The following is a 57,671-nucleotide window of genomic DNA, read 5'->3' on the forward strand; positions in this document are numbered from 1 at the left end:
GACTCAACAAGAGAGTCCTCACTATGGCTAAATTTTGTGAGGATCTCTCAGGCATAAAGCGCGGGAAGTAGGCGGAACTAAATGAAGCGTCAACAGACTCTAATTATTTTTCAACTAACTAACTGAAAAATAAAATTTTCTATACTACTTTTGTGCCATTAGGTGCATCAAGTGATCGCCTTGGTTATAATGAGAGCATCACTGATTTGATCAATTAATTTGATTTTTGCTATTCATATAATCTCTTTTAGCCACGTTATTTATCTTTTGATTTGATATATTCAGGTATTATTTCGTATGGCATAGGTTTATCAAATAAAAAACCTTGATAAAAATCAATGTCATAATTTTTAATAATCTGCAGTTGCTCTTTTGTTTCAATCCCTTCACAGATTATTTTTATTTTTAACTTTGTAGCCATCTCACATATTTTCTCCAATATGATTTGCTTAAATTCATTTGAGTGGATTTGACTCACTAATTCTTGATCAAGCTTAACATAATCAGGTTGTAACTCTGTAAGTAAGTTCAAAGAGCTATAACCGGAGCCCAAATCGTCAAGAGCAACACTGTATCCTTGCTCTCTGTAATAATCCATTATTTTTAACAAGTGCTTTTTATCTTTAACCTCATCACTTTCAGTGACTTCAAATACAATTTGTGAAGGCTTGATAGAGGTTTTTTTTAGGGCTTGATTTGTTGTCGTTAAGCAAAAATGAGGATCATAAATCGCTGTTGGATTAAAATTAATGAAAATTTTTTTATCAGAAATATCAATTTTATTCATATTTTCAATATGGCATATACGCGCCTTTTTATCTAAAAAAAATAGCATGCCACTGGATTTTGCCGCGCCCAATATATCTAATGCAGGTATGATAGTATTACCCTGGGTTCCTCTTAGCAGGCACTCAAAACCATAGGGTTGAAGTGTATTACTATCTACTATCGATTGGCAAAACGTTGACAGTCCCTGATTTTCAATGAGTCCAACTAGCCATTGTGATAAACACAACCCTACAATCTCCTTTAGTGAATGTGTATAATTTAGAACGTTCTCTATGCTTCTATCCTCGATATCAATTGGCAGCAAAACAGCTTTGCTGTCCTCAAGTTCCGCTTGCGAAAAACATCGCTCGAGGACATGGCCTATGCCCTGTGCTTCCTCAGCGGAAAAGATTAACTCGAGAACTGCACTTTTTTTTATTTTGACATCATAATTATTCTGAGTTAGATAATTTAATAGCTTTGAATAAGAATGGCCTCTGGGGGCTGAGATGAGCAAATGATAAGTTCCTGATAATTGATAAGAGGCCGCTAAATCACATTTTTGACAAGGCACAATATTTTCCTTGATGTATAATTGTCTCCTAAACTTTATTATAGAGTAATTTTTATTTTCATCTTAGGTATTTTATATCTGAGCGATAAAATAGAGTGATTTGCTCTCAATACTTTGTATCAAGGAACTACTAAGTAAAATAGATATGAATCCCAAGAGTAGATTATCATGCATATCATGACTTGAGCAGATAGCACTTTTTGCTAGAATTTTTTATATGTCTGAGACTTTATTAATCATTGCAATCTCGTTACAGGCTAATTTCGCAGCCATACTAAAATTGTATAGTAAAAATTTCATCCAAAATTAATCAATCAAAATTGACCAAGGCTATGCTATTTTTCCCGAAACGTTATTCTCATTCAATTCGACTAGGTAATGCCAGTTTCATTTTTCTATCGATTAGATCTCTGACCTCATAGAGAGGTAATGGTTTTGAAAAATAAAATCCCTGAATTTCATCGCATTTTTCATTGATTAAAAACCGTAATTGATCTGCATGTTCAACGCCTTCAGCAATTACCCTTATATTTAAGCTTTTACATAATGCAATAATGGCTCTCACAATGCCCGCATTTTCATGGTCGACAGGTAACCCATCAATAAATGATTTATCTATTTTTATTCTGTGGGTCGGAACTTCTTCAAATATTCAAATGAGCTATATCCAACACCAAAATCATCAATAGAGATTTGAACACCAAGTTTCTGAAGTGATGACAGCACCTCCATGCTGCGTTTAGGATCACTCATCATTTGTGATTCAGTTACTTCCATTTCGAGGAAGCTAGGCTGCAAAGAAAATTTCTCTAACATGATCTTAATAAAATTTTCCATCTCAAATTGTTTTTGAAATTGACGGGCAGAAAAATTTACAGATACTGGATGAACTTAAGCACACTCATTTACAATATTGGCCTTATATATTTTAGGCACAAATCGGGCAACAGGATAACGATTGTGCACAAAAAAAATTAACCGAGTTAATGAAAAACCATCTTAAGGTTATAAGCCAAATCGTGACATATCAGCAGATTAGCAGGGGAGCCTCAAAAGAACTTTATTGAAGATAAGCTAATTTATTCGATGCAAAGAATATTTTAAATTTTGTGCCGGTAGATAAGATCGGGAGTCATTGGCCACCGAGTATATTGGCCTATGACTCCCCGATCACAGACAAACTATGTATTAGGAGCTATAGTACTAATCCCTTGTGCCGAAGTAACCTGAACACTACTACACCAAGGATTATCTGCCGCAGTACAGTCGATGTCTGCAGCGGTAGATGTTAATGGCGCAGGCGCTTTCAACCTGAAGTGGTACAGTATTTTATTTGAATCCTCTAAGGTTATTTCACAAGGAAACGAACTATTCGGTAGTTGGAATGAGAATGACTCTCCCCTTCCAAGTTGACCTGATGATGCCGTCTTAGAGCATACGCCATAATGCGTAAAGATAGGAAGAGGACCAGGTGGCGGTGTGCCAGGACTCACTGTGATTACTTTTTTCCTATCATATTGTTGAGGATTGGTTAAACCTGTATCTCCTCCGACTGTAACTACAAGTCCATTTCCTATCGACCTAATAAAGCCCACTGCATCATCTATAGAATATGCATATACATTCATCCGCAATGCTCTATGTATCAGCTGAGTATAGGGATTAAAATCTTGAGCATAACCTAAAAGGTTATATTGCAGGGCTGTATAAGCATCAAAATCGGATCCGCTACTTGGTAAAGGAGTAGCACAGAACGAAACATAGCCATAAATGTGTTGAATAAGTTGTGCCGTCGTTGGTGAACCCAAATTACCACAAGCATTTTGATAGTTTTTAACCACAAATAACTTATTTACTGTCAGGCAATTTACATGGTTTGGATTCGAAACATTTGCTAAACAGTCATTCCAATTATTTGTAAGCGCAGTAGTTTGAGGACCTGTAGGAGTTAGCTGTGAGTTTTCTACCACCACATTATAGGCTCCAGGAATTCGAGGGTAAGGGAGCCCTGCGTAAACAGGCCATGATGTTTCAGCTAAAAAGGTACTCAAACTATTTCTAAAGCTCGTTAAATCCAGAACAGTCCCAGTATAACCAACTAGGTTTGAACCAAAGGGCTCCATTGCCACTGGCAAGTACACTTGATCTACAGCTGAATAATCATAATTCACTATACTAAGATTGATTGGATAAGGAGCTGAGGCAGCCGTTATGACGTCAGCAAATGTATATTCTGTGAGTTGCTGTGGATCATTGGTTGGCAAGATTCCTGTTGCACTGAATACCTCTGTTTGCGAACAACCGCTAATACAGGTCGGGCCGGGAGAGTACAACGTAACTGGGCTCACGCCTGGCTCGCTTTGAGTTTGTATTAGGTTGGATTGCACATCATAGAGATATACACGCATTGAAGACCACCAATCGACGTATTGATCAGCTACATCTCCGCCTGATGGCTCGGGAAGCAAATGGCTGTAAAATGGTACCGATACCAATGCTGTTTGCTTAGGAGCTATCCCATTGGTTCCATTAACATAGACTCGATGTAATTTTGTAGCTTGAAATCTAAATGTATTTACATCGGTCACTGCAAATAGTCCCTGCATCCAAGGATCTCTGGGTAACGCTACGGGCGGTACGACTCCAGATGTTGGCGCCTCGATAACAGGATAGATAGTCTCTGAAGTATTATTGTAAAAAGCGAGTACTTTAATAGGTACCTTTGATACTTGAACAGTAATTGGTGTTCCAACTACAGGAGCAGCATCATCTGCTGTAGCAGTTATTCTTACTACTGTGGAACCATTTGCCCCAGTTAAAGTGAATGACCCTGTTTGAGTTCCATTCACCGTTCCTGGTCCTGAAATTATTTCATATACATAGGTAACAGGATGATTGGAACTGTCTGTGGCATTAGCGGTGAAACTACCAAAACCATTTTCAGTATTATCTACTTGTGCCATAGCACTGTTATATCCTGGCCAGGTAATCCGGGCAGACTGAATAGATGGAAAAGAAGCTGGGTACGTATTAGAACACTTATAAACATTTGAATAAGTCTGGCCATCTTGAGTGTTAGCAGGAGTCCCATTATTTGCGCTATTGCAAATAATGGGATCAACTGCATAGCCAGTTATCGATAAAAAAATTGAGATGGTAAAAATAAAATAACGTATATAGTATGTCACAAACCTATCCTTAAAATAATTACAACAATGAAGCTTAACCAACTCCAAAAAGCCATTGTGTGCTAGTTAAAGAAAAATGCGCCCGTTAAAGCAACTGCATTAGCATTATAATTATTCCCTAGACGATTCTGATCTAAGAGACCTCGCTATAACCAGTTCTGGCTTATCCATAACATGCTAATTCATACCCCATGACTAATCTGACTCTTGTCGATTAGCCAATAATCAAGTCCTGCAGCAAATGAGCCTGCAAATTGTGTCGCTGTTGCAGAACTAAAACCATAACGTCACTCCATCATAGTAGTTCCGGAAATGGGGAGGCTGAGAATAACTTGTTACCTGATTTGCCGCAACACCTATGCCAGGCATATATGTCCAAGCTAAGTTTCGTCATAGGTAGATGTTGTGATGTATCATATTGATAGGTATCTATGATTCAGCCATTTTAAAATTAATTTCTCGATTATCAATTTTTAATTTTACCCTCCTTCTAATTAGAAGAACACATTGGAAAAGGATGAATCATCCGATTAACTTTAAATACCCACAAGTATTTAAACTGAATACAAACAGACTTATCCACAGAAAATGTGAATAACTTTAATCATCAAATAGGTATAAAAATTTAGAATAAAGCTTATAAAGCAAGGACTTATTTAATCTTGTTGTTTATTGATTAATTATTGATTGAAATAAATATCCACAGACCAGGGATATACAAAAGAGAACTAAAGGAAGGCTATCTTATACAATTAAAAATTAAAAAAACAGTCTTGACTCAAATTATTTTTCAACTATTTAACACCTTATTTTTAATAGCACCTAGTATACAAAAAAAATCACCAATTTGATTCTGAGTGGATTATGATCAATTCGTTTATGCCCATAACATAAATAAGCCTGATAGTAAAAAGTACCATGAGATCTCAACAAACCTCCTTTTATTGAGAGTGGTTAGAGTCTGTAAAATTTCATTTAATTTCGATTTCTCGCGCTTTATGCGCTTTATACAGAGACACATTAAAATTACCTATTTTAGCGGCATTTACTGGCTAATGAAGCAATTGTCAATAGCGCCTTGAGTATAAAAATCAGGCTAGAACCATTTTATTATTGTAATCCATGTAAGGATTCAGTTATGGTGTTGTAGTCAAATTCAAATCCATTCTCGAGTAATCTTTTCGGTGTGACGCGCTCAGAGTCAGTTAATATAACAGATGATTCGCCAATTAGTAATTTTAAAACTAAGTCTGGCAGCGGTATTCCTGGCCCTGATTTAACCAATCGTAACTCTTTCAAAACTTCAGAATTAGTAGATGGTTGCGGAGCGGTTATGTTTACTGCTCCATCAATAATATTGTCGTTGTTAGCAATAAATTCAATGGCTTTCGCAACATCCTTAACATGCACATAAGGAACAAATTGATTACCAGAACCCAATTTACCTGCACCAAAAAATCCCGCGTATCTATAATAAGGCAAAAGTCCACCAGTATTCGATAGAACATGTCCCAGTCTTAAATTAACCACGTTGCAATTCGCCTTATTTGCTCTATTTTCAATATCCTTACAGACATCCACTCTGAATTTTGTTCCAGGATCACTACCCACGACTGATTCACTTTCTTCAGTCAAAATGGTATCCCCAGCATTTCCATAAATCCCAACAGCTGAAGCTTGCAGATACTTTAATGGTTTTTCGTGAGCTTTATCAATGTTGCGAATTATTGTATCAATTACACGAACGCGTGATTCTGCTATATCCGATTTTACTGAAGAGGTCCATCTTTTAGCTCCTGGATTTTCGCCACTCAAGTTTAATATGATTGTATTGTTATCAATTAGTTCTGACCAATCTTCATCAATTTGTCTGACTTTGACGCCTTCAATATTTATTTGTGTATCCGAAGAGCGGCTTAAGCAATATACGTCATACCCTTTTTTGATAAACTCCAGACAAACCTCTTTTCCGATCATCCCAGAACCACCTGCTATGATTACTCTTTTATTCTTCACAACATCGGTTTTATTCACTTGAAAATGACCATAGTAATGCAATAAGGTGCCAATCATAGGAAAAGAGATTTTGCCGTCAAATTTCCACCCTTGGGCTGTTGGTTTTTCGGTCCACTCTGATTTTGGTAATAAAAACGTAGGTAATGGTATTTTGAATGAATCAAAAAATGTTATACCTTGGGATTCATATTTTAACGAACTATCTGGTTGAAGTTGTATGCTGTAAATAAAACGAATCGCCTTGTCCAGAACCCCTCCAATGCCTTCACTTAAATGCATTTGTCGATTAAATCCGGTGTACAGCGAATGTGTGGTTGAATATGTTTTCTGTTGCGGCGTGTTATAGCCAAATACTCTGTTCCAACGTTGCACATTTTTAGATAAATTGATTACCTCAGCGTAAAATGGCTTCTGCTTCATATCACTGGGAAAACCTGCAAAATATCCAATTATTTTTGCTAGAGATGAAGGCTTTTCTACTGTAACAGCACCTAAACCACTTCCTCCAATGCTTGAGGTTTTAAAATCTTTTACCTGGTTATCAAGTAAATGGGCATCAGGAAAAGCCCTAGCAAATAAAGAGGATGGCTGATTATCAGTTATCGATAATGGAGGAGCCTGCCAGTATGTTGACTTTGTTGATCCACCTAAACTAAACGATACTAAATATTCAAATATACCTCGTTGAAGTGATGGAAAAAAGTGAGTCGCAGTTCGCATGGCGCCGTTTCTTAACATTCTCAGTAATGGATTTTGAACTTGTCCTACTGAGGCAACCAAATCTGCAACATTTTGAACTGTTTTAGCACGTGGTTTTCGTTCTTGTTCGTATTCAGATATACCCTTTAAAAAGTCAACTCGAGTCAATTTAGATGCCAAGCACGCCGCATCTTCGATACACAAGCCTGCTCCCTGAGCAATATTCGGCGCTGTAGCATGAGCTGAGTCCCCCATCAACACGACTCGATTGTCGCGTGATGTCCATGGAAATTGTTCAACCCCTTCAATTTTAGCAATATCTGTTCTGACTATTTTATTAGTCAAATTGATTAATTCTTCATAATCAACTGCAACATCACCAGAGTCTGTCCGAATAGGTTTCCATTCTCTTACCAAATCGTTCAGAAATTTTTTAGTATCCTCGTCAACTAACCGAACTCCGTTAATTGGCGATAGATATTTGTGATTTTCTTGTGTTTTAACAGCGATGAACCAAAAGGCATTTGGTGGTTTTAACGGAACATAACCAAACCGAACTTCATGGTTGCCATACTTTTTAGATTGGTACGTGCCCCATGTTTCAAATGATGATGACCACCATTTATGTTGGGTATCTTCAGGGAGCTGAACATTTGCACGAAAATAAGTATAACCAAGATCGGTCTCATGGACTGGTGGTAGTCCTAACTCAGACATCAGACAATTTCTGATCTTTGAATGAATTCCATCACAAGCGATTAATAAATCTCCTCGATATGATTTATTCCCATCAAGAGTAACCACAATTTCATCTTTGTCTCTTTTATATCCATTGATTTTCTGTGATGTAATAATTTCAACATCATCTCTATTTTTTAAACCTTCTAACAGCAGGTTGATTAAATCATCTCGATTTAAACATTGAACAGGAAATCGGTTACCAAAATCATCACTTGCTCTTGCCAATATCCTTCCATTCGAATCCCGGTAACTGGGAAATGGCATAGGATAACCGTATTGTTGAACAAAATTTTGATAGTTTGGTATATTCTTTAATACCATCTGACTTGGAGGCCAAAGACCAATACCCCCACCGATACTGCCTTGGTTATTACTTAAATTAGGTCGAGAGTCGAATATTGTGACGTGAAATTTTACATTTCTACTCACACGAACTAATAAATTAGCCAGGGTTAAACCCGATATACCTCCACCTGATATTAGAACATGGACTAGTTTATGCACTTAATTCACCCTCAATACTCAACAAGTAATTAATTATATAAAATAACATTGTAATGAACAAAAATTTGAAAAAACTCATTGTGCTCCCATAAACCATCAGATCATTAGCACGTACAAATAGTCAAAGTTTTAAACCAATATTAGCAGCATGTCCATAGAGTAACGCCAAAATTTGGCGTTACTGTGAAAAGCTTGAACTCATAATTTCCTAAAGTATTGAAGATGGGGGAATTAATTTTTTGAAAGTAACAATCAAATTTGAATCTTTCGTTTTTGTGGTCATAGAGCTCGGATCATAACCCTGGGGTATTTGAAATGCTTGGCTGTAGTTGCTGTGAGAGTAGCTTACACTTTTACTATTATCCAGTTCACGTGTAATTTTTTGCGTAATATTTGAGCTAACTATTAATTGTCCCTCTTTAACAGAGACATCAACTTTACTATCAGCACCTTTTGGTAATTTTATTTTATAGATAATCTCATTTTTACTTTCTTTAATTTCAATATTATTTGTACTACCAAATGGTATTTGATTGGATTGATTCGCCAAGTTATGCTGCATTTGTGAAAATTGACTTTTCATAAATTGATCCATTGCTCGTTGCATTTGAACCATTTGCTTCAAAATATCATCAGGCGATTGAAAAAAGGGATCATTATCAAAAGGATCCAAAGTTACTTGCTGATTACTCTTTTGCACTTGATTATTTTGTTTCGCCTCAAGTGCCATAGCTCCTGCTGATATCATAGAGATAAGAGTAACAGAGATTAAAATAGGAAGTAGTTTCTTTTTCATCTAAATCTCCTTTATAAATTTAGGATATCAAAAATTGAAGTTTTTTGGATAAGCAATTATGATCAAATAGTCATCACCCTAATTTTAAAAGTACTCTTTAACTTTATATTATTTGAAAAGAGTATTTCATATGTAGGGGCAAATCAGACACTTTCAAGTAATCCAAGTTAGATATGCCTAATAATTCCATAAGGATTTTGTGCTTTTTTTATACTAAATAGATCATATCTTTTAGAGAATTAAAGTGCTTCAAAAAACTGAAAATATTCTAATTTGGGGTAATATTTGGAACGACCTCACGAAGTTAATTTGTGCTCTTGAGAGGCTCAGCAAAGAAGTTCATTCTTATGCCTCTGTTTTGTTAGAAGGTCGAACAGGTAACCTTATCAAAGATTATGCTGAAATTATTTTGCTTGTTAATCTAAATACCGCGGCTTGCCGCGGTATTTTTTATTGACTAGACACAATCGAAAACTCGGCCGGCTTACTTCAATCGATTGTTAATAGATACTACTAACCTAAGTACTATAAAAATAGAATGATAGAACAATAATTTTCAAAGTGGCCATAGTGCATATTCCTCTCATTATGAAGTACATATTACATTAGTGGGTTGCCCATTGAGAAAATTAGCAATGTTTTCACATACTGTATTTAACAAGCGTTTTCGTGCTGCAAACGAGGCCCAAGCAATATGGGGTGTGATGGTGCAATTGGATAAACCAATTAAAGGATTATCAATACCCGGAGGTTCTTGACTTAGAACATCAAGATATGCGGCACTAATTTGTTTTGTTTTTAACGCATAGGCGCCAAAGCTGACTCATTAATCAAACCACCGCGGCCAGTATTAATGAGAATAGCGGTCGCCTTCATTTGTTTCAGTGTATCGCTGTTGATGATATTTTTTGTAGACTCGGTCAGTGGACTATGCAAACTTAATACATCGCTTTGTTTCAAAAGATCAGCAAAACTCACCCGCGTTGCTAACTTATCGTGAAAAGGCATCGGCTTGTGGGCAATAACTTTCATTCCTAAAGCATTAGCTGCAAGAGCAACTTTTGGGGCCACTCTGCCATAGCCCATTAATCCTAAAGTTATTCCAGCTAATTCTGTTATGGGATTTAACCAATACGAAAAATAAGGTTGGGTTTGCCATTCACCATCTTGGATGGATTGATTATGAGCCTCAACGTGGTTGGTATGAGTAAGTAATAAAGCCAGCACATGTTGCGCAACACTGTCGGTACTATAATCAGGAACATTCGTCACAATAATATTATGATTTGCTGCTGCTCTGATATTGATTTTAACAGCTAAATCATTCTGGATCGTTCCCAATTACGAATACATATCACCCACGACTTAGAGTCCAGAACAATTCAAAATTTCATGTTCGCGTTTCTCATATGCTCTCTTATTTTTTATTCTAAAATTATAGTTATAGTGGCTTATTCACAACAAATGGAGAGATTATGAACAACTATAGGATGCCCGTTTTATTTATCGGGCATGGAAGTCCTGTCAATGCAATTGATGACAATCCATTCACAAAAACACTTACGCAATTAGCAAAAGAATTACCTCGTCCAGAGGCAATTCTTTGTATTTCTGCTCATTGGCTAACTGCACGTACATGGATTAGCCACACTCCTACGCCTACAACAATACATGATTTTCACAAAGGGCCTTCCGATTTATTTACAGTGAACTATCCGGCCAGAGGTGCTCCAGAGTTAGCAGAAAAAATCAAAGCAGCAATTCCAACGCCACATATTCAACTTGATGACCATTGGGGATTTGATCACGGCATTTGGAGTATTTTTATCCATATGTATCCTGATGCCGATATACCTATTATTCAACTTAGTATCAATATGGCAGAGCCAGCAGAATATCATTTTGAGTTGGGCAGTCGCCTTAAACAACTGCGTAATCATGGAATACTCATCGTGGGTAGTGGAAATATTGTTCACAATGACAAAATGATCATTTGGGATAATCAATATGCGAAACCCTATCCATGGGCTATTGAATTTGATGAGCAAGTAAAACAATGTATTATCCAACGAGATTATAAACCTCTGCTCGAAGAATTACCTTTTACAGAGGCTGGTCGGTTAAGTGTTCCTGCTCCGGACCATTATTTCCCTTTATTGTATGCTTTAGGAGCTTCTGATACTAATGACTTACTACGCTTTGAATTTGAGGAAATTCAATTTGGCTCGGTTTCCATGCGATCTCTGAGTTTAGGGCGTTCCTAGTTCAAGATAGTTCCACTTGATTTCAAACAGATAAACTTGAATCAATATTGTACATCGCTAACGCTTAATCTATACTTTTTATAGTTATAAAGCACAGAAACGTTATATTTTAACCTGCCGACTTTATTGACAACCCCAAACGTCGGCTCTTGAAAGGAATCATAAATGTCTATTTCAAAGAAACCGCTTCATATCGATGTACCGGTGAAACTCAAAGAGCTAAAAGCTGTATTCAGTGTTGGTTCCCTCGTATTCGAAGGCGATTTACCTGCATCAATTTTCCACATTCAGCTCATAAAAAATGACATCTCTGATTGGGGTGCCAAATCTGAAGTGATTGTTGTTTTTCACACGAATGCAGGGCACGTGGTGCTAAACGATGAAATGTATAACACCGAACGAAATATCGCTACAGGCAATCCTTATAAAGAACTCATTGCCGATTTAACGAAGCATGGTGTGCAAGTCGAACTATGTGGCGCTACAGCTAAGGCTCATAATTGGGGAAACACTGATTTGCTCCCCGGAATCAAAGTCACCACCGACGCTATGGCAAGGTTAATCGAACTCGTTCAAGAAGGATTCGTAAAAATCACAGAATAGCTAAAGAGATAGAGATTAGTTTAATCTCTATCTTGTGTTGGGCTGTTAAACCTGAGGTATCGTCTTTTATTTAACACAAGAATTTTTAATAATTAACCTCAATATTAATAATTCATATTGCTCTAAATTAATGTCATTTCCGCGCAAGCGGGAATCCACCTCACAAACAAAGTAATAAACCAAATTGATGCATAGATTCCCGCCTGCGCGGGAATGACGCGATATATAAACACTTTATCTATTAATTAACCTAAAAAAGGTACAAAAAAGTGACGATACCTAAGGCTGTTAAATCCAACCTTGCTGTATCTATTAGATTTCAGCTCTAAATACGCATGCCTATTATCAAACATGAACATCACCATATAACAATTCGCCAGTATATTCTGGTGAATGCAGACAGGCATAAGCGATCCATATAAAGAACAGGGCAACGCAGAACATAACAACCCATCCAGGAACTGGCCCCAATGCCGCATTTTCTACAACTCTCAGGAAAGACATTGTCATTTCCTGACGCCCCCCAACGAGTTGTAGCTTTGAGGAAGATATTTTCAAGATCCATGCCATCAGTAAAAGGAGGAACATCCACACATAATTTCTCCGTAACCTTCGTGAAATTGCCGCCCCGAAGCTCATCAGAAAATGTGGCTCAAGCAAGTCTTGTCCAAGAACTCGAGCCCAAGGCTCTTCCATTGTTTTGGTTGCCATGAACATAGGCGCAAAATAATATCGTTCAATCATACGCACACGTGCTCTATAGACGTCAAAGAAACGATATCGCCTCGACTCTATGAGAAGAAGCAGCAGAACAAGCAGCATTGCAAACAATATCACACCGTGATGAGCAGATGGAGTCGATAAGGACAGCGAAAGCATTGCAGCCGCAGCGGTAATTGCCCAGTTGGTCGTTCGATCAATGCGGTCTCTCCATCCGGCCATTCGAGCGATCTCGGCTCGATGATAATGAGCCAGTACGGTGATGAATTCGGATGGTGTTTTAGGGAGTGGAGGATTCTCGAAACCAGCCATGCACTGTTCACCTAATTGTTGTTTTTCATGTTCCATCACTACCTCCATATAGGTGAAAGATAGAATTTTTCTGCATCAAATTTCATTGATATAGTTTGGTTTTAAGTTACAGCTCTTTGATATTATAGTAAAGAATTCGTCTCATTCTTTTAATTGGGAAAATCATCCCTTTTGGCGCATATAAGACTACAAATCTAAATCATCCACTGGAATGTCATATTCTTTATTGGCGGGGGTCAAAAACCATTCTTTGCAAATTTAAATCAGGCGAATGCAAAAAATGAACGTAACTTGTTTATTTTTTTATTGTTCGGACTCTATAATGAGTCATTATGTCACAATATGGGGCAGATACTATGGACAGTAAAATTGAAAAAAAACCATTCACACTCACAATGTTAGGGACACTTACTGATTTTACCCCTGAATTAAAGCAAATACCCAAACCTACTCCGTATACAAAGGGAGCCAAAGTAAAAGATTACCCTAAAGGAGAGACATTAAGTGTAATCTCTTCTTTAATTAAAACAAAAGTACCTGCTAAAACGTCAAAACTAGATGGCAAAGACCCTTATCCCTTTCAGGCTGATGAACTGACAGTAATTAATGGCCCAAAAACGGACGGTGCTAATGTAGGAGAAAAAATTGGCTTCGGTCTAGCGGCCATTCTAAAAGCAATAGCTCGTGGGCAAATACTAATCAACATTATTGCTCATAGTAGAGGCGCTGTTGAGTCGATTTTAATAGCCCATGAACTAGAAGCGATACAAACAATTATTACATCATCTGCCACTTTTGAAGAAGTGTTAAAACAGTTATCAGAACAGCAAGTCAAAAGACAAAAAGGTACCCCGACAAATAATACACCAGATATTATTGAGCCATTAAAATCCCAAATTAATCTGATACCTAAAGAAGAGCAAGAGCAATGGTTTAATCAGTTAAAAACATATCTGCCTAATGCATCAATAAATTTTTTTGGTATAGACCCCGTCCCAGGAGATTGTTTTCCAATTACCTGGTATGACGAACGATTTTTCACATTACCCGAAATTCTAAAAAATATTGAATTAATTTATTATGCAAATGAACGTTCTGACTGGGGATTTACTCCAATTTTTCCTGAAGTAGTCGCCAAGGAAAAACAAAATTTCGTTCGATATTCCATGCCCGGACATCACGGCACTGGCTCAAATGGAAATGATGGTTCTCAGCAAGGAATAATTGTTTCTCCTGATGGTTATAAAACAACCCATGTTCAAAAATTAATGATATATAAGTTAATTAGTTTCTTAAGTAAGCAGGATGTAGTGTTTAATGATGGCATCCAGATCTTTCATCAATATACTGCTTTAGGCAGAAAATATTTGGCAAACAATAACGAACCAAAATCAATTAATGTGGCTGAACTCGATTTTCCTGCTATTTTAAGGAAACTTTATGCCGCGATTGCCAAAAATCAAATAGGGTATGATGCATATAACTCAACACACTATTCGTATATGGGACTCACCAAGCAACGTAGAACATTGCTTAAAGGGCATGTTTATGGATTCTTCAATGACATCTTTTCGACATATTCTGGCTATGTTAATGAAGAGCATGCCTTATTAATGCAAGCACATTTCTTTAAAATTTTTGGCCTAGATACTAAAAGAAAAAATCTTGCTGATATGATTGCCACTGCAAGCTCAGTCCTGGAAGAAAACATTAAAAAAATGGCCAATAAAGAACCATCTATTCTGGATTCCGAGGTAACTCGCAAAACAGTGTTGGAAACCTTTGGCATAGTGATTCAACAGGTTAGCCAGCAATTTTTAACTGATGATTGGACTTCTATTGAAAAACAAAAAGAAAAAGAAATGCTACATCAAGGGATTCTTGATATTTTAACTAAATTTAAAGAACTATCTGTATCAGAAAATGTCACGATTAAAAAGTTTGTGGAAGAACTTCTTAACTTAAGTTTCACCCGCATAAACCATACACTGATGCTCCAATCCCAGGGATTAGAAAAGGATTTTAATTGCTTGCAAGAGTCTATAGATATTCGTTTAACACATTTTTTTAGTGCTTTATTAATGCAAGTAAATCAGAATGAAAATAGTCCCTCCGTTATTCTGGATGAAATTATAAATTCCGAGGAATATAAAATATTACCTAACCATCCATCAGCAATCAAAATAACTCATATCTATAAAAAACTGGATGGAAAAGGTCTGGAAAAATACAATATCGAGCAACTTACCAACAGCTATGAAGAGCAATTTGCTAATACTATTGAAGATTTTGCAAAGCTTTATCAACAAATTCAGACTCTTCTCTATGACTTGGCTGCTATGCGTTATATGGTACCAAACGATAAAATTGAACTAGACGAACTGTACTTGCTAAAGCAAGTCAATGGATTAATTGCAACAGCTGCAGAACGTTTTTATAAAGACAGGCCGCAGTCACTTCCCCCTATAGTAGAATCAGAATTCATGAAGTTGGTAGAGCAACACGCCGTTAAGCATTTTGGCATAGTTGATCGCAGGAAGGAACAAAATAAAGAATCTGAAAAAGTAAATATAGAGACAAGCAGCGTTCTTTCAAGAACGTTTTCTTTCTTCTGGAATCCCATGTCTAGAATGATATATGGTTCTCAAGTTACTACCTCTGCTAACGGAGAAATCGCTCCCAAGGATGAAATCATGTCGCTCCCGAAATAGACATTAATTCAGCATCATCAGAGGCGTTATGCGAGCAAAAAACATTGATATGCTAAAATTTTTTACTCAAAAAACGCCCTTGGCTACGCTCTATTTTTTATGCCATCATTTTCTCCTCTGGAGTTGATCTAGTTCTTACATTGTTCTGCTTTCCAGTCGAATCAAGGTCCAGGACCCATCTAATTTGTTTGTTTAAATTAATTGGAATTTCAGATAACAAATCCAATCGAGGATCTTCATAAACATTACTATCAGCATAGATTGTCTTATAATGCGAGATAGTCATATCCCGTACATTATTTATCCACTGAATTTGTGGGGCAAATAAATGAAGCATCCCTTCTACCCAGCGATCCAGTACTTGCCAATAACAACTATCATTTTTCTTCATTTTAAATTTTTTAATAAAACTCAACGTATGCTTCGCATCATACCAAACCTCATTGGATATCCATCGATTGATGCTGAATAAACGAATGGGTTCGCCATAACGATTCATTGCAATAGCAACAATGTGTGTCATCGGATTGTCGATGTTTTTATTCCAATCAGGTAAAAGTGTTGGTCTAATTTTTTTCGAAATATATTTATAACGCAAAAAACAATGAAAATGTCCATGTTCTTCTGTTTCAAAATTCTCACGATGACAATGATAAAAATATTGAGCACCCGTATCGTAATCAATCCGATCTCCCTTTGGGTAATGCTCCATATGTTGATGGCGACTATTATTATCCAAGGTATAATGAATGACATTTCGCCCTTCAGGAGTAACCATTTGTTGTTGCGCTTCAAGAACCTGTTGGGCATAGCGCAAGAATTTGGACTTTTGATATTTTGTTAATTCAGGGAAGCTAAATTGGGGTATTACTAACATTTTAATCATCCTGATGTCAGAATATTGCGATATTCTTTATTTATATTTTGCAATCAAGCCAATTTTTATTAATAAACAGGACTTACGAAAAACCCCAAGGTCAAGGCAAATAATGTTTTGAATGAGGGAGTTTAGATAGACTAAATGACCAAATTAAAAACATTTTTAACGAAGAGATGGGGGTTTTTCGTAAGTCCTGATAAAAAGTCATGATAGCTCTTGTTATCCTAAGTATTGCTTTATTGGGATTTTATGAGCCGATGAAATTTATCGCCTTGATCTACATCATGGAAAAAATTTGTATTATAAAATGCATTTGCGATTTATAATATGGAATTTAGACCTTGCTTGTCTGTATGATAGTTCCGATATGATAAACTTCGACAATAACCATCCAACATGTGAACATTGCACCTTCTCTCCTTTTTGCATCACCGAAGAAAAAAATTCACGATGGATGAATCAAATTAATCGTGCAGTAAAACAGCACTACCATCTAAAAAAAAATGAAGCCTTATATCTTCCTCAAAATACCTTTCGAAACATATATGCGATTCAGCGTGGAAATTTAAAAACATATCAAGTAGATGCGGATGGAAATGAATTAATTCGAGGATTTTATTTTTCTGGTGAAGTCCTTGGTTTTGAAGCAATTTACACACGACATTACCTTTTTTCAGCAGTAGCATTATCTGATAGTGTTATTTGTGAAATTCCTTATGATAATTTCCTGGAATTACTGCATTTAAGCCCCCCTCTGCAAAAACATATTTTGTATTTAATGAGTCAGCAACTAAATGTAGGATCTTATTTATTTTCAATCACGGCAGAGCAACGGCTTGCCGCTTTTCTTATTGATTTGTCCTACCGATTAAGCCCATCAGAAATGCAAGCAACCTTTCTACTGCCCATGTCTCGTCAAGACATCGGTAATTATTTAAGGCTCACAGCAGAAACCATAAGCCGCCTTCTCTCCCACTTTAAAGAAAATAAAATTATTGCGATCGATCATAAGAAAATTCAATTTCTACAATTGGAACAATTACAGCTTATTGCCGATATGAACGACGGTCGCTTCAAAATATGACGAATAATATCAATTCAATTTGAAATCACACTATTTACACTCAATATGTAACAGTTATTTACTTTTCCATGATGTAGATCAATGTCATCTAAAAAAATTTAATTAAAATACCTAAAAAAAGATTATAGGCTGCATCATTCGGCTTTATACCGGCAATTATCGGATTTTCTGATCACTATTTTTTTAATGCAAATCTATAACTATTTTACTAAAAATTGTTCACGATAAGGTCTGATTCTCTGGATCTTTAAGTAAGAAGTTCAATTTATGGTTTTATCAACTTGGAAATTCCGTCAATTTTAGTCGGAATTCTATAAAGGTAGTATCTTATGAAAAACGCTCATTCAGATAAATCATGGAAACAAGTAAAGGGAATAAAATCATCATTAGCCCGATCCATCATACCTACTGAGTGTTATAAGCAATCACAGGTCAAGACGTTATTCTGGTATTTTTTTGATTTGACACTGTTTTTGTTTGGACTGTCCTTGGTCTTTTTTAATTCTCATCTGGAATTACAGCTAATCGGCGGTGTGATTTCAGGTGTAGCTACAGCAATGTTATTTGTTTGGGCACATGATGCGGCACATGGGGCATTGTTCAAAGGCACTAAAATTTCCGAAGTGCTTGGAACCATTGCGATGTTACCCTCATTAAATATGTATCGAATGTGGTCCTACGGCCATAATAAGGTTCACCATGGGTTTGCCTCTTTTTCTCCAATTGATTGGATATGGCGTCCACTGACTCGTACTGAATATCAATCACTCTCCATTTTTCAACGCGTACTTTATCGGATAGAGCGATGCTTTTTCACTTGTGCTTTCCATTATTTACGCCGAATCTGGTGGGAGCAAATGCTATGTTTTAATCCTGGTAAAGATAAACAACAAAACCGATATTATCGGAATGGTAAACTTATAGTGCTGTTTTATGGGCTAATGATGTCTGTCTTGGCATATATTTTTGCGGGAGGTATTGTTGGTATAGCTATAGCCGTAATTTTACCGTTCATTGTCTTTAATTATTTTATTTCAATTATTATATATTTGCATCATACACATCCCGATGTCCCTTTCTTTGATCTAAAAGCTGAATGGTCTCATTCTGTTGGTGCTTTATATTGCAGTACTGTTATCCATACCTCAAAAATCTCAAGAGTATTATTACACAATATAATGGTACATATACCTCACCATTTAGATCCAAGAATTCCTTTTTATAACTTACCGCAAGCTCATAAGGCACTAAAAACTAAATATGGCGAATACTTTCATGAATATAATTTTAAGTTGCGTTATGTATTAGATATTTTCAAGAACTGCAAATTATATGATTTTGAAAACAAATTGTGGATGACCTTTAAGGAGGCCGCATAATCGAGGATTTTCCACACATCAAAATAATACAGTAAATATCTTATTAGAACCCTAGAAATATAAAAAAACCGCCTGCGAATCTAAAAATAGGAGAATTAAAAGTATGATACAACCAATTCATAAAGCCGAGTATGGATTTCCAGGTAAATGGATAATGAGGCCTGTAAGTGTTGTTCTACTTATAATGATTTTACTTATTTTAAACGGTTGCAATTCCGGAGCATTAGCACCTAAAGGGCAAATTGCAGCAACTGAATTAAATCTAATGATCTTTTCAATTAAACTCATGCTGATTGTCGTAATTCCGGTTATTTTCATGGCATGCTGGTTTGGATGGCGGTATCGCGAGGGAAGTAATAGGAAATATACACCCGAATGGAACCACAGTACTATTTTGGAAATAGTCTGGTGGACAATTCCATGCATTATTATCTTAATCTTAGGTACAGTAACTTGGAAAACCACTCATAGTTTAGATCCCTATAAGCCAATTGATTCACAAAAAAAGCCAGTCTTAGTTGAGGTTGTCTCACTTGATTGGAAGTGGTTGTTTATTTACCCGGAGTATCAAATAGCCACCCTTAATTATCTTAAAATTCCTACTGATACCCCTGTCAATTTTAAAATTACAGCTGCATCACCTATGAATTCCTTCGTCATTCCACAGCTTGGGGGACAAATTTATGCAATGACAGGAATGACTACACAGTTGCATCTTATTGCAGATACTCCAGGAAATTATCGAGGGCTTGCAACAAACTACACGGGTATCGGTTTTGCAGAAATGAACTTTAACACCGAAGTTACTTCTCAAGAGGATTTTACCAAGTGGGTTGATTCAATCAAACAGTCACATGACCAATTGACCTCATCAGTATTTTGGGAGCAGCTGGTACCAAAATCCATTAATGATCCCGCCAGGTATTTCGGTAGTGTAGATGCTGGATTATTTGACAGCATAATTATGCATTACATGATGCCAAACAAAGATCATAAAAAAGCATAGAGCAAATTCTCCGTAAGTTTATGTACCCAAGTTAATACAAAAAGGAAATCGTCATGCTACAAACATTATTAGGAAAACTTAGTAATCTCCAAGAGGTTTTCCCTTATCTTTATGAACCCATCAGCCAGCAAATTATTATATTTTCAATGCTGACGTTCATCATTATTGTCGGTGTTGCCGTGTTAGGAGGAATCACTTATTTCAAAAAATGGAGTTATCTTTGGCATGAATGGGTAATCACAGTAGATCATAAACGCATAGGGAAAATGTATCTTTTTGTTGCGCTAGTAATGCTTGTTAGAGGATTTATCGATGCGGTTATGATGAGGGCTCAGCAAGCTATGGCTTCTGGTGATTCCTATGGCTATCTCATTCCCGAGCATTTTGATCAAATATTTACTGCTCATGGGACTATAATGATATTCTTCGTGGCAATGCCACTTATGTTTTCGTTATTTAACTTCGTAATACCACTACAAATTGGGGCTCGTGACGTTGCATTTCCTTTTTTAAACTCACTTAGTTTTTGGCTTTTTGCAGTGAGTGCTCTATTAGTCAATGTGTCCTTATTGATCGGTGATTTCGCTCATGCCGGTTGGCTAGCATATCCTCCCTTTTCTGAACTTGCATACAGTCCAACAGTTGGAATGGATTATTACATTTGGGCTATCCAAATTTCCGGCATCGGTAGCCTTATGTCGGGAATAAATTTTTTCGTGACAATCCTTAAAATGCGTTGCCCTGGAATGTCCTTAATGAAAATACCGATTTTTACATGGACTGCTTTTTGTTCTTCAATTCTAGTCATGCTTATTTTCCCTGTACTGACTGTTGCATTGGCATTACTTGGTTTAGACAGATACCTTGATATGCATTTCTTTACCACTGGAGCTGGTGGGGATCAAATGCTATATGTCAATTTAGTATGGATTTGGGGTCATCCAGAAGTCTATGTATTAGTTTTACCCGCATTTGGTGTTTATTCAGAGATTGTTGCAACGTTTTCTCGAAAAGCATTATTTGGTTATAAAACGATGGTCTGGGCTACTGCAGTGATTACTTTTTTGGCCTTCATTGTTTGGGCTCATCACTTTTTTACGATGGGTGCAGGTGCAAACGTGAATGCTGTTTTTGGAATCCTTACAATGATTATCTCCGTCCCTACCGGTGTGAAAGTCTTTAATTGGCTGTTCACAATGTATCGAGGACGGATTAGATTTACTACCCCAATGTACTGGCTAATGGGATTTTTTGTAACCTTTACGATTGGTGGAATGACTGGCGTCATGCTTGCTGTTCCAGGCATTGATTTTCAAGTTCACAACAGTACTTTTTTAGTCGGTCATTTTCATAACACAATCATTGGTGGCGTTGTGTTTGGTTATTTTGCTGGCTTGGCGTACTGGTTCCCCAAAATGTTTGGTTTCACCCTAAATGAATCACTGGGTAAATGCGCTTTTTGGTGTTGGCTCGTTGGCTTTTTTGTCGCATTTACCCCCCTCTATATCCTGGGTGGGATGGGAATGACTCGTCGTTTGTATCATTATGATGCTTCCACAGGTTTTCAACCTTATTTAATTGTAGCGGCCATTGGTGCAGGAATCATTGCATTGGGAGTTATCTTTCAGGTATTACAGATCATAGTGAGCATTAAAAACAAAGAGAAGTATCGTGATATTTCTGGAGATCCATGGGATGGTCGCACCTTAGAATGGAATACAGCCTCTCCCCCTGCTCCTTATAACTTCGCACATATCCCCGTTGTTAGTGATATTGATAATTTTTGGGAACAAAAACAGAAAGAAATAAATAGATTAGATAAAACCAATAAAGAGATTTTAACCTACCAGGATATCCATATGCCTAAGAACACGTCAGTGGGATTTATTATAGGTATCTTTGCGTTCATTTTTAGTTTTGCCATGGTATGGCATATTTGGTGGCTCGTCCTATTAGGCCTTGGCAGCATTGTCCTATCTCTGATAATGAGATCTTTTAATTACGACACGGATTATCATATCACTGCAAATGAAGTGGAAGCGAATGAAATTAAATATCAACGATCTATTGTAGGAAGCTAATGATGAGTAATACGCTAATAAAAGATATTCAGGCCTCGACCGCAATTCCGACCACTACTCGTGACATGTTAACAGGATCCAGTAGCGACAAACATTCCCAGCTTCGCAGTCACGCGGCAGAACGAGACACTCATATCGATGATAATCATTTTGATGGCTCTAAAAATGTATTCGGCTTTTGGATATACATTATGACGGATTGCATATTATTTGCCTCCTTATTTGCAGTATATGCCGTTCTTCATACCCATACTTTCGGTGGGCCGCATGCCAAGGAACTTTTTAGTCTGCCCTTTGTCTTAACTGAAACGTTACTACTATTAACCAGCAGCTTTACTTATGGTCTTGCGATGCTCGCTCGCGAGAGTAGCTCCTCAGAGAAAGTGACCCGATGGATGTGGGTAACTCTTGTTTTGGGTCTTTGTTTTATTGCAATGGAAAGTTATGAGTTTCGGCATTTATATTTAGAAGGCCATACATGGACTAAAAGTGCATTTTTATCATCATTTTTTACTTTAGTTGCCACCCATGGATTACATGTCACCGTAGGACTTATCTGGATGTTAGCCATTATAATTCAAATTAATGTGCATGGTATTACCCCCATCACCAAGACAAAATTTACTTGTCTCGGTTTGTTTTGGCATTTTCTGGATATTGTTTGGATTTTTGTTTTTTCAGTCGTCTATTTGATGGGAGCAATTTAAAATGTCAAAACATGAACTTATTTTAGATGCAGATACAGGCGCGTCCTATGGCACATATCAATCCTATACTATTGGTTTTGTTGCCTCACTTCTTTTGACGCTGTTCTCGTTTTATTTGGTTGCCTCTTCTGCCCTGCCTCCAAAAATCTTATACATAGCAGTAGGGGTTCTTGCTATAATACAACTTTTTGTGCAACTTGTGTTTTTTCTCCATTTAAATACAAATTCAAAAACAAGTTGGAATTTATTAAGTTTTCTCTTCACCTTAGTTGTGGTGTTGGTATTGGTAATAGGTACTATGTGGATAATGTATAATTTATATGAAAAGATGGACATGAACATGATGGCAATGTAATCCCTGCTGTTCTTTTATGGCCAGAAAGTCAAACAAGATGGAATTATCTTCTTAAGACGCTTCTTGGCCACTTACCAAACAAAATGTTCATTGATTTATTTTTATAAGGGTTAAACAGTTAATATGAAATCTCCAGAATTATTATCTCCTGCAGGTTCTTTAAAGCGTATGCGACGAGCGTTTGCCTATGGAGCAGATGCTGTCTACGCAGGACAACCTCGTTATAGTCTACGAGCCAGAAATAACGAATTCTCCCATGATAAATTGGTGTTGGGCATTAGTGAAGCTCACGCCCAAGGCAAACTATTTTTTGTCGCAAGTAATATCATTGCTCCCAACAATAAAATAAACACTTACCTTGATGATCTTGCTCCAGTGATTGAAGCCGGTCCAGATGCTTTAATCATGACAGACCCGGGCCTCATTATGATGGTTAGAGAAAAATGGCCCAATCAGCCGATTCATTTGTCAGTACAATCTAATGTGATGAACTCTGCCGCCGTAAAATTTTGGCAATCTATTGGTCTTGAGCGAATTATTTTATCTCGAGAGTTGTCTTTGAAAGAAATCCAGGCAATTCGAGAAAATTGTCCAGATATTGAATTAGAAGTATTTGTGCATGGCGCGTTATGTATGGCCCATTCGGGACGTTGTCTCTTATCCGGCTATTTTAATCACCGCGACCCGAATCAAGGAGCATGCACCAATTCATGTCGGTGGAAATATAATATTAAAGAAGGCACAGAAGATGAATGGGGTAATACACATGTAGAACCCAATACTTTTCTATTTGAACAATCGCCTCAGCGTGAAGGAGAAATGAATCTCATCGAAGAAGACGAACATGGTACTTATCTATTTAACTCAAAAGATTTACGGGCAATTCAACATGTTGAAACACTTGCACAAATGGGTATTGATTGTTTAAAAATAGAAGGTCGTACTAAATCAGACTTTTATGTGGCTCGCGTGACTCAATTGTATCGAAAAGCCATCGATGATGCGGTTGCTGGTAACCCCTTTGATTGGAATCTCATGGATACATTGGAAGGACTATCACTCAGAGGTTACACAGAAGGATTTTACCGTCGTCATGTTCCGGAAGAATATCAAAGTTATAAAGATCGCAATGAAACGGGTATTAAACAGCAGGTTGTAGGTGAATTACTTAATTATGACAGCAGTAAACAACTGCTTGAAGTATTAGTAAAAAATCAATTTGCTCTTGGTGATACTCTTGAAATCATGCTTCCAAATGGTAATCTCATTTTTAGACTTGAAGCCATTGAAAGCACCGAGGGATATTCAATCAATCGTGCCCCAGGTAGTGGTCATGTTGTTCGAATTGCTGCTAATATACAAGAGGTCAATCAATTGGAACATGGCTATTTAATCCGTCATTGGACTGAGTGATACGGAACTTAGAGCGACATATGTCAACAATCGAACAATTAAGAGAGCAAATTCAAAACATAGATCATGACATTATTAGATATATCGCTCTTCGTCAGGATCTATGTAAAAAAATGGGCACATTAATAAGAAAAGAAGGGAAACAAATTATCGATCTCGAGCAAGAAAAAAAGAATTTGGAGTTTTATGAATCTCTATCTAATGAATACTCCATTGATCCAAAATTTGTTTCGCGTTTATTCAAATTAATTATTATAAATTCCAGAGTTTGAGCCTAAGGCTCAGGCGTTATTCTTGATAAACCCCATAAGATAAAATTCACTAATTTTTCGAGCGATGAGCGAGTACTCGCTTATCCATTACCTTCCGCCAGAGTGAAGGGAAAAGAGCTAGGATTATCATTCCTAAATAACCTGAAGGAAGTTGGGGACTTGTCTCGATATGCCTTAATAACTGATAAGGACGTGCTCCGTGAACATGATGATCAGAATGTCTTTGCAGGTGAAATAGAAGCATATTGCTAAGCCAATGACTCGCATTCCAAGAGTGTTGAATTGAAACGTTCTCATAGGCTCCATTGGCGAGTTTTTTACGTTCCAGACCATAATGTTCGATATAGTTGATGATTTCCAGCAAAATAAAGGCGGTCAAAGACTGAATAATAAAGAAAAGAAGGACCATCCATCCGCCAAAATAAAAAAGAGCAGTTGCCAGAATAATCGGCATACTGATAATCCACCAGAATTGATTGGTTAAATGGTACCATGGATACCCTAGACGATTTAAACGCTTACGCTCTAGGTTCAGAGCAGAACGAAACGAGCCGATAATTGTTCTTGGTAAAAAGTGATACAAACTTTCTCCTAATCGAGATGTCGCAGGATCTTTGGGTGTGGCCACGTGAACATGATGACCGCGGACATGTTCAATAAAAAAATGACCATAACATACAGTGACTAATAAAATTTTACTTAAGAGTTGGTCTATCATGGAGTTTTTATGCATGAGCTCATGAGCAAGAGTAATTCCAATTCCACCGGTTAAGAGCCCTATTGATAAGCTAAACCCAATAAACTCTATTGCTGTTAAAGGAACATGTGCAACCAAATAAGCGGCATAAATTACAAAGCAGCATTGCAAAGGGACATATATCCAAGTAAGAAGTTTGAAATATTTGTCTTTTAGTAATACGTGTTCTTGAGTGCTATCAGGATTGCTGGGATCAACTAACCAAACATCCATCCAAGGAACCATGGTAAATAATATAAAAAATGGGAGGAAAGTATAAAAATTACCAAAATAAAAACCAATAAAAGGCAATATCACCAACAAATAAGCCAGCATAAAACACAGTTTTTTACTTAATTTCATTTTCGACTCCCATCTATAAATATAGATGAATCATGAGTAATATGATAGCCGCATTACCACCGAAGAATTGGACTTATCTCCTCCATATTTTTTTCACGAAGTATCCTTACTGTCAAACAATAACAGCGTAATCTTAGAGTTTATTTAACCTTGCTTACTTCCAGGGATTTTCGTATTTAAGAATAATATGCTATATACCTTATGCTCATTAATTTGATTTACTGAGTACAATTACTGCAAAAAGACGTGTAAAATAAAATTTCAAACTAATTAATGCGCATTATGCATTAAATATTTCCAAATAAATAAGGTATACAATGAAAATATCCAAAATGAACAGAATGAACGCTTTAATGTTCGGTTTGACTGGTTTATTGGCTATAAGTAACTGTGCTTTCGCACAAAACTCATGTAAGGGCGGCGGAATGTCGGTTCGCTTTGACTTATCAAAAACGAACAATACAAGCATTGAAAATAAGAATACGTATATCGTAGTTTTGGGTATTGATCCTACAACAAACAAACATGCTTACGTGAAATTTAATGATGGAAATCAAGTGGGCACACTTGTTGATATTAATGATGCCAATATGAATGGGAAAGACTACGGTATTTCATTGTCAGAATTAATTCCCAGTTCAGGAGGAATAGCTCAAGCCTGCATTCCACATCTTACTTCTGGTAGAGTTTATATTTCTTTTGGAAATGCCTTGGATATGCCTACAGAAAAGAATACCCTGACTCCAAAACAACCTGATGTAAATAATCCCGAAACGACTACAAATGGAACGCTTTTTGATAAGGTTGAGTTTAATTACAGCACCAGTGATGAAACGGTTATTAACCCAACAGGAGTTGATTTTATTGCTATCCCCTATACGATTCAACAAGCGGGTCACGAGTATGGACATGCGGGCGGCCTAGATGGTGTCATTAAAAATATGAAAACCATTGTTTGTCGTGCTGCAGGTGAAACAATAAACTCTCCCGAATGCGCTCTACGATGGAACAATTCTGAATGGTCCAGTCTGGTGGTATATAATTCAGCAAATGTATTAATGCGAGTTGATGCTCCTGGAAGATTTGGTAATCGATTTAATGGATATTTTACAAACTATATCAATGAGCTTAGTAAATACTATTCTTCCGCTATCAATCGTTCCATTAAAATTGATTTAAGCGAATTGAATAAAGGTATCTGGTCAGGTACTTTTGAACCGAACACTCAAACATTAGTCTTTTCACCGGATGGGGGCTCAAGCTCTGAATCGTTGTCTTATAATCTAAGTTCACCACAAGCCAGCAATTCAATATTAATGGGAGCACAAGCACCTTTTTATAATCGAAACGCTGTAGATTCAACCATTGCGCGCGATCTGACCTCTGCTATTGTTTCGGGCATGTTGATGCGCAAAGAATCTGCCTTCATTGGTAAGGATTTCTTTGATTCACTAGGTAACCCGGTTTTCAAAAATAAACAACAAATGCAACAACTACTCAAATACTACTTTAACAATGTTGAAAATTCGGTGGATTACATTATCAATCAATGTGGTGCTACAAAAGATGCACCCTGCATCAATGTGTATTCTGAGGCCATGCATGCGTTGAGTTTCGATAAAAATATAGATCATCCACAAACTAGTTATTTAAATTCCTACGCTTTTTCCTATGATGATTTTCTAGGTATGGATGGCACCAATACTCAGACTGATGCAAAACCAGCGGTTATAGTGATCGGTGATATGAAGAATCGAAAGATTCCCCATGTGGATCTCTAATTAGAAACATAATTTACACTATGAACTTGCTGCAATTTCGAGTTAATGAAAATAATCTATACTTAAGGATTAGATTCAATCGATATTAAGAATGGATATCATGAAACAAACAGGGATGGTGCTGCAAGGAGGCGGTGCACTAGGAGCTTATGAGTTTGGCGCCTTAAAACGTCTCTATGAAGAGCCTCAATTTTCACTAGATATTGTTTCAGGGGTTTCTATAGGTGCTATTAATGCAATAGCCTTAGTTGGAGCCAAAGATGAGCCTATTGCAACTCTTGAAGCAATATGGAACGAATTTGCTCTTTTTTCTTCCCCTTTTCTGAATGATAAACTCGCTTCTTATTTAGCCTTATTCGGAAATCCGTCCTTTTTCTACCCGCGCACTGACTATTGGAATTTAGCCGATTGGACTTGCTTTTACCTCACCAAACCTTTGCAACAACTATTAGAAAAATACATTGATTTTAAAAAAGTAAATAACTCGTCTATGCGTCTAATTCTTACCGCAACCGATATTGCAACAGGAAAAGTCAAAACCTTTTCGAATCAAGGTAATGATCGAACAGAAATTACTCCACTGCATGTTTTAGCAAGCGGCAGTTTACCTCCTGGTTTCCCTATGACCACGATAAAAAACACCTGTTATTGGGATGGCGGCTTATTTGAAAACACACCGCTCTCCCCTGTTTTAGAGAGCCTTAATCCTGATCCTAGCGTAGAAAAGCAAATTATTGTAATTAATCTTTTCCCAAGCAAAGGCCAAATACCCAAAAATATGATTGATGTTTTTGACAGGATTTTTGAAATTCAATTTTCTAATAAGATCCGCTTTAATAAAGAATTAACGGAAAAAATTAATGAATATATCGAAGTAATCAATGAAATTGAACAGATTGTCCCCATTGATAGTCCTATCAAGCAATTGCCAGGGTATCAACGTCTAATAAACTATAAATACATTCAAAATATCCTTTATATTGAAAACAAAGATCCCGAGAATGTAAACGCCCCCTTTGATTTTTCTTCCGACACTCTCGGAAGGAGAATAGATGCAGGATATAGAGATGCCGGAAATGCTCTAAGAGTGTTCAATTCGCGAGTAAACACTGACAGGACTTACGAAAAATCTCAAGGTCGAGGCAAAAAATGTTTTTAATGAGGGAGTTTAGATAGACTAAATGACCGAATTAAAAACATTTTTTAACAAAGAGATTGGGGTTTTTCGTAAGTCCTGACTGATTAGAGGAGCGCATAATTGGGATAAGGTCCGCCTTTATAAAGAGAATGGCCAACCTGAAGTGAAAACTGGCCGCTTCTTAACATGTAGAGATAAAAAAATTTGAAGAATATCTCTATATAAACTAAATTTACCGTAAAGGAGCGAAAGTTATGTTGCCCATCCTTAAGGATTTACAGAATCAAAAAATAAAATGCATTACTGAGCCAAGGCAACTAATTTCGTATTCCTGTAATTATGGAGGCCCTTTTAACCCTCCAACCCTTATTGTCGAACCTGAAAGCAGGAATGATATTCTTAAAATTGTAAAACTTGCAAACACATATAAAATGCCTATAGCCGTAAAAGGCTTTGGTCATTCAACAGGTAACCAGCATGAAACTAATAAAGGAATTTTAATCAATATAAAAAAATTAAATCGTATTCACAGTTTAAAAAAGACTAAAAATGACATTTACTGCATAAATGCTGATTCTGGGGTAAGTTGGCGAAAATTAATTAACTACTGTTTAAATTATGGACTAATGCCCTATGTATTTACAGATTGGTTGGACTTATCACTCGGCGGAACAATATCTATGGGAGGTATTGGGAGTGCCTCTTTCCGTTATGGAATTCAATCTGATTATCTTGTTAAAGCGTCTATTGTTACAAAATTTGGACAGCATTATAGAATGGACAAGACCCATCACTCTGAATTGTTTAACGCAGCACGCGCAGGGTTAGGCCAATTTGGGATTATAACTAGCGTTGAAATGACCTTAAGAAAAAGCCCTACAAATTGTACGGTGTATAAACAAATTTACACCAATTTTGACACATTTTTTAAAGATAGTTTTGAGCTTATAGAGAAAACCAGAGTTGATGCAATAATTGCGCACTTTGAGTGTAACAAGAGTGAATTAATTAAACGGCGACTAGGGAGTGATTATAAAAAAATTTACCACAAAGACTTTTCTCGCTCTAAATGGCTAGCCATTTTAGAGGTTACAGAATTTTCTGCATCAAATTCATCCCCCCCTATATTTAAAGATTGCCTTAAAGAATCCTTTTCTATTAAAGATTATCTTTATAGAATTCCACCCATTTTAGATCCTGGTTTAGAAAAACAAGATTCTACTCATACTGAAGCTACTCTACTATTTCCCTATAATCAAAAATGCCTAGACTTGTTTTATACTTTGCTTAATCAACTAAGCTATGAGCAATTAGGATTTGGTACTATCCTATTTATTCCTCTGAAAAGCTCGGTAATAAAAAGCCCCTTTTTTATAAAGCCTCAATCAACTTATTGTTTTTTATTAGGTATTTTATCTCGAAATATGAATACACTTGCAAGCAAGCAATTTTCTTATCTGATCATGGATTTCTATAAAAAAGCGCTTGCACTTGGAGCATGTCGTTATCCTTGTGATTCTTTAAAAACCTTAAGTTGGCCAAATCATTATGGTTCTTGCTGGGAAGAATTCTTAAAGCTAAAAAAAACATTTGATCCGAATAATATTTATTCTCTAGGATTTTCAATTTATTAATAGATTTAAACGAGGAGATTGTATGGGCAGAAATAAACAAAGTTGTCTTACACTAGGAAATATGGATCACTACACCTTAATAGTTGAAGATGCAAAAAAAGTGGCTGATTTTCATGTAAATTACTTGGGCTTTAAGTACAAATATGAAAAACTTATTAATACCGGCACAGTTGTTGCTCCAGATTATGATATGACTAATTGTATCCTGCTGCTACCTCACAATAAAAAAATATTTTGTGTTGTGACACAGGGGATGAATGAGGACACAGTATTTCATAAATATTTAAAAAAATATGGTCCCGGAATTCATCATATAGCATTTAAAGTTAACGATATACAATCTGAGTGGGACTTTTGTGTAAACCATAAAATAGAGACGACTTCCAGTGAGATTATTCTTGATCCGATAAGTGGTTTAAAACAATTTTTTATTACAAAAAATTATGCTGGATATTTTATCGAATTAATAGAAAGGACACCGAATTCTGCAACCGAAGAAGAGGACTTTACTGAACAAAACATGAAAAGACTTGCAGATAGTATAAAAAAGGCGATTTAGAGGTGCCAATGGAAGTCGGTATAGAAATTCACAAACCAATGTCTAGATTGGTAAATTTTGTAGCCCAACAAAAAAACATGCCTCTATGGACTTGCCATCAATCTATAATTGCAACAAAACATGGTTATTATGAAATTCGCTCAAGGTCTCGTTATAGTTTAGATACTAAAATCAAGAAAATCGATGAGTCAACGGCCTGCATAATCTATAAATGGGTACATAGCACATATGAATATCAAGTTTGTATTTATATTACAAAGATAAATTTAAAAAAAAGCTATATTTATATGCATATGACAGATAAAAAATTTATTCCTGTTTTTAAATCTGAATTAAGAGTTTTAAAATCAATTTTAGAAAAAAAAGACTACCCAGAAAAACAAAGGGATTACTTGAAAATAAATAGACACCATATTCATATATATAAAACATTTTGAGAAAATAATTGAACCATTTTACAAGCCCCACCATGGATCACTTAATACTCACTTAATATTATTTTTGTATAATATGACTGTTTTTTATCTTGTTGTTTTGGTGTGTTCATGGTTTATTCAAAGCGTTTTTTTATCAACCCATCTATTGGAAAAATGATAGGTATCTATAAATCGATTAGTAAAGAATTTAAGAAAGATTTGTTACATATCGAATCAGCTTATAATGAAATTCTCCGCGATAACAAAAACAATTTTGATTTATTAAAAGAAAATGAAGAAATACAAAATAAAATTAATAATCTTCTTTCTAACTTTACTGGTTCTTTTATAAAAGATAGTCAATGTTTACTCAAAAATATTTATCAGTTACAGGTAAATATTCTGCAATTAAAAACAAAATTTATGCTACAACATATTTTATTCAATGATTGTAAATTTGATATTGAAGACTATAAATTAGCAGTGAATCTACATAACTCCCTCAAAGAATTCCATGATAATGTGCTCGCAATGAAATGGGATCAATCTGATAGTGATAGAACATTAAATTGCAAATATTTTGATTACGCACATTCTTTAGTTCGAGAACAATATGAAAAATTAGCAGTAGCATTTTCTATTGGCGATCCTTGGGAGAATTGGAGTTATGACGAAGAAGATGATTCAGATTCAGAAGAATTTAGGCTCGATTTAAGTCCTTAACCCTCAAATTTTGTTATGTGCCACCTACATTCCGTGCTTTATGCGCAGAATCCAAATTTAGTGTGTCTCTGTATCGATCCAGAACATAAAGCGGAAAGTAGGCGGAATTAAATGAAATATCAACATACTCTAGGAAAAACAAAAACATTCCGTGTCAAGCGAATTGTATTAGTATAGATTACTTAAACCAATTGAGCGTTTTAGAACGTCGTTACTCAATGAATCTATCCCCGGTAAGGTATCGATTCAAATTTATCAGGACTTACGAAAAAACCCCAATCTCTTCGTTAAAAAATGTTTTTAATTCGGTCATTTAGTCTATCTAAACTCCCTCAGTAAAAACATTTTTTGCCTCGACCTTGGGGTTTTCGCAAGCCATTTTTATACCCTTAAAAGGATAAAATTGAAATTATCCATTTTAGGGTATAGAATTAAAAATATCCCCAATAAGGTATCAATTTATCAGGAGCGTTTATGCTGATTCACTCACCTCTGGAGCTGGCCCTGTTGATAAAAAATCAACGAAAAAAACTAAACCTGAGCCAAGCTGAAGTTGCCGATTTAGTGGGTTTAAAGCAAAAAACTATTTCTGCAATCGAAAATAACCCAGAAAATATGAGGTTAAGTACTTTATTTAGGATATTATCCGCTCTGGATTTGGATTTAAAAACATCAACAAAAAGTAAATCCAATACAACAACCAATCAATGGAACGATGAATGGTAAAAAAAAATCAAATTCTTTATGTCTTAATGAATGGCATTTTGGTGGGAATGCTTGAGAAAATGTCTCAGGGGGGATTGAAATTTACTTATCATCAAGACTGGTTAAATCAAGCAGGAGCTCGCCCCATTTCATTATCTTTACCACTTATTGAGCAAACCTATACTGGTGATGTGGTATATAATTTTTTTGATAATTTGCTCCCTGATAACCAACAAATTCGTGCACGAATCCAAGCCCGTTTTCAAATAGCAACGAGCCAGCCCTTTGATTTACTTGCAGGGATTGGCAGAGATTGCGTGGGAGCCATTCAACTCATGACGGGGCCATTAACTGAATTTGAAAAAACAATTAAATTTAAACCATTAACAGAACAAAAAATTGCCTCTATTTTACGAAATTATCAAATAAATCCATTAGGCATGAGTCAAGAAGATGAGGATTTCCGGATTTCTATTGCTGGTGCACAAGAAAAAACTGCTTTTCTATATCATCAGAATCAATGGTGTGAACCACTTCAAGAGACACCCACCACACACATTTTTAAATTACCTATTGGCATGATTGCACACCAACAAATGGATTTACGAGATAGTTGTGAAAATGAATGGTTGTGCTCGCTACTCGCAAAAAGCTATGGACTGCCCACAGCCGATTGTGAAATTCTTCAATTTGAAGATATAAAAGTTTTATCAGTAGAACGTTTTGATCGCCGATTGTCTCGTGATAAAAGCTGGCTTATGCGATTACCTCAAGAAGATACATGTCAAGCATTAGGCGTTTCTTACAATATCAAATATCAATCAGATGGAGGTCCTGGTATTAAAGATATTATGAAGTTATTGCTCGGTTCAGCGAATTCGATTGCTGATCGTGATATGTTTTATCGCGCCCAGGTATTCTTCTGGCTTATTGCCGGAATTGATGGACATGCTAAAAATTTCAGTCTTTTTATTGAACCAGAAGGAAAATATAGACTCACACCTTTATACGACATCATGTCCGCCTATCCACTAATAAAGAACAACCAATTACAAATCCAGAAAATAAAAATGGCCATGGCTTTAAAAGGAAAAAATAATCATTACCATTGGCATACTTTGCAACGTCGACATTTTATAGACACTGCAAAAGATGCGAATTATTCTTCGGAACGAGCTGAACTCATTCTCAATGAAATGTTGGAACGAACGGATTCTGTTATTCAGGAAGTTGCAAAGCAATTACCATCCCAATTTCCGAGTCACATTTCCGAGTCAATATTTGAAGGATTACGAAAAACAAAACAAAAATTAGAATAACAATCAACTCGGACTGGATAAGGATTTTAGTGTTGTAATTCTAGAGTCTGTGAACATTTCATTTAATTCTGCCCTGGTGCTTTGATTAAAAAATTTTTCAGTTTATCACTAACAATTCTCTTGATAAATAAGAAATTATTAAAAAATTATACTTTTTTAATAATTGTCTACTATAGTTATTTTTAAATAATAAAAATAAATTAGGGGATATCATGTTACTTCGATGGAGCGCTGTAACCCTTTTGTTTTGCATACTGAATTCTCCATGTTTTGCAGAAGAAAAAGAAATTGCGATTACAATTGATGATTTACCCTTTGTTGGCTCTGGTGCTGCAACACCGGCAAGCTTGAAAAGAACCCAAGCCCGATTTATGGCTATAGTCAAAGCACTTGTTGACAATCAAGTCCCCGCTACTGGATTTGCAATTGGAGGTGCCATTCCGAAAAGTGAATGGGATCTTCTGGAAACATTCCGCAATCAAGGTTTTGCTCTAGGAAATCATACTTATACTCATAAAAGCTTGAATAGTATGAGCGCAGATAAATACATTGCTGATATCGATCATGCTGATACGGTTTTAGCCCCTGTAATGACAGAACCTAAATATTTTCGCTACCCATACCTCGCTGAAGGGACTGGGCAAAAGAAACAAAAAGTGTATGACTACCTGGCTGCCCATCAATATACTATCGCTCCCGTAACAATCGACAGTAAAGATTATGAGTTTAATGCTCGTTTCTACAAAATTCCTTATAGAAAAAGAGCTCAAAGTCTTCCAGCATTTAAAAAACGCTACCTGGCTTACATCTGGAAACAAACATTACTCGCAGAGCGAAGAGCAAAAAAAGTTGATGGCCAACCCGTAAAACAAATCTTATTAATCCACGCAAACCTTCTTAACAGTTTATGTTTAGAAGATATTATTGAATTATATAGAAAAAATGGATACAAATTCATAAGCTTGGCTGATGCTTTAAGAGACGATGCGGTTCAGCCATTGAATAGCAATACTGAAGCGTTAAATAGTGTTATACCACCGTTGCAAGGAAATTTGGAACAATCTACAGCAGATAAAAAATAACCATAACAGTTAATCTTATCGCATCCCGCATCCGCCCTTATGGACACCTTCTCCCCACAGGGGAGAAGGGAAATACGTAAGTTATAAAGAAAATACGCTCCACCCCCTCTCCCAACAAAGAGAAAGGAAATACTTAAGTTTCTCAAGAAAAGTATTCCCCTCTCCCATTATCGGGAGAGGGCTAGGGGTGAGGGTAATTATCCAGAAATCAACTTATTTTTTTCTAAACGAGATATCGCTTGCTTGGGCAGGAGAATCCAGTAATGGCCATGATTCTTCATATGTCCGGCGATTAAAGTTGCTTTGTGGGGGGGGGGGGGGGGGGGGGGGGGGGGGGGGGGGGGGGGGGGGGGGGGGGGGGGGGGGNTAAACAGTGGTTCAATATAAGATGTATCTGGACCTTGAACAATGACATCAACCCAATCTCCATAGGAGTTAATGCCACACCTTGTGAACCTAAAGCAACCCCATAAGACATCTTATGGAAAAAAACAAAGGATTTATTTTGATTAATTATTTTATCCATCTGCTTGGGATGAGCTTCCAAATAACGCTTTATTGCCTGCATGGAGGCATTATCTTTAGTCATCACCCCTTTTTTAATCAATACTCCGGCAATTGCAGTATAAGGTTTTCCATTTTGGGAGTCATAACCTATATAAAGATTGCTGCCATCTTCAAGTTCAATCACTCCCGAGCCTTGAATTTCCAAAAACAAACGATCTATAGGGCTATTAATCCATACCAAAACACGTGCTTTACCTTTAAGTGCTCCATTATTAATTTCTTCACGAGTATAATAAGGAACCAGCTTTTTACCCTCTAACCGGCCTACAATACGGCGACTTTTTAGGTCGTTAAAAAATAGACCCAAATCAGAAGTCACAAGATCATCTGGTGTTTCATACAGAGGAACATGAAATTCTTTGGATTTTTTATAACTTCCTTTAATTGTAGGGACATAATAACCGGTAAATAATCCAGGTTTTTCCCCAATATCAGTGAACTCTACCGGAGTAAACCATTTTTCAAAAAATTGTTTTATTTCCTGTTCTGATGTAGGAGAAATTTTTAAAGCAGCTTTACAAGCCGGTTGCCAATCCTTTACTTGTAAATCTATATGATCCGTCCCGACAACTGCCTCCGGGTTTTGCTTGATAAAAGCACGGCATGATGTCTGAAAAGTCAGTAAGGATTTGTTTAAATCTGCTGATTTCCAACCAGGCAAACGTTCAAAATCAGCCTGTCTGAACATCTTTGAGGGCTGTTTTGCCGGCCAAAACCACCATGCCAAACTACTTAAGGCAATCAAGGCTAAAAAAAGTGTAATAGAGATAATTTTCGTTTTCATAGCGGACAATTTTTACACGTTATGGAATATTTTGCAACAAAGTATAGCAGAATTTAACCATTAAGTTCTTATTGAAAACTATTGGCAAGCAAAAAATTCTATTAATAAGAAATTGATTTTAAATAATATTTATGGAACTCACAAACAAAAAAATTCCATAAATATTCAATATAAAAAAATTTTAATAAATAGATGGTAAATACCGCCAACTACTCACTCCTAAAGAAATTGTGCGCTCCTTTGCAAGACAAGGGATCACTCTTCCCGCACTGATAAAGCGTACTTGCAATAGCGAGGCAGGAGCCCCATCTTCCATGGGTACTACCGTAATTCGTTGATGATGTGTTGCAGATTTTCGTCCTTTATACCGAACTACCAAACATGGAAACTCCCCCAAATCCTCAATGTAATACGTGTACTGGGTTAACCCACTCATCAAAGAACACCCTTTTTGATGAAGCAAATGATGTATCGCCTGATTTGCAGAATCTGAGTGAACCAAACAATCCTGATTGAATGCTTGATGTTGATGCATTAATTGCAAAGTTACATCCTCTAATTGATAAAAGTTCTGATGTAACATTTCTTGTTTATTAATTGCCTTATAATAGAGCAATACATGCTGCATTGAAGTCAATACCAGTAAACTGATCACACCAATAATAAGCAAGGTTACTAATAAAATAAAACCTTTATTTGTTTCCATCGTACGACTCATGATCCGCGCACCAAAACCCTAAGCTCATGCGTTTTGTTCTCATCCAAGCCCATACTAATTTCGAGAAACTGCTTCTCTTTTACGCGTCGATTTCGGGTATGCATGAAATGAATTAACGGAGTTATTTCTTCTGTATGGACCAACTGATAATGTAACGTATCCTCATGATTTGCATTGTTCTTAATGAACCATTTCTCCTCAAGATACTCACCAACATAAGGTGAGGTGTTATAGGAAAAATACAGAGGCTTGTTGAGAGTAATAAGTAAATGCTCACTTTGTGGTTCGATATCGAATATTTCTTGTATCTCAGCATGTTCACAATCTGCAATCAGTATTGGACGCCTTTTATGAAATATCACCGAATTCTGTACCAATATTCCTGTTGAATTTTGAATTTTAACTATTTTTGCAAAATGTTCATTCATGCGATTTATTTGAATGAATTGATTCGGATAATTACTAATATTCAATGCACGAATCTTGTTGTGATGATTTCGTCGATCAATAGTTTGCAGGCGATCCAACCCTAAACATGGCGTAAAACCTGCTCGTCTAATACTATCACTCAGCAAATCACTCACCCATTGCAAATCAAAACGCATTGCTAAAATTTTTTCTGTCTCAAGATATTGATGCTTACTTTCTAAATAAAGTTGGATTAATTCAGTCATAATCACGCTTGCCAAAAAAAGACTTATTAATACCTCGGTCAAACTGAGCCCCATCTGTTTTTTCATCTAATATGACCTATGGGATTGCGTTTACGAGTTATGGTTCCTAGTTGTTCAAACCATGCAAGATGAATCAGTACCTGGTGATGTTTTTGTTGTATTTCCAAATGATATGAAGCGGGAATTGGAGGAAGTTTTGAAACTCTGGCTACCAACGTTTCCTCAATTTGGTCAAGAAATTGAGAGCCTTGTGTTCGAAAAACCAGTTGATTTAATAATTGTTTGCTCTGCGACTGTTGCTGTAATAAAGCTAGAGTCAAAGTAGTTAGCAGTACTAAAGATACCAGTACTTCAGTAAGGGAAAATCCCTTTTGACAATTCATATTCCATTATCCTGTGGTTGGTTTGCAGGCACAGGTTAGCGCCCTGGAAATAAAAATTCAAGATCTGCATCACTGCATACAAACTATAAAAGTCTCTAAGCGGACCAAAATGATCTATATCTATCCCATTAGATTGTTATTAATCTTTAATGTGCTTAAAATGACGCCGGATACAAGTCTAGAAGAAATACAAACAAAATAATTAGGAAATCAAAGGGGACAAACGATGTATGCTTATTTCGCTAAAGGTGCAACTGTAGGTCAATTATTAACCCGTCGGGTTTTAAGAGAAATTACAAGTATTCCCGGGATAATTCTTGATCTTATATTTGCTTTGTTCTGGCTCCCTGATTATACCTCTTATTGGGATACAAATAGCGCATATATAGAATACGAGGATGGCACACGTCTCCATGGCGTGATGCGCGGTTTTTTTGGTTGGATAGGTGATATATTTGGCATTGCAATTGGTGCCCCTGTCGGAGCCATTATTGGTACTGCATTATTTTTTCCTGATTTACTATTCCGAGGATTTCTTTTTCTTAAAACGAAGCTGTATGATTCACTTGATGAGTTTGCTGTATTTATTGGCAAAACAACTTTTTTCGAAAACCTCAATGTTTATGAAGTACCAAGCAGTTATTCTCAAAAAGCATGGAATCTTGGCGTAGCTACTATAGGCATGGCATTAACTGCCATCCCTTATATTGCTGCAAAAGCACTTGAATTTTTCGTACCTTTTTTACCCTTATCTGCCCCTATTGCTTACATCGGTTCTGAACTTGGTGGCCTGGCAGGCTGGGCTATTGGAGCACTACTCTATATGCCAGCCTATTTACTAAATAGATGTACCGACTTAATTGAACTAGGCAGAAATACGATATTTAAGGGCGTTGCACTTGTTTATGCAAAATCAGGGGAAGCTCCTGTCGGTGCCCCTGGACATCGGTCGGACTGTTGCGTACCAGATAAAGCAGTTCATTCAGATGAATTTCTTGATCAAGTAGAACATTATAAGCGCACTTCATGGGCACAACTTATTTTTGGCCCATTAAAAGGACAAGCATCTTCTGCTAAGAAAGAAAAAGATTCTGGATCAAATAATGAACTTTTGGATCCCATCACATTCGAACATCTAGGAGTAAATGGAACGCCTACAGTTATTGATCCTCATGGTCATACATTTAATGATGATCAAGGAATTGGAGCCAAAGGTATTCGATTTTGGGTACGCCAAAACCATTCATGTCCCATTGATCGCCAGTATCTAACAGAATCCGATTTAATCCCCAATCGTGCCTTTGATGACTTGGCATCCCAAATGAATTTTTCTAAAAAATAATCTCATACCGGATGTTCATCATCCGGTGATTAATTAAATGATTTTTAACCTAATAGGCTCGTGACAGAATGCTAAAGCTTGGATAATATGATAAAAATTTTTAGTTAGGGAAAATTATGACGGTTAACTTTCAGCAATTACCTCATCCAGGCATACAATCTTTAATCCCTTATAAACCAGGCAAATCCATAGAAGAATTAGCTCGGGAAAAAAGGATTAGTGACCACGATATTATCAAAATGGCCAGCAACGAAAATCCTTTAGGCTGTAGTCCTTTAGCTTTGGCCGCTTTAAAAGAAATGTCCTCTCATACTCTGGCAACGTATCCCTCTCCCATGAATCATCCCCTAATTCCTAAACTGGCGCATAAACTCGAAATCGATACGGATCAGCTTTTTGTAAGTAATGGTTCAGATTATATATACACGATTCTATTAAACTGTTTCGCATTACATAATGACAAACACATCATCACCCACGAATATGCATTTAGCACCTATGCGATTCAAGCAAATACTTTAAATATCCCGGTTCATACCATTGGGGTTGATTCAAATTGGCATGTCAACGTAGATAAATTGATTCAAGCATGTACCCCCCAAACAGCTATAATTTTTCTAGCGAATCCGAATAATCCTACAGGCATACTTATTAGCCCGAAAGAAATAAAACGCCTGTTAGAAAATATTCCAGAAAGCACCTTATTGGTAGTTGATGAAGCTTATTATGAATATGCTGCGTCCCAATTAAACGAAAAAAGCATTGGATGGCTCGCCCATCATCCCAATTTAGTAATCACACGCACCTTTTCAAAAATATATGGATTAGCTGGCGTACGGCTAGGTTATGCGATGGCTCATCCCTCAATCATTGAACTCATGCGGCGTATACAACTACCATTTACCGTCAATCAAGTAGCCCTCACTACCGCCCATGCGGCTCTGGATGATGATGAATTTATTCAATTAAGTTTACGGACTAATGCCGAGGGAATGCTGCAAATGAAAGAAGCGTTAAATCAATTGGATATCAATTACCTACCCTCCGCATGCAATTTTCTGACTATTGACTGCAAGGAAGACGGCATGTCGCTCTATAACTATCTACTCGATAGAGGTATCATCGTTAGACCACTGCATCCATATAAGATGAACAATTACCTACGAGTCAGTATAGGAACCAAGGAGCAGAACAGCCGGTTTCTAGATACATTGAGTAATTATCAGAGTCTATTGACAATTCGCTAGATTGAGCCAAAATGGTGGGATTTTAGAGCACCGAAACGCAGCATAAATGAAGTAAGTGAGTAAGGAAATAAAATGACTAGTGACTTAAGCAGCAAACATTGCGAAGCATGTGAAGGCATAGGGGCTGCATTAAATGCAGAACAAATTAAAAATTTAATGCCTCAATTAAATAAAAATTGGGAAGTCAGCGCAGATAACCGAGTCATTAAGCGTAGTTTATCTTTTAACAATTTTTATGAAACAATGGCCTTTGTCAATGCTCTGGCATGGATAGCAAATATTGAAAATCATCATCCTGATTTAGAGGTAGGTTATAATTATTGTCACGTGAGTTTCATGACCCATGCACTTAATGGCTTAAGTCATAATGATTTTATTTGTGCGGCAAAAATGGATAAATTGTTAGCGGACTAAAAAATGAATATCCCGGGAACGGCAAAAAAGCGGAACCCGGGCTTGCTCTCTCACATACCCCCCCAAGCTCCTTGCTGCGAAATACTAATACTTCATCACCACTTGCTCATCACCCAAGAGATTGCTCAAAAGCTCAAGTAATTCATCACTGGGCATTACTTGCCATTGCGGTGCCAGACTCAACTGCGCTTTTGCATAATCATTGCTGTATGAAAACTGCACCGAGCAATGACCAACATGAGCGCTTAACAGGGACTTAATCGAAGCTAAAATCCCTTGGCTCCCGGCATGCAAGCGCAACTCCAGACATCGAGCAAATTTAGTGCGCGCTGTAGGGACATCGTAGAGAGAGTTTGCAGTCATTTTCACGCCGCCATTATAATCATCATGCGCTACTTCGCCTTCGATCACGAGCATATCTCCAGTCGCCAAGTTCGCAGCAGAAGACTCAAAAAGCTCTCCAAATACAACAACATCAAGTCGCGCCGTAGAATCATCCATACCCAGAATTACCAACTTCTTACCACGCTTGGTCACAATCTTACGAATTCCTACTATTTGCGCACATATTATGGCTTTTTTGTGCATAGAAGGATTTAGCTGACTGATTGAAACGATAAAATCACCAAACTCACGACGATATTGATCTGCTGGATGTCCGGTTAGATAAAAACCTAATACTTCCCGCTCCCCTTCCAGGCGTTGAGCCTCAGACCATGGTTTGCATGGTACATATTTATCATCATTGCTCTCGTCTTCCAATAATGAAAACAAATCAAACTGGCCACTGGATTGATTTTGATGCTCCTTTTCCGCCACTTTTAACGCTTTTTCCAAAGAAGCAGTCAATATGGCGCGTTCCACATTCCAATCATCAAAAGCACCACTTTTAATGGTTGCTTCCAATACACGTCGATTGACTTTACGCAGATCGAGACGTTGGCAAAAACTAAATAAGTCAGTATATATTCCTTTGGCACTCCGCTCTTCGGTAATGCAATCAATTGCGGATTCTCCCACGCCTTTTATCGCACCAAGACCATAAATAATGGTAGCATCATCGGCGGTAGTAAAATGATACATGGAGTGATTGATTGAAGGAGGCAGCACCTTCAATTTCATATGCGCACATTCATCAATAAAGGTGACTACTTTATCTGTATTATCCATATCTGATGACATTACTGCTGCCATAAATGCCGCCGGGTAATGTGCCTTTAACCAAGCAGTTTGATAAGCGACCAAGGCATAAGCTGCCGAATGCGATTTATTAAAACCATAGCCGGCAAATTTTTCCATTAAATCGAAAATATGAGTTGCAACTTTTTCATCAACGCCTCGGGCAGTTGCTCCCTCAGTAAAAATTTCTCGTTGTTTTGCCATTTCTTCTGGCTTTTTCTTTCCCATGGCGCGACGTAATAAATCAGCAGCCCCTAAAGTATAGTTTGCCAATACCTGAGCAATTTGCATCACCTGCTCTTGGTACAAGATAACGCCATAAGTTGGTTTTAAAATAGGTTCCAAATCAGGATGTGGATAGTCAACTGCAGCACGCCCATGCTTACGATCAATAAAATCATCCACCATTCCAGATTGTAAAGGTCCTGGTCTGAATAAAGCCACCAAAGCGATAATGTCTTCAAAGCAATCTGGTTGTAAGCGACCAATTAACTCCTTCATACCGCGGGATTCCAGCTGAAACACCGCTGTTGTCTTACACGCTTTTAATAAATCAAAAGTTGCTTCATCATCTGTGGGTATTTGACTGATATCAACTGGTGGTAGCCCTTCCGCAGCCATTTTCTTATTTACTGTGGCTAATGCCCAATCAATAATCGTTAGGGTGCGCAGTCCCAAGAAGTCAAATTTGACCAAACCTGCTGCCTCAACGTCATCTTTATCAAATTGGCTAACAATTTGATTGGAGCCCTCTTCACAATAAATAGCAGTAAAATCTGTAAGCTGTGATGGTGCAATCACTACCCCTCCAGCATGTTTTCCTGCATTACGGGTAATTCCCTCGAGCTTTAAGGCTAAATCAATCAGTTCTTTGACTTCTTCTTCCTCGGTATAACGACGTTTGAGCTCTTCTTCCTGTTCTAAAGCCTTGCTTAATGTGATTCCAATTTCAAAAGGAATTAATTTAGCTAGTTTGTCTACAAATCCATAAGGATGTCCTAAGACACGACCCACATCACGTACCACCGCTTTTGCAGCCATGGTGCCAAAGGTAATAATTTGTGAAACACTTTGTCTCCCGTATTTCTCCGCCACATAATCAATGACTCGATCGCGACCCTCCATACAAAAATCGATATCAAAGTCAGGCATGGATACCCGTTCTGGATTCAAAAAACGTTCGAAAAGTAATTCATACTCTAAGGGATCCAAATCAGTAATTTTTAGCGCATAGGCAACCAGTGATCCGGCTCCCGATCCTCGTCCAGGTCCAACAGGCACGCCATTATTTTTGGCCCATTGAATAAAATCAGCCACGATAAGGAAGTAACCAGCAAACCCCATGTTATTAATAACGTTTAACTCGATTTGCAAGCGTTTATCATATGCTTCTCGAGATGCCTGCAGCTCTTCAGGTGATTTGTTTTTAAATATTTGCAGTAAACGCTCTTCCAAACCCACTTGTGATAAATGAGATAAATACTCCTCAACAGTAGATCCATCCGGTATAGGGAAATTAGGTAGATAATTATTACCCAAGTTCAGTTTTACTGTGCAGCGCTTACTGATTTCAACAGTATTTTCTATTGCAGAGGGTAAATCAGAAAATAAAGCGACCATTTCATCAGCTGAGCGTAAGTACTGTTGTGCACTATACTTTTGCGTTCTTCTGGGATCTGCTAATGAATAGCCTTCATGAATGCAAACACGAGCTTCATGTGCTTCAAAATCTTCTTGATCAAGAAAACGTACATCATTGGTAGCGACTAACGGTAATTTCAACTCATCCGCTAATGAAATTAATTTTTCATTATAACGGGATTCATCGGGTCGTCCTGTACGTTGAATTTCCAAATAAAAACGATTGGGAAACAGTGATTGCCAATATAATGCTCGGCTTTTGGCCAAAGCATCATCATTGGCTAATAAAGCCTGTCCAATATCACCAAAACGTCCACCTGATAAAGCAATAAGCCCCGCTGAATATTCTTGAATCCACTTATTTTGTACTCTAGGTTGCCCTTGATACTGCCCTTCCTGGTACGCTTTAGAAACAAGACAGGTTAAATTTTTATACCCTTCCGAATTAAGGCATAGAAGAACTATAGAAGAAACTCGCTCTGGCTGTTCAGGGTCATGACACGGTAAATCACTTCCAATAATAGGCTTAATTCCCGCATCAACTGCACTTTTATAATGCTTCACTGCTGCAAACAAATTGCAATGATCAGTTATCGCAACGGCACACATTCCTCGAGAAGGCAAAGCCTTCATTAATGGCTTAACCCGAACCAAACCATCAACCAAAGAAAATTCAGTGTGAACACGTAAATGGACAAAACGTTGTTGCATAAGGAAATTAACTCATTAAGCTTAATTGATGAACTTTAACCTAAATCAAGAGTTTTGCATACCTGCATCATCACGATAAACAAGAGCCTATAACATTGGATACCCGGCTACTTTTTATATCAAATATGTGATTGATGTGGGTCAAAAGCATCCCTGACCGCATCTGCGAATAAGTTAATTGCTAAAACTAACAAAAACATAAAAACAAACGCCGCCAGCATAGGCCACCAAATCACGGGATTGCGTGCTAACTCAAAACGTGCACTGTTAATCATGTTTCCCCAACTAATGGTCATGGGAGAAACGCCTACCCCTACATAAGAAAGTAATGCCTCAGCCATGACTAGAAAACTAAAATCCAAAACCAGGGTAATTACCACAATATGCATCACATTTGGTAATAAATGTTTGCGAATAATGGTAAACCAATTAGACCCTAAGGCACGTGCCGCTTGCACATAATCCACTTCACGCAACTTCAAAGTCTCTGCACGCAAAAGCCGACATAAGCTAGTCCAACTCGTCACCCCTAAAATGAAACAAAGCGCTAACAAACGTGCATCTGCGCTCTGAGCCAAAGTCGTAAACTGCTCGGGGTGATTGGCGATATACACTTGCAAAGATAAAACTGAGGCGGTAATTAATAAAACGCCGGGTATCGAACTTAAAGTAGTGTAAGCATACTGGATCAGATCATCTGCAAAACCACCAAAATACCCCGCAACAACCCCCAAAAATAAAGCCAAAGGCAACATAAATAAGGTGGTTAAAAGACCAATGACCAAACCCGTGCGGATACTTTTAATTGTAAAGTAAAAAATATCTTGCCCAATTTGTCCTGTACCCAATACATGAAATACTCTCGAAAGCTCATATCCAAGCACAACAAAAAATGTAAGGACAGCAACAGTAATTATGGTACTTAAGCTTGTAGCACTTAAAGCAAAATGAGGTTTTAATCGCCTGCTAAAACGAATAAAAATCAGCGCCATTCCAATAAAAAGTGCTGTTAATATACTGCATTTCAATGCAGTTCCAATTGTACTCTTTATAACCTTATTTTTTTCTGCTTCGGTTTTTACCCATTGCGCAGGATAAATTAATGATGGATAAGTTTGTTTAACAACACCATTCACTAAGGTGGATTCACTGATAAACTGCGTTAAGGCTAATGGGGCCGAATAGGTTTTTTCGGAAATCTGATCGATTGGAGCCAAAATCCGGTCCAACACAGTAGTTGCCGGTTCTGATTCATTACGTACAGAGGTAACATGAATCGAATCCAAAACCCCAATAATAATAAAAAATAATAAGATAATGCCTGCACTAACAGCTATGGGTTTATGCAAAATTATGGAAAAGGAACGTCTTATATGCTGCTTACGCAAGCTTGATAAAATAACCAATATGCTTAAGGCCAATAAGGTGAGAAAGCATTTATCAGTCCATAGAAACTCAAAAGTCATTTTTTCTTCTCAACTAATCTCATCAATTTCGTAACCTGGGTGCAACACAGTGAAATGCGGGATTTATGGATTTGAATAAATTGCTCAATCCGAACTCCGCCCCTACCCAGACATTTTTTAAGATAACCTCACTCGGGGATCGGCCACCATGTAAGAGATATCAGTTAATACCAAGCCAACAATGTAAAGAATTGAACCCAAGAACACCATAGCCCTCACAATAGCAAAATCTTGTTGTTGAATCGCATCAATCGTATAACTACCCAAGCCTGGCACCCCAAAGAAGGACTCCAGGATTAAACTGCCCATAAATAATGAAGGAATGAGCACTACGATGCCGGTTAATATTGGAAGCATTGCATTTTTCAATACATGTTTAAACATCACTTTTTGCTCAGATAGCCCCTTAGCTCTGGCCGTTTTAACATAGTCTTTGTGCATTTCCTCCAAAAACAACGTGCGATACCAACGACCACCGGCTCCTAAACCGCTAAGAACTGCAACGGTAATTGGCAAAATAACAAACTTCAATGCTTCAAAACCACCGTCGTACCCTGAAATGGGCACAAGACGCAATAATTTCCCAAAAAGATATTGGCCACCAATAATATAAAATAAACTGGATATCGACATTAAAATAATACACAGCACCACGCCAGTTAAATCAAGGTAAGTTCCTCTAAAAAAAGCCATGGCCATAGCCACAATAATATTAGCAACAATATCCAGTAATAAAACTGGGAATGCAATTGAAAGACTGGGCCACATTCTATAGGTAATATCCTCACTGATATCTCGTCCAGAATCAGAGACACCAAAGTCAAAAGTAAAGAGTTTCATTGATTTTTGAAAAAACAATGTCGCTTGTATTTTGTGGATCCCTGTTTTTTGTTCATTATAAAATAAGGGTAAATTATAACCATGTGCTGTTTTCCAATCATCGATCACTTGCTGCTCGACATGTTTCTGCCCTAAATGCATCCGCGCAATGTCATCAGGTGTATTCACCATAAAAAATAAAATAAAGGTAATGAGATTAATTCCAAGAAGAATAGGAATCGAATAAGCCAATCGACGGAATAAATATTTGATCATGATATAAGCTTCCTTTCTGCTGGTTTTCTCTCTTTCTTGTAATATGCAACTACCAAAGGAAGAACTAGGATTAGATTAAGCACAAACAACATACCCAATGGCCAAAATACAGGTTGGTTCCAGATTAATCTCAATTTATTGCGTTCCGGCACATTGACAGCAATATATTTTAAAGTTGCAGAAAGCATAGTATTGGGTTTAACGTGTGAAACCCAGTCCTGGGATAAAACAAGCTCTTCAGGATGTATCCCCCAAATCCATGGTGCATCACTTCGAACAATCTGAAGCATCTCATCAATAATCTGCTGTCTTTGTTCATCATTTTTCCTATTTTTCATTAAATTAAAGAGGCGATCAAATTCAGGATTTTGATAATTTGCAGCATTTTCACCACTAAACTTCACCTTGCCATTGGCACCATACAATTGAAATAAAAAGTTTTCAGGATCTGGATAATCTGCCACCCACCCCCAACTAAAGATTTGTGTATCGCCAGTGCGCATTTTTTCCTGAAAACGATTATATAAGGTTGCACGTACATTCAAATCAATGCCTATCTGGGCAAATTGTTTACGCATCCAATCAAATAATGATTTGTCCTGAGGGGCACCTGATGTCGTCACATCATAATGTAAAATTAAATGATTTCCAGTAGCCGGATCAACTCCATCAGGATAGCCAGCTTCAACCATAAGTTTTTTGGCGTCGCTTATGGGGCGTCGTTCTACCTCTCCATTCTTCCATTCATAAACATAAGGATTAATTCCATCTTTACCGTCCTTATAGCCAAAAATTCCGGGAGGAATCGGTCCTTGAGCAGCAATACCTCGGCCATTGTGAAAAATTGCTATATTTTCATCATAGTTTACCGCGATTGAAATTGCTCTTCTTAACTTGCGCGCACGCTCACTGGATCCACCTACTACTTTGTCTAGCATATTAAAGCCCATATAGTATGTAGTAGGTTGTAATTCTTCCGTGAGATACATATGTTTTTTTTGCATCTCGGGTGATAGTTCAGCATTTCCATATCGATTCGTATGGATAGCCTGATCAAAACTGTCCGCACCCACTACCGAATTATCATAGTAACCTTGCAAGAATTTATTCCATCGAGGAATAGATTCTTTTTCAAGAGTAAAAACTGCTTTTTCAATTAAAGGTAAACGTTTGCCTGCATTATCCAAATATCCTAATTTCCTATCTTCATCAGAACCTATACTTGGATAATACTCTTCGCGAAAATTTGGATTTTTTTGTAATACCATGCTTCGATTGGGATTGTTTTTAATTAACATAAAAGGACCAGTACCTACCGGAAACCAACTTAAAGTAATGTTATTGTCCAACATGCCCGGTTGAGAATAAAAAAAATCAGCTTCCCATGGAACTGGTGAAAAAAAACTCATAGCCAACCAAAATAGAAATTGGGTGTATTCTCCCTTTAATGTGATCTCAAACGAATAATCATCTATTTTTTTAAGACCTTTTAGAGGATATTTACGCAGATCAATGTATTTATTATCTTTAGGTAATGTCTGTCCATATTCAGCAAAACCTACAATATAGTCATTCATTAAACCATAAATAGGGGAACTTAATTGAGGATTGGCCAAGCGCTTTATTTGGTAAATATAATCATCAACAATCAATTCTCGTGTGCCAGTATGCTTAAAATCTGATAATTGATTAATACCTTCGTCATCTAAATATTCAGGAGTTACATGATGATAAAGGTACGCACCTTTATTGTCCTTAGCAAACGCCGGATGAGGTTGGTAATAAATTCCTTTTTTAATATTTACTGTATAAACGCTAAAAGCAGGTGTTTGCTGACTGTTTTCAGATAATGGATTTCCTTGTGCATCAAGGTATCTTAACTGGGGCATTTGTGTGGCTATTAATGGAATTAATTGATATGGCCTTTGTAAATAATCATACTGCAACAAAGGTTCATATATTTGAGCAACAAAAATAGACTCATTTGATGAATAAGAGAGCGCTGGATCCAGAGTTTTAGGTTGCTCAGAAAATGATGAATAATAAATATTTTCTTTCGATTGCTCTTGAGGATATGGATTATTTAAAACCCAGGACCAAGCATAAGCGAAGCTAAAATTTTTTAAAAGCAGAACAATCAGAACTATTCGCTGTATACGATTCAAAAAAATATCCTTATCTAAAGCCGCCTCAAGGAACGACCAATTAGTACCAAAAAAATCTTCTCTTAATATGAGAGAGTGAAATGAGCGTCATAATCAATGCCCTCATCCAAAACCAAATGACTTTTTAACCGCCATTAAGTTAAATAATTTGTCATTCCCGCGCAGACGGGAATCTAACCTCAACCCTATCCCTTCTCTTTATTAGAAAAAGGCTTCAGCCTATGCTTTATTAAAATGACAATAGCGGAACCTTCTCCATGGGAAAAGAGAAATTTCAGGCCCTTACTAACTACCCAACAGTTCCAGAAATTGTCCTTCATCCAACACAGCGATCCCCAGATCATTTGCTTTATCCAGTTTGGAGCCAGCTTCACTTCCAGCAACCACATAATCTGTTTTCGATGAGACGCTGCCACTTACTTTAGCGCCTAAAGCTAACAATTTTGTTTTGGCTTCTTCGCGCCCCATACTACTCAAAGTCCCGGTTAACACTAGAGTTTTTCCGAATAAAAGATGTTCTTTATTAACTTTCTTTTTCTCAACCTTTGGCCAATGAATTCCAAGTGCTAATAAATCCTCAATAACTTTGCAGTTATGATCTTGGGCGAAAAAATGGACCACATTAAAAGCACCTACAGGTCCCATATCTTGCAAACCCATCAGCTCTTCTTCTGTTGCTTTAGAGATCGAGTCAATATCTCCATAATGCTCTGCCAACATCCGTGCACTCGACTCACCAATCTCACGAATTCCAAGCGCATAAAGAAAACGACTAAACGTTGTTTTCTTACTTTGTTCTAAAGCGTCCAATAAGTTTTTTGCTGACTTTTCTCCCATCCGCGGAAGATTTGCCAAAGTAGCAACATCAAGCCTATACAGATCAGGCAAATGACGGACAATTCCCTCATCAACCAACTGTTCAATAAGCACAGACCCTAATCCCTCTATATACATGGCCTTACGAGAAGCAAAGTGCCACATCATTCTTTTTAATTGGGCCTTGCAAAATAAACCACCAACACAACGAGCAACTGCTTCACCTTCCTCACGCACTACTTCAGATCCACAAACAGGACATGTTTTAGGTAAATGAATCTCCCTGGTATGTGCAGGACGTCGTTCGAGAACAACAGAAACTACTTCTGGAATAACATCACCAGCACGTCGAATAATGACAATATCACCGATACGAATGTCCTTTCTAATGATTTCATCCATATTATGCAACGTCGCATTACTTACAGTAACGCCGGCAACATTAACCGGTGCCAAACGTGCCACTGGAGTTAAAGCGCCCGTTCTTCCTACTTGAAAATCAACAGCTAAAAGTTCAGTCATTTCTTCTGTAGCAGGAAATTTATGGGCACAAGCAAAGCGAGGTGCCCTTGAGATAAAACCCAGTTGTTGTTGCAAAGAAATACTGTCAACCTTATAAACAACTCCATCAATTTCGAAGGGAAGTTGAGCACGCTTGGCTAAAATATCATGGTAATATTCCAAACACCCTTTAATGCCAACCTCTTTTTGGGTATCTAAAGAGACCCTGAAACCAAATTCTTTGAGTAATTGCAATTGCTCCCAATGAGTGTTTGGTAAACTGTACCCTTCGCAAGCCCCTATCCCATAGCAGTAAATAGCCAAAGGTCTACTTGCCGTCACTGCAGGATTTAATTGCCGTAAACTCCCAGCTGCGGCATTACGAGGATTAGCAAAAACTTTTTCCCCCGCTTCTTTAGCTTTTTTATTGTACTCGTCAAAACCTGCTTTTGGCATATACACTTCGCCACGGATTTCGATAAGGCGTGGTGGATTCGGTACTCTTAAAATCAAAGGAACCGCAGCGATTGTTTTAATATTGGCAGTAATGTTTTCACCTGTAGTCCCATCCCCACGTGTTGCAGCAGAAACTAAAGTTCCATTTTCGTAGGTGAGATTAACGGCTAATCCATCTAACTTAGGTTCACAAGTAAAAACCAATTGCTGGATTGGTTCATCCAACTTTTCGGTAACTCGTTTAATAAATGCTTGCAGCTCTTCTTCAGTAAATACGTTCGATAAAGACAACATGGGTTGCCGATGAGTTACTGGCATAAATGCATCTACAGGAGTACCTCCAACTCGTTGAGTAGGTGAATCCGCCGTTAATAATTCAGGGTACTTCACTTCTAAATCGTGTAATGCACGAAAACATCTATCGTATTCGGCATCAGGAACTAATGGCTCATCCAGGACATAATAGTGATAATCATACTTCCTTATTTTATCCTTCAGTTCAGCAATTTGTCCTTTTATCTCATCAATACTCATTCATTTCCATCCATAATTCAAACCAAGAAGTCATTGTCTCCAAGATTCTGTGTCTTCACTCAGTTATGCATCAATTTATAACCTTACAGGTAGTTAGCAATGATCCTAAAACATTAGTTTATCATTAAAAAATATGCTATAGATACATATCGATTCAACTGGAACCGAGGCGTGATAAAAATGGATTTTAAACGTATCTTAGTCGCAGTATTTTTACTTGCATCCGCTACATTAACTTATGCCCTTTCACAGTCTCATGGATATGGCAATTTAGGTATTGCTTTTGTTCATGGAACAAATGATCACCGAGAAGATGCCGAGGGTGATTATTGGAAAACTGATTTCATCCAAAATATTGCTCAAGCACTTCCTAATCCTGAAAATTACTATGTAGTCCATTGTGATTACAGCAAATATATGTGGGATGAAGATGCGGCGGGTTGTACTGCAAATCAGTTATTAGATTTTATAAATCATAAAAAAATTGACTCCCTGATTCTCTATACGCATTCCAATGGCGGAAATGTAATGCGCTGGATTCTCTCGAACCCAACCTATGACAAACGATACATGCATTTAAAAAGCAAAATTAAGAAAATTGTCGCATTAGCTCCTTCAAGTGAAGGAACCCCTCTCGCTGATATGCTCCTTAACGGCGGCATTTTTGAAGCCAGCTTGAGTTGGTTATTAGGATATACAGGAGATGCTGTAAAGCAACAACGTGTGGGTGACATGCATATCTACAACGAAGAGCTCTTATTTGGCACTAAAAATCGCCCCTCCTTACCCATACCTTTTAATTCAGTGATAGGTACTGATGTCATCTCATCACCTTTATCTTCAGCCAGTTACTGTAACGGTTATTTACTCAACAGTAGTTTAAGGCTTGCTAAAATCTATTTGGATTCTTGTGCGGATGGTTTTTTAAATTGCAGTTCCCAAACTGCTGCAGGATCGGTTTGGTTTTACGATAAAGAAAAAACTGATGATCAAACAACACTGAGTCATAACCAAAGTCGTCACTCATGCTTTGGGCTGGATAAAATACTGATTTCTGCATTAGATTCAGAAGGAGCTGCACTATGAGAACCACTCTTACTTTTCTGTCTTTATTTTGTTGCGCGCAAGTTAACGCGTTCACTTTACCGCAAAATCCAGTTAAATCTTATGATTGTGAAATTTGCGATACTTTATCTCATGACAACCTACAGGATCACTGGAGCATAGCAGCAACTTCCTTGAATAAAAGAAAAAGCAACATTCAAAAAAGTTACAGTTATGAACAAAGCGTTACTGCTGCCCAATTACAAAAAGGTGTTATCTTACCTATTCAAGCACCAGAAGCTGTGATACGCATTATTCCTTTGCAAAAAAATAAATCCATACCTGAATTAGAACTAAAAAGTGCCTCTGGTAATTTCATGAGTTTAAAAGAGGCATCTTCTCTATATAGTCAAGATGAAGCCATAGATGAATCGCTGAGAATCGGATCACATCAGGCCATGCTGCAAATCAAACCAGAATTAGGAGCTGGTAATTTCATAATCAAAAGCAACACAACAGATTCTGCAAATGAAGCAGATAATTATCTAATTTATGTTTTTGAAAAATACTCTTTGATTTATTTACAAATCGAGCCGTCTGCATTGCAATATCAATATGGAGATCAATTTAACGCACTCATTACATTAAAGGATAATATAACATCCTATCCTGCAGATGATATCAATGCTTCCTTAATAGGCCCTGATAACCAGACAATCCCTCTTAAATTAAAAAAAGTAAAGCGCAACCAATTCCAGGCCAGCGCCCTTTTATCCTCTGATGAGAGTGCTCCTGGAGTAAATTGGTATATCGATGTTGATGTATTGTGCGAACTTAGTGACAATAGCCTCATACATCGCACTGGACGCGCCGCTTTTTCCTATGCAATTCCATCTGCCAGTCTAGTTAGCATCAAGAAAATTTCATCCGCTCCTTTAACTCTAGCTGCTACGGTAGAGGTTGCTACAGCAAGTAGGTATGCTTTACAAAGCGTTTTATACAAGAAAAACTCAAAGGGAGAGAATATTCCTATTGAAACAGCCCAGAGTGCCCAATGGCTCGAACCAGGAAAGCAAATAATTAAATTTAGTTTTGACAATTCTGCACATTTAGCAGAGGATCTGCTCTCTGTTGGTTATTTGCACCTGACTGATTATGGGCAATTAAAACCAGTGTATCAATATGATCAACCGATTAAACTCAGTCAACTTTTGGACTAATGAATGCAATTTTTATCTTCAATTACCTTACTTGAGGGCGTAGCATGTGTTTTAGCCCTTCAATTTTTAATCTTAATTTGGCTTTTGTTAAACCAAAGTCAGCAAAAAAAACTGAGTAGACAGTTAAATGAAAAGACTCTTGAGGCCTTTACCATGCAACTGCACCAAGTGCACTTGGATGTAAGTGACAAAATTGCCCAAGGACAATTAATGACGCAACAACTAATCCATGATACGGTCCAAAAGCAAATGACCGATGTTCGGGAGCAAATGAGTCATAGTTTCAAACAACATGCTAGCTCCCTGACCTCCCATTTACAGCTGCTTACCGAAGAAATTCGCAATCATCTCCATGGTTTAACCCAACAAGTTAATCATAAATTAACTGAAGGCTTTGAAAAAACTTCTTCTACCTTTATCGATGTAGTGAAACGGTTAACGATCATTGATGAAGCGCAAAAGAAAATCACTGAATTATCGAATCATGTAGTTAGTTTGCAAGATGTATTAGTCGATAAAAAAGCGCGAGGAGCTTTTGGTGAAGTACAACTGGCAACACTTATTAGTAATATGATTCCTCCCAATCATTTTGCAATGCAGTATACATTAAGCAATCAGAAACGTGCCGATTGCATTTTATTTTTGCCTGAACCTACAGGTAATGTTGTTATTGATGCTAAATTTCCTTTGGAAACCTACCAACGACTGATTAGTACAGATGCAGGTTCAGTCGAAAAGAAATCGTTGCAACAGCAATTTCGTCAGGATATTCAAAAACATATTAAAGACATAGCAGAAAAATACATCATTCCCAATGAAACTACTGATGGCGCCATGATGTTTATTCCAGCAGAATCCATTTTTGCAGAAATCCATGCCAATTATCCAGACTTAATTTCGCTATCTCAAAGATTAAAAGTATGGCTTGTTTCCCCAAGTACATTAATGGCAGTACTTACTACCGCTAAAGCGGTACTCAAAGATGATGCTACTCGCAAACAAGTTCACATTATACAAAAACATCTACAGGCTTTGGCAGATGATTTCCAACGGTTTGAAAAAAGAATGGATAAGCTCTCCAAACATATTAATTTGGCACATCAAGATGTCAGTGAAGTAAATACTTCTGCTAAAAAAATTACATCGCGCTTCCAAAAAATTGAGTCAGTAGACATCGAATTAGATGAGTTGGAACTCATTGAAACGGATACAACAAATGATGCATAAATGAGATCTAAAAGTTTCGTAACATGGGTACAGAAAACTGAATATACTCCTCACTTATATAGAGAAAATATATGACTTCACCATTTACGGAAAAAAATTATATTAATCAAACATTCACTGAATTAATTATGGACTGGGGCGTTCCAATTGGATTGTGGAAGAATGTAAGGCACATGATATTGATTTCAGGGAAGCCAATTTAAGCCATGCAAGCTTTGTGGATTCCGACCTGCTAAACAGCCTATTTCTGCACACGAATTTAAATTTTGCTGATTTTACAAATGCCATCAACTATACAATCAATCCTAATGAAAATAGAATCAAACAAGCACGCTTTTCCTTCCCGGAAGTCATCGCTTTATTAAACCATTTCGATATTAAAATTAATGATTGGCCTGAAAACGACTGATATGTAGTGGGCTCTTAGTCCTCCACCTCATAATAATCTAGGCAATTCGAACTATAATTAATTATATAGTTTATTTTTAAGGGCTCTAAATGCCTAAGAAATATTTTTCAAGTAGAAGAGGAACACTAGCAAAACGACTCGATCTGGCTTGGGCTGATTATAATAATCAATTTTTATCTAAAAATGCTCGACTTAAAGCTCTCGATTTTATGATTTATGTTTTTGATATTACGAAATTTTCCACTAACAAAAATGGACTTAACCAGCTCCTAAAAAATTTAATGGATGAAAGAGAAAGTAAAAAACAAAACAATCCAAACTACATTCCCATGCTATCAAATGGAATATATCAATTTGAAAGCGATAGAGTCTTACAGGCTACACCTATTTCTAAAGTTTCTGCACACGCAGATATTCAAAAAGCTTTTGATGCGGGAGAACTACTCGATGTCAACCAAGGCTCTAAACAAATTGATAGATCCTGGGGTACTACCTATTTAACACCAGAACAAAGAGCAGAGTATCGGATTGAAATCCATAATGGCCTACTTCATAAAAAAGGCCGGGTTTTTGATTCCTCCGAATTAATTGCCCACAACAAACCAGGATTTGTCGCGTTTACTTTAAACGCGAATGGTGAGCTTTCTGCATTTGAACATTTAGGTGTACAAGAGGATAAACAACGTAGAAAACTAGCACATTCATCAATGAATGCAGGTGCTCCTGTATTAGCAGCGGGAGAGATGGAGATAAAAAATGGTAAATTAATTAGTATTAATACTTATAGTGGACATTATAAGCCTTCATTGTATTCTGTGGCACGTTTTTTAGAATATTTAAGTGATCGTGGCGTAGATATTTCAGAAACCAAAGTGTATTTACGAAGAGCACCCGGTAAAGCATCTGGACTTTTATCAAAAAAAGTTCATTTAGCGGGGGATAAGCATCTATGGCATGAAGTTCCTGCACTCGATATTGTGCATCAAGTTAAAGCACTTATGATAAGTAATATCAATTCTCTTGATGAATATCTTAATAGTACTAAAACAAAATTGTTTAGAGATGTATTCAAAAATGACTTAACTCAAGCCAAGTCTGCGATTGCTCAAGCGTTCCATGATGAACTTGTATACGCAATGGATAAAATGAATGGCTCCTCGTCGATGACAGATATTGAAGCATCGCTTGAGTGCCTCGATTCAATCGTAACAAGATATTCAAAAGAAAATGAACAATTAAATGGAACTACAGGACGTCTAGCCAGTAAATTTGCTGACATGAAAGCTCAAATTCAAGCAACTCGCGAAAGGCTTGGGATAGGAGATGAGGAAAAAGAAAGGACTCGAGTTGAAAGTTTTAAAAACACATGTTAATTAAAAAACAGAATTAAATTTATTTCAACCAGAATGCATGCTTTTCGAATAATCCCTTTGAAGAGAACAAACTTTTCTCCTTCCCTTCAGTATTTATTGAAGCCTGGTGCAGCGATTATGTTAAAATTGATTTTTTATCCAATCAATCATCAATAATCTGCAATTTTAAGATGAAC

46 protein-coding genes and 2 pseudogenes are annotated in these 57,671 nt (G+C 37.0%); 29 read left to right on the forward strand and 19 right to left on the reverse strand.

The genetic code is table 11. The features are described from left to right. Positions 1-256 precede the first annotated feature (256 nt). The 5 genes and pseudogenes from DGG96_RS09055 to DGG96_RS09080 form a co-directional block, all read right to left on the reverse strand. The gene (locus tag DGG96_RS09055) at positions 257-1,342 is read right to left on the reverse strand and encodes an EAL domain-containing protein (RefSeq protein WP_110142408.1); all 1,086 of its coding nucleotides are present in this window, start codon (positions 1,340-1,342) and stop codon (positions 257-259) included. Between the two features lie 358 nt (positions 1,343-1,700). Next, positions 1,701-2,179 (reverse strand): annotated as a pseudogene (locus DGG96_RS21405) (EAL domain-containing protein). A gap of 344 nt (positions 2,180-2,523) precedes the next feature. Continuing rightward, positions 2,524-4,530, reverse strand: a complete 2,007-nt coding sequence (locus DGG96_RS09070) for a hypothetical protein (protein ID WP_110142411.1) — start codon at positions 4,528-4,530, stop codon at positions 2,524-2,526. Between the two features lie 1,110 nt (positions 4,531-5,640). Further along, entirely contained in the window at positions 5,641-8,490 is a 2,850-nt protein-coding gene (locus DGG96_RS09075) for a TIGR01777 family oxidoreductase (RefSeq protein ID WP_110142412.1), read from the reverse strand. 208 nt (positions 8,491-8,698) lie between these two features. Next, positions 8,699-9,286, reverse strand: coding sequence for an Hsp20/alpha crystallin family protein (locus tag DGG96_RS09080; protein ID WP_110142413.1), 588 nt, complete (start codon positions 9,284-9,286; stop codon positions 8,699-8,701). A gap of 244 nt (positions 9,287-9,530) precedes the next feature. On the opposite strand from DGG96_RS09080, the gene DGG96_RS09085 reads away from it, so the two are divergent. After that, a complete protein-coding gene (locus DGG96_RS09085) occupies positions 9,531-9,743 on the forward strand; it encodes a hypothetical protein (RefSeq protein ID WP_110142414.1) in 213 nt (70 codons plus the stop codon). A 129-nt stretch (positions 9,744-9,872) separates the two neighbouring features. On the opposite strand, the gene DGG96_RS21410 is transcribed toward DGG96_RS09085, so the two are convergent. Next, complete coding sequence (locus DGG96_RS21410; RefSeq protein ID WP_407656324.1) at positions 9,873-10,073, reverse strand: NAD(P)-dependent oxidoreductase; 201 nt, start codon at positions 10,071-10,073, stop codon at positions 9,873-9,875. An 11-nt stretch (positions 10,074-10,084) separates the two neighbouring features. After that, positions 10,085-10,627 (reverse strand): NAD(P)-dependent oxidoreductase, encoded by a 543-nt coding sequence (locus DGG96_RS09090; RefSeq protein WP_267900599.1) that lies wholly within the window; start codon positions 10,625-10,627, stop codon positions 10,085-10,087. A gap of 134 nt (positions 10,628-10,761) precedes the next feature. Here DGG96_RS09090 and ygiD point away from each other — a divergent pair, with 134 nt between their 5' ends. Continuing rightward, complete coding sequence (gene ygiD / locus DGG96_RS09095) at positions 10,762-11,550, forward strand: 4,5-DOPA-extradiol-dioxygenase (protein WP_110142415.1); 789 nt, start codon at positions 10,762-10,764, stop codon at positions 11,548-11,550. A 165-nt stretch (positions 11,551-11,715) separates the two neighbouring features. After that, positions 11,716-12,153, forward strand: coding sequence for a DsrE family protein (locus tag DGG96_RS09100; RefSeq protein ID WP_110142416.1), 438 nt, complete (start codon positions 11,716-11,718; stop codon positions 12,151-12,153). 345 nt (positions 12,154-12,498) lie between these two features. On the opposite strand, the gene DGG96_RS09105 is transcribed toward DGG96_RS09100, so the two are convergent. Continuing rightward, positions 12,499-13,185: a DUF2270 domain-containing protein gene (locus DGG96_RS09105; protein ID WP_233590537.1), complete on the reverse strand. Its 687-nt coding sequence runs from the start codon at positions 13,183-13,185 to the stop codon at positions 12,499-12,501. 332 nt (positions 13,186-13,517) lie between these two features. Here DGG96_RS09105 and DGG96_RS09110 point away from each other — a divergent pair, with 332 nt between their 5' ends. After that, positions 13,518-15,896, forward strand: coding sequence for a hypothetical protein (locus tag DGG96_RS09110; RefSeq protein ID WP_233590538.1), 2,379 nt, complete (start codon positions 13,518-13,520; stop codon positions 15,894-15,896). Between the two features lie 97 nt (positions 15,897-15,993). On the opposite strand, the gene DGG96_RS09115 is transcribed toward DGG96_RS09110, so the two are convergent. Then, complete coding sequence (locus DGG96_RS09115; protein WP_233590539.1) at positions 15,994-16,773, reverse strand: DUF6969 family protein; 780 nt, start codon at positions 16,771-16,773, stop codon at positions 15,994-15,996. A 370-nt stretch (positions 16,774-17,143) separates the two neighbouring features. On the opposite strand from DGG96_RS09115, the gene DGG96_RS09125 reads away from it, so the two are divergent. The 8 genes from DGG96_RS09125 to DGG96_RS09160 all read left to right on the forward strand — a co-directional run bounded on the left by DGG96_RS09125 (position 17,144) and on the right by DGG96_RS09160 (position 25,073). Next, positions 17,144-17,860: a helix-turn-helix domain-containing protein gene (locus tag DGG96_RS09125; protein WP_110142418.1), complete on the forward strand. Its 717-nt coding sequence runs from the start codon at positions 17,144-17,146 to the stop codon at positions 17,858-17,860. A gap of 329 nt (positions 17,861-18,189) precedes the next feature. Continuing rightward, the gene (locus DGG96_RS09130) at positions 18,190-19,239 is read left to right on the forward strand and encodes a fatty acid desaturase (RefSeq protein ID WP_110142419.1); all 1,050 of its coding nucleotides are present in this window, start codon (positions 18,190-18,192) and stop codon (positions 19,237-19,239) included. A 103-nt stretch (positions 19,240-19,342) separates the two neighbouring features. Then, positions 19,343-20,245 (forward strand): ubiquinol oxidase subunit II, encoded by a 903-nt coding sequence (cyoA, locus tag DGG96_RS09135; RefSeq protein ID WP_233590540.1) that lies wholly within the window; start codon positions 19,343-19,345, stop codon positions 20,243-20,245. 53 nt (positions 20,246-20,298) lie between these two features. Further along, complete coding sequence (gene cyoB, locus DGG96_RS09140; protein WP_110142420.1) at positions 20,299-22,326, forward strand: cytochrome o ubiquinol oxidase subunit I; 2,028 nt, start codon at positions 20,299-20,301, stop codon at positions 22,324-22,326. After that, positions 22,326-23,033: a cytochrome o ubiquinol oxidase subunit III gene (gene cyoC, locus DGG96_RS09145; RefSeq protein WP_233590542.1), complete on the forward strand. Its 708-nt coding sequence runs from the start codon at positions 22,326-22,328 to the stop codon at positions 23,031-23,033. Before cyoB ends, cyoC begins: the two co-directional genes overlap by 1 nt. Before the next feature lies 1 nt (position 23,034). Next, positions 23,035-23,388, forward strand: a complete 354-nt coding sequence (cyoD, locus tag DGG96_RS09150) for a cytochrome o ubiquinol oxidase subunit IV (RefSeq protein WP_110142421.1) — start codon at positions 23,035-23,037, stop codon at positions 23,386-23,388. A gap of 123 nt (positions 23,389-23,511) precedes the next feature. After that, positions 23,512-24,801, forward strand: coding sequence for a prephenate-dependent tRNA uridine(34) hydroxylase TrhP (gene trhP / locus DGG96_RS09155; RefSeq protein WP_110142422.1), 1,290 nt, complete (start codon positions 23,512-23,514; stop codon positions 24,799-24,801). A gap of 20 nt (positions 24,802-24,821) precedes the next feature. Continuing rightward, on the forward strand, positions 24,822-25,073 hold the full coding sequence (locus DGG96_RS09160) for a chorismate mutase (protein ID WP_110142423.1): 252 nt from the start codon (positions 24,822-24,824) through the stop codon (positions 25,071-25,073). Between the two features lie 49 nt (positions 25,074-25,122). Here DGG96_RS09160 and DGG96_RS09165 read toward each other — a convergent pair whose 3' ends face one another. Continuing rightward, positions 25,123-26,172, reverse strand: coding sequence for an alkane 1-monooxygenase (locus DGG96_RS09165; RefSeq protein WP_110142424.1), 1,050 nt, complete (start codon positions 26,170-26,172; stop codon positions 25,123-25,125). Between the two features lie 341 nt (positions 26,173-26,513). Between DGG96_RS09165 and DGG96_RS09170 the strand changes: the two genes are divergently transcribed. The 9 genes from DGG96_RS09170 to DGG96_RS09210 all read left to right on the forward strand — a co-directional run bounded on the left by DGG96_RS09170 (position 26,514) and on the right by DGG96_RS09210 (position 35,529). After that, positions 26,514-27,953, forward strand: a complete 1,440-nt coding sequence (locus DGG96_RS09170; RefSeq protein WP_233590546.1) for a beta-1,3-glucanase family protein — start codon at positions 26,514-26,516, stop codon at positions 27,951-27,953. A gap of 100 nt (positions 27,954-28,053) precedes the next feature. Further along, positions 28,054-29,112 (forward strand): patatin-like phospholipase family protein, encoded by a 1,059-nt coding sequence (locus tag DGG96_RS09175; RefSeq protein WP_110142493.1) that lies wholly within the window; start codon positions 28,054-28,056, stop codon positions 29,110-29,112. A gap of 233 nt (positions 29,113-29,345) precedes the next feature. Beyond that, positions 29,346-30,725 (forward strand): FAD-binding oxidoreductase, encoded by a 1,380-nt coding sequence (locus tag DGG96_RS09180; RefSeq protein WP_110142426.1) that lies wholly within the window; start codon positions 29,346-29,348, stop codon positions 30,723-30,725. A gap of 22 nt (positions 30,726-30,747) precedes the next feature. After that, entirely contained in the window at positions 30,748-31,284 is a 537-nt protein-coding gene (locus tag DGG96_RS09185) for a VOC family protein (RefSeq protein WP_110142427.1), read from the forward strand. An 8-nt stretch (positions 31,285-31,292) separates the two neighbouring features. Beyond that, positions 31,293-31,721 (forward strand): hypothetical protein, encoded by a 429-nt coding sequence (locus DGG96_RS09190; protein WP_126955395.1) that lies wholly within the window; start codon positions 31,293-31,295, stop codon positions 31,719-31,721. A gap of 108 nt (positions 31,722-31,829) precedes the next feature. Next, positions 31,830-32,423, forward strand: coding sequence for a hypothetical protein (locus DGG96_RS09195; protein WP_110142429.1), 594 nt, complete (start codon positions 31,830-31,832; stop codon positions 32,421-32,423). A gap of 474 nt (positions 32,424-32,897) precedes the next feature. Then, a complete protein-coding gene (locus DGG96_RS09200; protein ID WP_110142430.1) occupies positions 32,898-33,149 on the forward strand; it encodes a helix-turn-helix domain-containing protein in 252 nt (83 codons plus the stop codon). Then, entirely contained in the window at positions 33,143-34,447 is a 1,305-nt protein-coding gene (locus DGG96_RS09205) for a type II toxin-antitoxin system HipA family toxin (RefSeq protein WP_110142431.1), read from the forward strand. Before DGG96_RS09200 ends, DGG96_RS09205 begins: the two co-directional genes overlap by 7 nt. A 212-nt stretch (positions 34,448-34,659) precedes the next feature. Then, the gene (locus DGG96_RS09210) at positions 34,660-35,529 is read left to right on the forward strand and encodes a polysaccharide deacetylase family protein (protein ID WP_110142432.1); all 870 of its coding nucleotides are present in this window, start codon (positions 34,660-34,662) and stop codon (positions 35,527-35,529) included. A 426-nt stretch (positions 35,530-35,955) separates the two neighbouring features. On the opposite strand, the pseudogene mltA reads toward DGG96_RS09210, so the two are convergent. The 4 genes and pseudogenes from mltA to DGG96_RS09230 all read right to left on the reverse strand — a co-directional run. Then, positions 35,956-36,880 (reverse strand): annotated as a pseudogene (gene mltA, locus DGG96_RS09215) (murein transglycosylase A); the annotation flags it as partial. A 181-nt stretch (positions 36,881-37,061) separates the two neighbouring features. Beyond that, complete coding sequence (locus DGG96_RS09220; protein ID WP_233590547.1) at positions 37,062-37,598, reverse strand: type II secretion system protein; 537 nt, start codon at positions 37,596-37,598, stop codon at positions 37,062-37,064. Continuing rightward, complete coding sequence (locus DGG96_RS09225; RefSeq protein ID WP_110142434.1) at positions 37,595-38,338, reverse strand: PilW family protein; 744 nt, start codon at positions 38,336-38,338, stop codon at positions 37,595-37,597. The genes DGG96_RS09220 and DGG96_RS09225 overlap by 4 nt, the downstream gene beginning before the upstream one ends. After that, positions 38,335-38,655 (reverse strand): prepilin-type N-terminal cleavage/methylation domain-containing protein, encoded by a 321-nt coding sequence (locus tag DGG96_RS09230; protein ID WP_110142435.1) that lies wholly within the window; start codon positions 38,653-38,655, stop codon positions 38,335-38,337. Before DGG96_RS09230 ends, DGG96_RS09225 begins: the two co-directional genes overlap by 4 nt. A 226-nt stretch (positions 38,656-38,881) precedes the next feature. Between DGG96_RS09230 and DGG96_RS09235 the strand changes: the two genes are divergently transcribed. The 3 genes from DGG96_RS09235 (at position 38,882) to DGG96_RS09245 (ending at position 41,658) form a co-directional block, all read left to right on the forward strand. Further along, the gene (locus DGG96_RS09235; protein ID WP_110142436.1) at positions 38,882-39,997 is read left to right on the forward strand and encodes an RING finger protein; all 1,116 of its coding nucleotides are present in this window, start codon (positions 38,882-38,884) and stop codon (positions 39,995-39,997) included. 116 nt (positions 39,998-40,113) lie between these two features. Continuing rightward, on the forward strand, positions 40,114-41,244 hold the full coding sequence (gene hisC / locus DGG96_RS09240) for a histidinol-phosphate transaminase (protein WP_110142437.1): 1,131 nt from the start codon (positions 40,114-40,116) through the stop codon (positions 41,242-41,244). A gap of 72 nt (positions 41,245-41,316) precedes the next feature. Continuing rightward, the gene (locus DGG96_RS09245) at positions 41,317-41,658 is read left to right on the forward strand and encodes a 4a-hydroxytetrahydrobiopterin dehydratase (protein ID WP_110142438.1); all 342 of its coding nucleotides are present in this window, start codon (positions 41,317-41,319) and stop codon (positions 41,656-41,658) included. 84 nt (positions 41,659-41,742) lie between these two features. On the opposite strand, the gene dnaE is transcribed toward DGG96_RS09245, so the two are convergent. The 5 genes from dnaE to ligA all read right to left on the reverse strand — a co-directional run bounded on the left by dnaE (position 41,743) and on the right by ligA (position 52,222). Next, complete coding sequence (gene dnaE / locus DGG96_RS09250; RefSeq protein ID WP_110142439.1) at positions 41,743-45,189, reverse strand: DNA polymerase III subunit alpha; 3,447 nt, start codon at positions 45,187-45,189, stop codon at positions 41,743-41,745. 119 nt (positions 45,190-45,308) lie between these two features. Beyond that, a complete protein-coding gene (locus DGG96_RS09255) occupies positions 45,309-46,655 on the reverse strand; it encodes an ABC transporter permease (RefSeq protein ID WP_110142440.1) in 1,347 nt (448 codons plus the stop codon). A gap of 117 nt (positions 46,656-46,772) precedes the next feature. Beyond that, entirely contained in the window at positions 46,773-47,750 is a 978-nt protein-coding gene (locus DGG96_RS09260; protein ID WP_110142441.1) for an ABC transporter permease, read from the reverse strand. Then, positions 47,747-49,915, reverse strand: a complete 2,169-nt coding sequence (locus DGG96_RS09265; protein WP_110142442.1) for an ABC transporter substrate-binding protein — start codon at positions 49,913-49,915, stop codon at positions 47,747-47,749. Before DGG96_RS09265 ends, DGG96_RS09260 begins: the two co-directional genes overlap by 4 nt. Positions 49,916-50,200: 285 nt before the next feature. Then, the gene (ligA, locus tag DGG96_RS09270; protein ID WP_110142443.1) at positions 50,201-52,222 is read right to left on the reverse strand and encodes an NAD-dependent DNA ligase LigA; all 2,022 of its coding nucleotides are present in this window, start codon (positions 52,220-52,222) and stop codon (positions 50,201-50,203) included. Between the two features lie 180 nt (positions 52,223-52,402). Here ligA and DGG96_RS09275 point away from each other — a divergent pair, with 180 nt between their 5' ends. The 5 genes from DGG96_RS09275 (at position 52,403) to DGG96_RS09295 (ending at position 57,495) form a co-directional block, all read left to right on the forward strand. Next, positions 52,403-53,308 carry a hypothetical protein gene (locus DGG96_RS09275; protein WP_110142444.1) on the forward strand — a complete coding sequence of 302 codons (906 nt, stop codon included), beginning with the start codon at positions 52,403-52,405 and terminating at the stop codon, positions 53,306-53,308. Beyond that, on the forward strand, positions 53,305-54,486 hold the full coding sequence (locus DGG96_RS09280) for a DUF4785 domain-containing protein (RefSeq protein ID WP_110142445.1): 1,182 nt from the start codon (positions 53,305-53,307) through the stop codon (positions 54,484-54,486). Before DGG96_RS09275 ends, DGG96_RS09280 begins: the two co-directional genes overlap by 4 nt. 3 nt (positions 54,487-54,489) lie before the next feature. After that, a complete protein-coding gene (locus DGG96_RS09285) occupies positions 54,490-55,713 on the forward strand; it encodes a DNA recombination protein RmuC (protein ID WP_110142446.1) in 1,224 nt (407 codons plus the stop codon). A gap of 154 nt (positions 55,714-55,867) precedes the next feature. Beyond that, positions 55,868-56,122: a pentapeptide repeat-containing protein gene (locus DGG96_RS09290; RefSeq protein ID WP_233590548.1), complete on the forward strand. Its 255-nt coding sequence runs from the start codon at positions 55,868-55,870 to the stop codon at positions 56,120-56,122. Positions 56,123-56,211: 89 nt separating this feature from the next. Beyond that, positions 56,212-57,495: a hypothetical protein gene (locus tag DGG96_RS09295; protein ID WP_110142447.1), complete on the forward strand. Its 1,284-nt coding sequence runs from the start codon at positions 56,212-56,214 to the stop codon at positions 57,493-57,495. The last annotated feature ends 176 nt before the right edge of the window (positions 57,496-57,671 follow it).

The organism is Legionella qingyii, from assembly GCF_003184185.1.

Excerpts from the sequence above, each read along its gene's own strand:
- DGG96_RS09080 (WP_110142413.1), bottom strand. The coding sequence starts at position 9,286 with ATGAAAAAGAAACTACTTCCTATTTTAATCTCTGTTACTCTTATCTCT.
- ygiD (WP_110142415.1), top strand. The coding sequence starts at position 10,762 with ATGAACAACTATAGGATGCCCGTTTTATTTATCGGGCATGGAAGTCCT.
- DGG96_RS09100 (WP_110142416.1), top strand. The coding sequence starts at position 11,716 with ATGTCTATTTCAAAGAAACCGCTTCATATCGATGTACCGGTGAAACTC.
- DGG96_RS09105 (WP_233590537.1), bottom strand. The coding sequence starts at position 13,185 with ATGGCTGGTTTCGAGAATCCTCCACTCCCTAAAACACCATCCGAATTC.
- DGG96_RS09110 (WP_233590538.1), top strand. The coding sequence starts at position 13,518 with ATGTCACAATATGGGGCAGATACTATGGACAGTAAAATTGAAAAAAAA.
- DGG96_RS09115 (WP_233590539.1), bottom strand. The coding sequence starts at position 16,773 with ATGTTAGTAATACCCCAATTTAGCTTCCCTGAATTAACAAAATATCAA.
- DGG96_RS09125 (WP_110142418.1), top strand. The coding sequence starts at position 17,144 with ATGATAAACTTCGACAATAACCATCCAACATGTGAACATTGCACCTTC.
- DGG96_RS09130 (WP_110142419.1), top strand. The coding sequence starts at position 18,190 with ATGAAAAACGCTCATTCAGATAAATCATGGAAACAAGTAAAGGGAATA.
- cyoA (WP_233590540.1), top strand. The coding sequence starts at position 19,343 with ATGATACAACCAATTCATAAAGCCGAGTATGGATTTCCAGGTAAATGG.
- cyoB (WP_110142420.1), top strand. The coding sequence starts at position 20,299 with ATGCTACAAACATTATTAGGAAAACTTAGTAATCTCCAAGAGGTTTTC.
- cyoC (WP_233590542.1), top strand. The coding sequence starts at position 22,326 with ATGATGAGTAATACGCTAATAAAAGATATTCAGGCCTCGACCGCAATT.
- cyoD (WP_110142421.1), top strand. The coding sequence starts at position 23,035 with ATGTCAAAACATGAACTTATTTTAGATGCAGATACAGGCGCGTCCTAT.
- trhP (WP_110142422.1), top strand. The coding sequence starts at position 23,512 with ATGAAATCTCCAGAATTATTATCTCCTGCAGGTTCTTTAAAGCGTATG.
- DGG96_RS09160 (WP_110142423.1), top strand. The coding sequence starts at position 24,822 with ATGTCAACAATCGAACAATTAAGAGAGCAAATTCAAAACATAGATCAT.
- DGG96_RS09165 (WP_110142424.1), bottom strand. The coding sequence starts at position 26,172 with ATGAAATTAAGTAAAAAACTGTGTTTTATGCTGGCTTATTTGTTGGTG.
- DGG96_RS09170 (WP_233590546.1), top strand. The coding sequence starts at position 26,514 with ATGAACGCTTTAATGTTCGGTTTGACTGGTTTATTGGCTATAAGTAAC.
- DGG96_RS09175 (WP_110142493.1), top strand. The coding sequence starts at position 28,054 with ATGAAACAAACAGGGATGGTGCTGCAAGGAGGCGGTGCACTAGGAGCT.
- DGG96_RS09180 (WP_110142426.1), top strand. The coding sequence starts at position 29,346 with ATGTTGCCCATCCTTAAGGATTTACAGAATCAAAAAATAAAATGCATT.
- DGG96_RS09185 (WP_110142427.1), top strand. The coding sequence starts at position 30,748 with ATGGGCAGAAATAAACAAAGTTGTCTTACACTAGGAAATATGGATCAC.
- DGG96_RS09190 (WP_126955395.1), top strand. The coding sequence starts at position 31,293 with ATGGAAGTCGGTATAGAAATTCACAAACCAATGTCTAGATTGGTAAAT.
- DGG96_RS09195 (WP_110142429.1), top strand. The coding sequence starts at position 31,830 with ATGGTTTATTCAAAGCGTTTTTTTATCAACCCATCTATTGGAAAAATG.
- DGG96_RS09200 (WP_110142430.1), top strand. The coding sequence starts at position 32,898 with ATGCTGATTCACTCACCTCTGGAGCTGGCCCTGTTGATAAAAAATCAA.
- DGG96_RS09205 (WP_110142431.1), top strand. The coding sequence starts at position 33,143 with ATGGTAAAAAAAAATCAAATTCTTTATGTCTTAATGAATGGCATTTTG.
- DGG96_RS09210 (WP_110142432.1), top strand. The coding sequence starts at position 34,660 with ATGTTACTTCGATGGAGCGCTGTAACCCTTTTGTTTTGCATACTGAAT.
- DGG96_RS09220 (WP_233590547.1), bottom strand. The coding sequence starts at position 37,598 with ATGAGTCGTACGATGGAAACAAATAAAGGTTTTATTTTATTAGTAACC.
- DGG96_RS09225 (WP_110142434.1), bottom strand. The coding sequence starts at position 38,338 with ATGAAAAAACAGATGGGGCTCAGTTTGACCGAGGTATTAATAAGTCTT.
- DGG96_RS09230 (WP_110142435.1), bottom strand. The coding sequence starts at position 38,655 with ATGAATTGTCAAAAGGGATTTTCCCTTACTGAAGTACTGGTATCTTTA.
- DGG96_RS09235 (WP_110142436.1), top strand. The coding sequence starts at position 38,882 with ATGTATGCTTATTTCGCTAAAGGTGCAACTGTAGGTCAATTATTAACC.
- hisC (WP_110142437.1), top strand. The coding sequence starts at position 40,114 with ATGACGGTTAACTTTCAGCAATTACCTCATCCAGGCATACAATCTTTA.
- DGG96_RS09245 (WP_110142438.1), top strand. The coding sequence starts at position 41,317 with ATGACTAGTGACTTAAGCAGCAAACATTGCGAAGCATGTGAAGGCATA.
- dnaE (WP_110142439.1), bottom strand. The coding sequence starts at position 45,189 with ATGCAACAACGTTTTGTCCATTTACGTGTTCACACTGAATTTTCTTTG.
- DGG96_RS09255 (WP_110142440.1), bottom strand. The coding sequence starts at position 46,655 with ATGACTTTTGAGTTTCTATGGACTGATAAATGCTTTCTCACCTTATTG.
- DGG96_RS09260 (WP_110142441.1), bottom strand. The coding sequence starts at position 47,750 with ATGATCAAATATTTATTCCGTCGATTGGCTTATTCGATTCCTATTCTT.
- ligA (WP_110142443.1), bottom strand. The coding sequence starts at position 52,222 with ATGAGTATTGATGAGATAAAAGGACAAATTGCTGAACTGAAGGATAAA.
- DGG96_RS09275 (WP_110142444.1), top strand. The coding sequence starts at position 52,403 with ATGGATTTTAAACGTATCTTAGTCGCAGTATTTTTACTTGCATCCGCT.
- DGG96_RS09280 (WP_110142445.1), top strand. The coding sequence starts at position 53,305 with ATGAGAACCACTCTTACTTTTCTGTCTTTATTTTGTTGCGCGCAAGTT.
- DGG96_RS09285 (WP_110142446.1), top strand. The coding sequence starts at position 54,490 with ATGCAATTTTTATCTTCAATTACCTTACTTGAGGGCGTAGCATGTGTT.
- DGG96_RS09295 (WP_110142447.1), top strand. The coding sequence starts at position 56,212 with ATGCCTAAGAAATATTTTTCAAGTAGAAGAGGAACACTAGCAAAACGA.